Raw genomic sequence first — 57,671 nt, 5'->3', positions numbered from 1 at the left:
CCGGACGATCCGGGCGTCGTGCAGGCCCAGGTCCGCGGCGTCGCCGACCTCGCCCTTGTCCCAGTAACGGCGCTTGGGCTCCAGGAAGATGACCGGGTCGTCGGACTCGATCGACTGCCGCAGCATCCAGTGCGCGTCGTGCGCGCTGGCCGGGGTGACCACGCGCAGACCGGCGGTGTGCGCGAAGTAGGCCTCGTGCGACTCGCTGTGGTGCTCGACCGCGCCGATGCCACCCGCGTAGGGGATGCGCACGGTGACCGGCAGCTTGACGTGGCCCAGCGCACGGGCGTGCATCTTGGCCAGCTGGGAGACGATCTGGTCGAAGGCCGGGTAGACGAAGCCGTCGAACTGGATCTCCACGACGGGACGGTAGCCGCGCAGCGCCAGACCGATCGCGGTGCCCATGATGCCGGACTCGGCGAGGGGGGTGTCGATCACCCGGTCCTCGCCGAAGTCCTTCTGGAGGCCGTCGGTGATCCGGAAGACGCCGCCGAGCTTGCCGATGTCCTCGCCCATCAGGACGGTCTTCGGGTCGTTCTCCAGCGACTTGCGCAGCGCTCCGTTCAGCGCCTTGGCGATGCTCAGCTGACCGGCCATCAGTGGTTCTCCCCCGCCTCGAAGGAGGCCGCGTACTCGGCGTACTCGGCCCGTTCCTCATCGACCAGCGTGTGCGGCTCGCTGTACACGTGGTCGAAGATCAGGGTCGGGTCCGGGTCCGGCATGCCGCGCACGCCCTCGCGCACCCGCAGCCCCAGCTGCTCGCTCTCGGCGTCGACGGCGGCGAAGAACGCCTCGTCGGCCAGGCCCTCCTTCTCCAGGAGGGCGCGGAGCCGGCTGATCGGGTCCTTGGCCTTCCAGGCCTCGGTCTCCTCGGCGTGCCGGTAGCGGGTGGGGTCGTCGGACGTGGTGTGGGCACCCATCCGGTAGGTGAACGCCTCGATCAGCACCGGGCCGTTGCCGCTGCGGGCGTGGTCGAGCGCCCAGCGGGTGACCGCCAGGCAGGCCAGCACGTCGTTGCCGTCGACCCGGACGCCGGGGAAGCCGAAGCCGGAGGCGCGGCGGTACAGCGGGATCTTGGTCTGGGTGGTGGTGGGCTCGGAGATCGCCCACTGGTTGTTCTGGCAGAAGAAGACCACGGGCGCGTTGTAGACCGAGGCGAAGGTGAAGGCCTCGTTGACGTCGCCCTGGCTGGAGGCGCCGTCGCCGAAGTACGCGATCACCGCGTCGTCGGCGCCGTCCTTGGTGATGCCCATCGCGTAGCCGGTGGCGTGCAGGGCCTGCGCGCCGATCACGATGGTGTACAGGTGGAAGTTCTTCTCGTTCGGGTCCCAGCCGCCGTGGTTCACGCCGCGGAACATGCCGAGCAGGTTCAGCGGGTCGACGTCGCGGCACCAGGCGACGCCGTGCTCGCGGTACGTGGGGAAGGCGTAGTCGCCGGGGCGCATGGCGCGGCCGGAGCCGACCTGGGCGGCCTCCTGGCCGAGCAGCGAGGCCCACAGGCCCAGCTCGCCCTGGCGCTGGAGCGCGGTGGCCTCGCCGTCGAACCGGCGCACCAGCACCAGGTCGCGGTAGAGGGCGAGCAGCTCCTCGGGAGTGGTGGTGAGGGGGTAGTCGGGGTGCTCGACCCGCTCGCCTTCCGGCGTGAGCAGCTGGACGAGCTCCGGCTGGGCGTCCTTGCCCTTGGCGCGGAGGGTGTCAGGGACGCCGGGGGCCGCCTTCTTGCGAGCCCTCGCCGTGCTTTTGACGGTCACGTTCACTCCTCGGTCTGTCCGGCCGCCCGGGGTCGCCGGTGACCGGTCCGGTCACCGCCTCGCGGGGCGCGCGTGGGTGTGCGCTCCCACTGCGGGGCAGGTGGTGATCCTGTTCCGACGGCGTCCCTCACGAGAACGTTACCCAGCGTCCGCCCTCGACGCGCTTGCGCTAGGACGTCCTACTTGTTCAGGGCCTACAACCCCGAGGGTGCCGCGATCGGCTCGCCGTCGGAAGGGTGGGGGTGACGGTCGGCGTGACGCAGCTCTCAATTCGAGCGCCTTCAGGACACCAGCGCACGTTATCCGGGCGGAAGCCCGTGCGTAAGGGGGTTCTCGGTATCGGTTTCGGACGGCTCTGGCCGGATCACGTCGTGACCGGGGTACGGGTGATAGGTCTTTCGTACGGTGGTATGGGAGGCTTTGGACGTGACTGATAACGGACAAATCAGGGTATTCCTGCTCGACGATCACGAGGTCGTCCGGCGGGGCGTGCACGATCTGCTCTCGGTCGAGGACGACATCGAGGTGGTCGGCGAGGCCGGCACGGCCGCCGAGGCGCTCACCCGGATCCCGGCGGTCCACCCGGACGTGGCGGTGCTCGACGTCCGGCTGCCGGACGGCAACGGGGTCGAGGTCTGCCGCGAGATCCGGTCCAGGCTGCCGGAGATCAAGTGCCTGATGCTGACCTCGTTCTCGGACGACGAGGCGCTGTTCGACTCGATCATGGCCGGCGCCTCCGGCTACGTGCTGAAGGCGATCCGCGGCACCGACCTGATCACCGCCGTCCGGGACGTCGCGGCCGGCCGCTCGCTGCTCGACCCGATCGCCACCAGCAGGGTGCTCGCCCGGCTGCGCGACGGCGGGGAGAAGGAGGACGAGCGGCTCGCCCAGCTCACCAAGCAGGAGCGGCGGATCCTGGATTTGATCGGCGAAGGTATGACAAATCGTCAGATCGGCAACGAGTTGCACCTGGCCGAGAAGACGGTGAAGAACTACGTCTCGAGTCTGCTCGCCAAGATGGGCATGGAGCGGCGCACCCAGGCGGCCGCCTTCGTGGCGCGGCACCAGGCCGACCACCAGTACTGACCGCACGACTGCACAGAACTGACGGCTTGTCAAGGGCCCCCGCAAGGGGGCCATAACCTCTGCACGTGACTTTCAGCCAGACCCTCGCCTGCGCCCCGGCCCGCCCCGACCTCTCCGCACCGCCGATGGGGACCCTCAGCCCACCCGTCCCGCTGGGCGCGCTCGCCGAGGTACTGGCCCGCTACCGGACAGGACGGCTGCTGACCGCCGAACCGGTCGCCGAGGGCCTGCTGAACCGGGGGTACCTGGTCACCACCGAGGCCGGTCCGTACTTCCTGAAGTGCTACGTCGACTCCGCCACCGCCAGCCGCCCGAAGATCGTCGCCCACCACCGCGCGATGGCCGCGCTGAACGCCCTCGGACTGCCCGTCGCGCCCCCGCTGGCCTGCGCCGAACGGTCCGGCACGGTGGCCTCGTGGGGCGGCCGGCTGTTCGCGCTGTTCCCCTGGGTCGAGGGCCGGCACCGGCACGGCGGCGAGCTCGAACCGTCGCAGTGCGACGCGCTCGGCACGCTGCTCGGCCGACTGCACGGCGCACTCGACGATGTCTGCGCCCCCCTCGAACAACCCGCCGGATACCGGAGCGCCGACGCCGTCGACAGCGCCGCCCTCGCCCACGACCTGCGACGACGCGCCCGCGAGCAGCACCCCGCCGGGGAGCTGGACGCCCTGGTGGTGGAACGGCTCACGGAACGGCTGGAACTGCTCGCCGAGCACGCCCACCGCCGCCCCGCCCCGGCGGCCGCGCCCCCCACCGGCTGGACCCACGGCGACTTCCACGGCCTCAACCTGCTGTACGACGACGGCCCGCGGGGCGGCCGGGTGACGGCCGTCCTGGACTGGGACAAGCTCGGCCCGCAGCCACGCGCCGAGGAGGCGGTCCGGGCCGCCACGCTGCTCTTCAACGACCGCTCGTCCGGCGTCCTCGACCTGGTCCGGGTCCGCCGCTACTCACAGGCCTACCGGGCCTCCGGCGCCGCCACCGCCGAGCACCTGGCCGCCGCCGTCCACCGGGTCTGGTGGGAGCGGCTGAACGACTTCTGGATGCTGCAGTGGCGCTACCAGCGGGCCGACCACCGGGCCGACCCGCTCTACCCCGCCTCCGCCGGGCAGCTGGCGTGGTGGTGCCAGGAGTACGAACAGGTCCTGGACGCCTTCGCCAACTGACCGCGTCCACCGGCCGGTCCGGCCGACCCGCGAGGTCGGCAGGACCGGCCGAGGCGGGTCAGCCGGTCGGCCGGTCAGCCGGTCCCGGGCTGCGCGGGCAGCGAGGCCGGCGGCGTCACCGGCGGGATCGTCTTGGTCGGCAGCGGGTTCGGCGGCGGCGTGTTGCCGCCCCCGCCCGGCGTCGAGCCACCGGTCGAGGACGCCGTCGACGCGGACGTCTGCGTGTGGCTCGCGCTCCCGGTCGGTGTCGGGGTCGGCGTGTTGTGCTTGCCCCAACCCGGCGACGGCGACATGTTGTTGCCGCTGTTCCCGGTGGTGTTCCCGGCGGTGTTGGGGTCGGTCGGCTGCTGCGGCTTCTTGCTGCCGGAGCCCGAGGCGGGCGGGGGCGTCAGGCCGCTCTGGACCGGCACGGGCGTGTCGCTGCTGGTGACCGCCGGGGGCTGCGTCGGGGACACCGTGGGGTCGACCGTGTCGTTGCCGCTGAGCGCGAAGGCGATGCCCGCGCTGGCCGCGACCAGCACGGCGATCGCACCGGCCACCCAGGCCCACGGCCCGCGCCGCCGGCCGCCGCCGTCCTCCTCGCCAGGGCCGTCGCCGTACGGGCCGCCGGCCGCCGGGTAGGGCGACGAGGGGGTGTGCGGGCCGCCCGTCGGGTACGGCAGCACGGAGGTCTGGTCGCCCGGGCGCACCGCGCCGAAGGCCGCGGTGGCCGCGGCCTGGTCCGGCCGGAGCACCTGGGTCGCGCCGGTGTCGCCCGCGGTCGCGCCGACCCAGCCGGCCCCGCCCGCGCCGTGCATCTCGCGCAGCGCGTGCTGCACGTGGGCGCGGAACTCGTCGGCGTCCTGGAAGCGGTCGTCCGGGTTCTTGGCGAGCGAGCGCAGCACCAGCGGGTCGAGCCCGGTCGGCACCCGGCCGTTGGCCTGCGAGGGCGGCAGCGGCGGGTCCTGGACGTGCTGGTAGACCACCGACAGCGGGGTGTCACCGGTGAACGGCGGGCGCAGCGTGAGCAGTTCGTAGAGCATGCAGCCGGCCGCGTACAGGTCCGAGCGGTGGTCGACCGGCTTGCCGAGCGCCTGCTCGGGCGAGAGGTACTGCGGGGTGCCCATGACCATGCCGGTCTGGGTCATCGTGGTCGCCCCGCCGGTGAGCGCCCGGGCGATGCCGAAGTCCATCACCTTGACCGCGCCGGCGTTGGTGATGCTCACGTTGGCGGGCTTGATGTCACGGTGGACGATGCCGTTGCGGTGGCTGTAGGCGAGCGCCTCCAGCACCCCGGCGATGATGATCAGCGCCTGGTCGACCGGCGGCGCCTCCTCGTCCGCCAGGAGCTCGCGGACGGTGCGGCCCTCGACCAGCTCCATCACGATGTACGGCGTGGACTCGTCCCCGACGTACTCCTCGCCGGTGTCGTAGACCGCGACGATCGAGTGGTGGTTGAGCGCGGCGACGGCGTGTGCCTCGCGGGTGAAGCGCAGCCGGGCGACGTCGTCCTGGGCCAGCTCGCCGCGCAGCAGCTTGACCGCGACGGTGCGGCCGAGCCGCACGTCCTCGGCGGCGAACACCTCGGCCATGCCGCCACGGCCGAGCCGGTAGGTCAGCCGGTAGCGGCCGTCGCCGACGGTGCTCAGCGGCACGGCGGTGCCGCGGCCCGGGGTCTGCGGACCGCCGAACGGCGGCAGCGCCGAGGTCTGGGCCTCGCTGCCGGGCTCGGGAATCCTCGGGGTCCCGCCGGTCCGGCCGACCGCTCGGACACCCGCGTCGTCGTCCGGCTGCTGCGTCTGTGCCATCGCTCCTCGCCCCGGGCGTTCGCTCGGATCGCGCTGCCCTGTCGCTTACGTATCCCCGAACGCTACCGCTTCCGGCGGACGGACGCGGCACCCCCGAACCGGCCGGAATCCGTCAGAGCAGGCCATTCCGGTCGGCGGGGAGGTCGACGACCAGCACGTTGGCGGGACGCTCCCCGTGGCTGTACTTGCCGCCGGTCTTCACGTCCGCCTTGTTGACCACGATGGCGATGATGATGCCCGCGAGCACCAGCACGCCGACGATGATCCCGATCACGACCACGGCCGTCGAGCAGCCGCCGCCGGTGGGCGCCTTGGGCTGCTGGTACGGCGGCATCGGCTGCGGCGGCGGGGTGTGCGCCTGCGGCGCCCCCTGCTGCAGGAACTGCGGGTGCGGGGTGTGCGGGGCCTGCGGACGCGGGGGCTGGAAGGCGGGCGGCGGGGTCTGGTACTGCTGCGGGAAGGGGTGCGGGGTCTGCGGCTGCGGCGTCGGGTACGCCGGCGGCGGGGTCCGGTACTGCTGCGGCCCGCCCTGCTGGAGGTACTGCGGCTGAGGCGTCTGCGGGTTGTGCGGCGCCTGCGGGGCCTGCGGGGCCTGCGGGGCGGCGTGCACCGAGCGCGGACCCTCGTTGATCACCAGCGGGGTGCTGGCCTGCAGCCACTGCCCGTTGCCGCCGCCCTTGGCGGCCTCGATCAGCCGCTCCGCCTCGTCCCGCATCGCCGCCGCGCTCTGGAACCGGTGCGCCGGGTCCTTGCGCAGCGCCTGGGCGACGAAGGCGTCCACCTCGGGGGTGACCGAGCGGTTGAGGGTGGAGGGGGCCGGCGGCTCCTCCTGGACGTGCTTGTAGGCGATCGAGAACGCCGAGTCGCCGTCGAAGACCAGCTGCCCGGTGATCATCTCGAAGAGCATCACGCCGACCGAGTACAGGTCGGAGCGGGCGTCCACCGGCTTGCCGAGCGCCTGCTCGGGCGAGAGGTACTGCGGGGTGCCGACCACCATGCCGGTCTGGGTCATCGACGTGACGCCGGATTCCAGCGCACGGGCGATGCCGAAGTCCATGACCTTGACGTTGCCCTTGCGGTCGAACATGACGTTGCCGGGCTTGATGTCGCGGTGCACCAGGCCCATGTCGTGCGAGGCCTCCAGCGCGTTCAGCACGCCGATGGTGACCTTCAGGGCCTCCTCGGCCGGCATCGCGCCGTACTGGCCGATCGCCTCGTTGATCGCCTCGCGCAGACCCTTGCCGTCGATCAGCTGCATGACGATGTACGGCGTGCTGGAGCCGTCCGCGGCGACGTCCTCGCCGCTGTCGTACACCGTGACGATGTTGGGGTGCTCCAGCCGGGCCACGGCCTGGGCCTCGCGGCGGAACCGCTCCTTGAACGAGTCGTCCCGGCCCAGCTCGCTGTGCATGCTCTTCAGCGCGACCTGCCGGTCCAGCACGCGGTCGTGGGCGAGGTGCACGGAGGCCATGCCGCCCTCGCCCAGCAGCCGCTGCAGCACATAGCGGCCGTTGCCCAGCGAGAAGCCCTCGACCGCCGCGTTGCCGTGCTCGCTCATGGTCCTCTGCTCCCCCTCGGCGCGGGCGTGCTCGCCGCAGCCTGACGTTCGGTCTCGTCCGTGCGTGGTGGGCCCGGCCCGCTGGCCCGGCGGGCCCCTGTCGCGGCGGTTCCACCGGCCGGCGACAGGGGTCAGGGTATCGGCTCGCGCCGACGGTGATCGGCCCAGGGCCGGGGAGCGGTCCCGGGCCGCCGGCCCCCGGTCCCGGTGGGCGGGGCCGGGGCGGACCGTCGTGGTACGTCCGGTCCGGCGGCGGTCCGGGCGGACCGGCCGCACCCGCCGGCGGGTACCGGCGGGTACCCGCCGGGTGCGGCTACAGGTAGGGACCGGAGCGGATGCCGCGGCCCGGGCCCGGCTCGTCCTCGTCCGACTCGCCGCTGTTCAGACCGGGCGGCAGTGCCCGCCGCATCTGCTCCAGCTGGGCCCGCGCCGCCATCTGCTGCGCGAACAGGGCCGTCTGGATGCCGTGGAAGAGGCCCTCCAGCCAGCCGACCAGCTGGGCCTGGGCGATCCGCAGCTCGGCCTCGGTCGGGATGGTGTCGTCGGTGAACGGCAGCGACAGCCGTTCCAGCTCGGCGACCAGCTCCGGGGCCAGTCCCAGTTCGAGCTCCTTGATCGAGCTCGCGTGGATGTCCTTCAACCGGGCCCGGCTCGCCTCGTCGAGGGGCGCCGCCCGGACCTCCTCCAGCAGCTGCTTGATCATGCTGCCGATGCGCATGACCTTGGCGGGCTGCTCGACCATCTCGGTCACCGGGAGCTCACGCGGCACGTCGCCCTCGTCGTCCCCGTCCCCGACCGTGCCGGCGAACCCCTGGCCCACGGGCAGCCCGTCCGGTCCGACGATCAGCACCTTCTGGCCGTCCTGCGACTGCCCGCCGGCGGCCCGGAAGGGCTCCTGCGACGGGCGCTCGTTCATCGGATTCGTCATGAACAACATTCTCTCTCACTGGGGTTGGTCGGGCGGAAGCCCCCGGTCGTCCCGCCGTCCTGCGCCACCCGTGACGAAGGTACGCCCCCGGCCGCCGCACGGGAATCCGTACGGATACTCAGTTCCCGCTCCCCGGCCGCCGCCCGCCCGCCGACGGTGCCCCGGCCCGGACCGCACCGGCCCGCCGCCGCGCGCCCGCCGGAAGCCCGGCCCCGCACCGGGCGCGCCGCCCCCGGGAACGCTCCGGTTCCGCCCCTGAGCCCCGGAACCGCCCGCCCGGACGCGGTCCCCGAGCCGCAACACCCGAGCCGTGGCACCCGAGCCGCGGGCACCCGAGCCACCGCACCCGGCCGCGGCACCGGCGCCTCAGCCCTTGCGCAGCCGCACGCCGACCAGTCCCAGGCCGCAGCCGATCAGCCCCAGGCCGACGCCCAGCGGCAGCTGGGTGGTGGAGGCGTCCTGCCAGTGGACGGGGAAGATCGCGGGCACGGCGGCGACGGCCGCGACCGGCTGTCCGGCGGCAGTGGCGGCGTCCGCGGTGTCCACGGCGGCCGGGTCCGGGACGGCGGCATCGCCGGGAGCCTCGCCCTCCGCCGCCTTTCCGTCGGTCTTCGGCGGCTCGGCCTCGACCCCCTGCTCCGGGGCCTGCTCGGCGGCCTGCTCGGGGGCCTGCTCCGGGGCCTGCTCCGGAGCCTGCTCGGGCGCCTGCTCGGGCGCCTGCTCGACGGCCTGCTCGGGCGCCTGCTCCGGAGCCTGCTCGGGCGCCTGCTCGGGCGCCTGCTCGACGGCCTGCTCGGGTGCCTGCTCCACGGCGGCGTCGGAGCGCTCGGGCAGCGAGGCCGGGTGGTGCCGGTGGGCCTGCGGGAGGTCGCCGTCCGGCTTCGGCTTCGGATGCGGGTGCGGCACCGGCCGTCGCCGCGGCGCGGCCACCGGCCCGGAGGTGTCCGGTTCCCCGCCCTGCCCGGCGCTCGCCCCCGCCTCCGGCGAGGGAGCGGCCTCCGGCGGGGACAGCACTGCGGACGAGGGCAGTGCCATCGCCGCCGAGGCGGCGGCCAGTGGGAGCGCGAGCCCCAGCACGGCCGCCGCGACCAGCCGCTGGACACGGCCCGGGGAGCGGCGGGAAGTACGACGGTGGTGCGGCGCGACGGGCAGCGGCCCGAGGGATGCGTGCGGTGATGCGGCCACGGTCGGAGTCCTTCCGACGGCCGACGGCGCCCGGGGGCGGGATCGGCGGCGGGACTGCTCCGGACCAGATTCCCACGCCCCCGGCGCTACGGCATTTCGGGCGATTTCACGCCCTGCCTGCCGTCGCCCCGCCGCCGGGCCGCCCCCTTCTCAGGCCCGCAGCACGACCTTCCCGACCTGCTCCCCGCGCTCCAGCACCCGGTGCGCCTCGGCCACGTCGGCCAGCGGCAGCACCCGGTCCACCACCGGCTGCACCACCCCGGACTCGACCAGCGGCCACACGTGCTCCCGCACCGCCGCGACGATCGCCGCCTTCTCCGCCAGCGGCCGCCCGCGCAGGTTGGTGGCGATCACCGCGCCGCGCTTGCGCAGCAGCGCGTTGAGGTCGAGCTCGCCCGTCACCCCGCCCTGGAGTCCGATGATCACCAGTCGCCCGTTGACCGCCAGCGCGTCCACGTTCCGCTGGAGGTACTTGGCGCCCATGATGTCCAGGATCACGTCCGCCCCGGCCCCGCCGGTGGCCTCCCGGAGCGCCTCGACGAAGTCCTGCTCGCGGTAGTCGATCAGGATGTCCGCGCCCAGCTCTGCGCAGCGCGCCAGCTTCTCCCGGCTGCCCGCCGTGACCGCGACCCGCGCGCCGACCGCCTTGGCCAGCTGGATCGCCATCGTGCCGATCCCGCTCGCGCCGCCGTGCAGCAGCACCGTCTCGCCGGGCCGCAGGTGCGCGGTGAGGAAGACGTTGGACCACACCGTGCAGGCGACCTCGGGCAGCGCCGCGGCCTGCTCGACGGACAGCCCCGCGGGCAGCGGCAGCAGCTGCCCGGTGGGCACCGCGACCCGCTGCGCGTAGCCACCGCCGGACAGCAGGGCGCACACCTCGTCGCCGACCGCCCAGCCGGACACCCCGGGGCCGAGCGCGACGATCCGCCCGGCGCACTCCAGCCCCGGGTAGGGCGAGGCGCCGGGCGGCGGGTTGTAGAAGCCCTGCCGCTGGAGCAGGTCGGCACGGTTGACGGCGGTGGCCGCCACTTCGACCAGGACCTCGCCCTCGGCGGGCACCGGGTCGGGCACCTCGGCCCACACCAGTGCCTCGGGACCTCCGGGTACGGGAATCGTCATCGCATGCATGCCCCGAACCTACTGCGGGGCCGGGGCGGTTGCGCGCTACGGCTCAGCCGGTCGGCGGGACCGTACTGGACTTGATGACGATCACCCGGTCGGTGAGCTGGAGCACGGCGGCCTCCGGCTCGGTGTAGTTGAGCACCCGTCGGCCCCGGACCACCGCGACCACCAGGTCCGCGCACTCGCGCGGGCTGTGCCCGGCCTCCGCCCGGGTGACCGGGCGCTCCACCACGTCCAGCCCGTTGCCGTACGTCAGCAGGTCCTCCATCACCGCCCCGGCGTGCGGGCTGAGCATCGACATCCCGAGCAGCCGTCCGGCCGAGCTGGAGCTGGTGACCACGACGTCGGCCCCGCTCTGCCGCAGCAGCGGCGCGTTCTCGTCCTCCCGGACGGCGGCGACCACGGTGGCGGTCTTGTTCAGCTGCCGGGCCGTCAGCGTGATCAGCACGGCGGTGTCGTCCCGCTCCGGTGCGACCACCACCCGGGCGGCGGTGGGCAGCGCGGCGCGCACCAGGGTGTCGGTGCGGGTGGCGTCGCCGACCACCCCGACCAGGCCGTGCTGGGCGGCGTGGTCGATCACCTTGCGCTGCGGGTCGACGACGACGATCTCCTCCTTCTTCACCCCCTGTCCGAGCAGGGTGTCGACGGCGCTGCGGCCCTTCGTCCCGTAGCCGATGACGACGGTGTGCTCGCGCACGGTGGACCTCCAGCGGTTCAACCGCCATTGCAGGCGGGTCCGTTCGGTGAGCACCTCCAGGGTGGTGCCGACCAGGATGATCAGGAACACCACACGCAGCGGGGTGATCACGAAGATGTTGGTGAGCCGGGCGCTGTCGCTGAACGGGGTGATGTCGCCGTACCCGGTGGTGGAGAGCGTCACCGTGGCGTAGTACGCCGCGTCCAGGAAGCTGAGCTCGCCCCCGGCGTTGTCGTTGTAGCCGGCCCGGTCCAGGTAGACGATGAACGAGGTGGCGACCAGGACGGCGAGCGCCAGCAGTAGCCGGAAGCCGACCTGCCGGACGGCGGGATCGGCCCGCCGGGCGGGCAGCACGATCCCGGCGTCCGCCCACGGCTCCGTCCCCGGGGCCAGGTTGCGTCGGAATCGGTTCACGGCACCTCCAGGAGTTCGACCGGCTCCCCCGCCGCCGCCCCGCCGGGCGGCACCACGGCCAGCGCCTCGGCCCGGGCGAGCCCGCGCAGCATCGCCGGTCCGTCGAAGGGCAGCGGCAGGACGCCCTCGGCGGTCCGCCGGACCGGGTGGAGCCGGGTGTCCGTCCGGTGCCCGGGCAGGGCCGCCGCGGCCGGGGCGAGGACGGGGGCGCCGACGGTCCGTCCGCTGCGGGCGTGCAGCAACGGCAGGGCGAGGGTGACCGTCCCGGCGACGGCGGCCAGCGGGTTGCCGGGCAGGCCCACCAAGTGGCGTCCGCCGGGGAGTTCGGCCAGCAGCATGGGGTGGCCCGGCCGGACGGCGACGCCGTCCACCAGCAGCCGGGCGCCGACGTCGGCGAGCGCCCGGTGCAGGAAGTCGACCGGCCCGGCGGCCGTTCCGCCGGTGGTGACCACGAGGTCCGCGGTGGAGTGCCGCAGCGCGTCCCGGAGCAGCCCGAAGTCGTCCCGGACGTACCCCACTTCGGCCGGGTCGGCGCCGGCCGCCCGCAGCCAGGGCGGCAGCAGCGGCCCGAGCGCGTCCCGGACCAGCCCCGGCCCGGGCACCCCGGCAGTGAGCAACTCGTCGCCCAGGACGAGCAGTTGGACCTCCGGGCGACGGTGGACCGACAGCCGGTCGTGGCCGCAGGCGGCGGCCAGGCCGAGCACGGCCGGCCCGACCGGAACGCCGGACGGCAGCAACTCCTCGCCCCGGCGGCACTCCTGGCCGCGCGGGCGGACGTCCTGGCCGGTGGTCAGCGGCTGCGGGCCGCGGTCGTGCAGCAGCACGCCGTCCGTCCGCCCGTGCTCACGGCGCAGTACGGCGGTGGCTCCGGGCGGGAGTTGGGCGCCGGTGGCGATCTCCACGGCGGTGCCGTCGGCCAGCTCGGCCGGTTCGGCCCGGCCGGCCAGCACCCGGCCGGCGACCCGCCACGGACCGGGGCCGGCGACCGCCCAGCCGTCCATCGCTGAGGTGTCGAAGGCCGGCAGGTCGGTCAGCGCGGAGAGCGGCTCGGCGAGGGTGCGGCCGAGCGCCTCGGCCAGTGGGGCCCGGACCCCGGGCAGCGGGCGCAGCCCGGCCCGGCGCGCGGTCTCCCGGGCCCGGGGCCAGCTCAGCACGCCGGGGCCGGTGGACGGTGCGGCCACGGTGGACTGTCCGACCGCGCTCACGACTCGTCCGGCCGCTCGGCGGCGCCCCAGCGCTCGGCGAGCGCCTCGGTCCGCCGGGCCGCCTCGGCGACGGCCTGCGCCCCGCCGCCCTGCCGGGCGGCCGCGTAGCCGATCAGGAAGGCGGTCAGCGGTGCGGCCGGCCGGGCCACTCCGTGCGCGACCACCCGGGCCGTGTCGAGCAGACCACGGACGTCGACGTCCAGGTCGATGCCCAGGTCGGCCTTGACCTCGGCGATCCAGTCATCCAGCGTGCGCTCCATGCGCCCATGCTGCCCGATGGCCGGTTCGCCGAGGTGTTCGCCCCGTGTGCGGCGCGCGTCGTTTCGCTCACACGCCGGTGACGGTGCCGGTGGGGGTCACGTCCGGTCGCGCTCGCGGGCCTGCTCCAGGTCCTCCCAGGTGTCGCAGTCGTAGGCGACGTTGTCGGTGTCGGCCACCCGCAGCCGGGCCAGCCCGCCGACCAGGCGGCGCAGCGGCTGGTCGGCCGGATCGCCGAGCGCGGCCAGCGCGGCGCGCAGCGGGCCGGTGCGGTAGGCGGCGGCGAGCGGCTGGTCGCGGCCGCCCGCGTCGACCAGCACGGCGGCGTCCGCGGCCGCGCCGGCCCCGTCGAGGGCGGCGACCAGCCGTTCCACCGTCCGCCGGTCCAGGAAGGGCAGGTCCGCGGCGAGCAGCAGCACGGTGTCCGCGGTGACCAGGCCGAGCCCGGCCGCGACGGCGGCCACCGGCCCGCCGCCGGGCGGCCGCTCCCTGGTCCAGTGGACGCCGCCGAGCACGGTCGGCCGGGCCGGGCCGACCACGACGGCGGTACGGGCGCCCGCGCAGGCGGCGAGGACCCGGTCCAGCAGGGTGGTCTCGCCCACCGTCAGCCCGGGTTTGTCGGCGCCGCCGAGGCGCCGGGCGGCCCCGCCCGCCGGAACGATCACGTCGTACGGCGTCATGCGGCCAGTATCCGCCCTACCGCGCCGCGGTCCCGTCGTCCTCCGGCCGCTCCGGCCCCTCCTGCGCGTCCTGGGCGTCCTGGGCGTCCTGGGCGTCCTGGGCGTCCGCGCCGGGCGCGGTCCCGGCCGCGCGGGCGGTGTTGGCCGCCGCGCCCAGCTCCAGGATGGACGGCAGGGTCAGCTCCCCGTACCGCTCGTTCATCGCCGTGACCAGCGCCTCCGGGTCGTCCGGGTGCTCGGCCAGCAGCCGGTCGAAGTCCTGGAGGTACTCGCCGGTGAAGGCCAGCACCCGGGCGGCGTCGTCGCCCTGGCCCGGGGCGCGGTGGCCGGCGATCACCCGGTCCGCGCCGAGGTCGGCGATCCGGCCGAGGTTGTGCCCCCAGGTGGTGCGCTGGGCCGGGGTGGTGTCGGCGGTCCAGACGTGAGTGCCGTTGTGGACGAAGTCCCCGGCGATCACGGTGCGGACGCTCGGCACGTGGACGACCGTGGAGTCCCCGCAGTCGGCCTGGCCGAGCAGCAGCACGGGGATCACCTGGCGGTCCAGCATCAGCGGCTGCGGCAGCAGCGGGGCGGGGATCAGCGGGTGGTCCGGGATGTCGTCGCCGTACACCGGCTTCCACTGCGCGACCTTCGCGGCGACGGTGCGCCGGATGCCCTCGACCACGGCCGGGGCGGCCAGCAGCTGCGCGTCGGGGAAGAGCCGCAGCACCTCCTCGGCGCCGAAGTAGTGGTCCGGGTGCTGGTGGGTGACCACCACGGCGAGCAGCCGTCTGCCCTTGCCGGCGACCCACTCGGCCAGCTCGCGCCCGGCGCTGCGGGTCAGCTGGGCGTCCACCAGGATCGCGGTCCGCTCGCCGAGGATCAGCGTGGAAGTGGCGAAGAAAGCCGACTCGGGGCCGGTGAAGACGGCGACCTCCAGCGGCCGGGCCGGCTGTCCGGCCTCCGGCGGCTCGGCGCCCGCGGCCGGCCCGGCGGGCCCGCCGGAGCGGTCCGGCCCGGCCTGGGCACGCTCCGCGCCGGCGCTCTCCTCGGACGGGGACGTCGTCACGGGCTGCTCCCTCTGGTCGGCGGTCGGATGTCCTGCGCCCTACAGCATGGGAGCACCGGCGGCCGAATGCCCGGAAGGCGCGCCCGGCGGGGCGCGCCTCCGCTCCACGTCACACCCCGCTCCGGGCGGCCGGTCCCCCGGCCCGGCGGGCGGCCCGCTCCGGCTCGGCCATCACCTGCCCGCGCGGCGCGAAGGCGGCGGCCCGCTCGGCGCCGCGGGCCTCGGCGGGGGCGGATCCGGCGCCGGTGCCGTGCACGTCCGGGTGCGGGAGCGGGTCGGCGACGAGGTCCCGGTGGATCACATGCGGAAGGGCCCGTCCACCGGTTCCGGCGGACGGGCCCTTCGGCCACGGGGAGGGCTGTTCGGTCGGTCAGCGCTGGGCGCCGCGCAGCCGGGCCAGCCGGTCGGTGACGCCCCAGGTGGTCACCCGCCACAGCGCCTCGACCACGATGCTGCGGCTCATCTTGGACGCGCCGAGCTCGCGCTCGACGAAGGTGATCGGCACCTCGGCGACCTTGAACCCGGCCTTCACCGTGCGCCAGGCCAGGTCGACCTGGAAGCAGTACCCGGCCGAGGCGACCTCGTCCATGCCCAGGCCCAGCAGGGTCTCCTTGCGGAACGCCCGGTAGCCGCCGGTGACGTCCCGGATCGGCACGCCCAGCATCAGCCGCGAGTAGGTCGAGCCGCCGCGCGAGAGCAGCAGCCGCGACTTCGGCCAGTTCACCACCCGGCCGCCCGGCACCCAGCGCGAGCCCAGCACCAGGTCGGCGCCGCGCAGCGCGCCCAGGAGCCGGTCCAGCTCCTCGGGCTGGTGCGAGCCGTCCGCGTCCATCTCGACCAGGACGTCGTAGCCGTTGTCGATGCCCCAGCGGAAGCCCGCGAGGTAGGCGGCGCCCAGGCCCTCCTTGCCCTTGCGGTGCATGACGTGGACGTGCTCGTCCTCGACGGCCAGCTTGTCGGCCAGTTCGCCGGTGCCGTCGGGGCTGTTGTCGTCGGCGACCAGCACGTGCGCCTCGGGCACGGCGGCACGGACCCGGCCGACGATCCGCTCGACGTTCTCCGCCTCGTTGTAGGTCGGGATGATCACCAGGACCTTGCCGAGATCAGCAAAACTCTGCTGGTTCACGGTCACGTACAAACCTCTCGGCCGATGGCGGGGGTCTCGGAACACCGGCGCCCGCACTCTGGAACGCGGCTCCGCCGGCAACCCGCCGGGGAGGACCCGGTGGCGAACTGCGCGCAGGGCGGAGGCTACTGCGTCCTGGCATCCTACTACCGCGCCGGGAACCACCCGCCCGACCGTGGCACTCCCACCCGATGCCCGCCGTTTCCCGTTGGGTGACACCGGTCGGCTAGGGTCGTTTCCCTTGCCCGTGCCCGGACCGCCCGCACCACCGGGACCATCCCGGCGATCCGGACTCGGGACATCCGGGGCCGCCCAGACAGCGAAGGAGTAGGACCGCGCGCATGGACAGGCTCGTCAACACCGTCCGCCCGTACGCCTGGGGGTCGCTCACCGCCCTGCCCGAGCTGCTCGGGCAGCGGCCGACCGGTGAACCGCAGGCCGAGCTGTGGATGGGCGCCCACCCCGGGGCACCGTCGCGCGCCGACCGCGGCGAGGGCCCGCGCCGGCTGGACGAGCTGATCGCCGCCGACCCCGAGGGCGAACTGGGCGCCGCGAGCGTCGCCAGGTTCGGCCCGGCCCTGCCGTTCCTCTTCAAGGTCCTGGCCGCGGGCATCCCGCTGTCCATCCAGGCCCACCCCACCCTCGACCAGGCCCGGGCCGGCTTCGCCGCCGAGAACGCCCTCGGGATCCCCCTGGACGCCCCCGAGCGCAACTACCGGGACGCCAACCACAAGCCCGAGATGGTCTGCGCGCTGGGCGATTTCGAGGGCCTGTGCGGCTTCCGCCGGCCCGCCGGGGCGGCCCGGCTGCTGACCGGACTCTCGGTGCCCGGGCTCGCCCCCGTGATCGAGCGGCTGGCCGCGGAGGACGAGTCCGAGGCGCTGCGCGGTGCCCTGACCGCCGCCCTCTCGCTGGACGGGGAGACCGTCCGGCGGACCGTCGAGGTGCTGGCGCTGACCGACCCCGACGGGGAGTACGCCCCGTACGCCCGGATCGCCGAGGACTTCCCGGACGACCGCGGCGTGATCGCCGGCATGCTGCTCAACCACGTCCGGTTGCGGGCCGGCCAGGCGCTCTACCTGGGCGCCGGGGTGCCGCACGCCTACCTGTCCGGCGTCTGCGTGGAGCTCCAGGCCAACTCCGACAACGTGCTGCGGGCCGGCCTCACCCCGAAGCACATCGACGTGCCGGAGCTGCTGGAGGTCGTGGTCTTCGAGGCCGGCGCCCCCGAGGTGCTGGAACCGGCCCCGGTGCCGGGCACCCCGGGCGAGGAGCTCTACCCCGTCCCGATCGACGAGTTCCGGCTCTCCCGCTTCGTCCTGGACGGCACGGAGCGCGGGATCGACGGCCGCACCCCGCAGATCCTGTTCTGCACCGAGGGCGCCACCCGCCTGACCGCCGCCGACGGCACCGTCCTGGACCTGGCCCGCGGCCAGTGCGCCTTCCTCCCCGCCACCGGCACCCCGACCCGCCTCCGCGGCACCGGCAGCACGCTGTTCCGCGCCACCGTCACCGTCTGACCGGCCCCCCTGCGCGCTCCGGGTCAGTCCCGGGTCATGTCGACGAAGCGCGAGTAGTGGCCCTGGAAGGCCACCGTGATGGTCGCGGTCGGACCGTTTCGGTGCTTGGCGACGATCAGGTCGGCCTCGCCCGCGCGCGGGGACTCCTTCTCGTAGGCGTCCTCGCGGTGCAGCAGGATGACCATGTCGGCGTCCTGCTCGATCGAGCCGGACTCGCGGAGGTCGGAGACCATCGGCCGCTTGTCGGTGCGCTGCTCGGGGCCACGGTTCAGCTGGGACAGCGCGATGACCGGGACTTCCAGCTCCTTGGCCAGCAGCTTGAGGTTACGGGACATGTCCGAGACCTCCTGCTGACGGTTCTCGGCCCGCCGGGAGCCGCCGGACTGCATCAGCTGGAGGTAGTCGATGACGACCAGTTTGATGTCGTTGCGCTGCTTCAGCCGACGGCACTTGGCCCGGATCTCCATCATCGACAGGTTCGGCGAGTCGTCGATGAACAGTGGTGCCTCGCTGACGTCGGGCATCCGGCGGGCCACCCGCGTCCAGTCGTCGTCCGTCATGTTCCCGGAGCGCATGTGGTGCAGCGCCACCCGCGCCTCGGCGGAGAGCAGGCGCATGGCGATCTCGTTGCGGCCCATTTCGAGCGAGAAGATGACGCTCGGCAGCTTGTGCTGGATCGAGCAGGCCCGCGCGAAGTCCAGCGCGAGGGTGGACTTGCCCATCGCGGGACGGGCCGCGATGACGATCATCTGGCCCGGGTGCAGCCCGTTGGTGAGCTGGTCGAAGTCGGCGAAGCCGGTCGGCACGCCGGACATCTGGCCCTGCCGGGAGCCGATCGCCTCGATCTCGTCGAGGGCGCCCTCCATGATGTCGGCGAGCGGCGCGTAGTCCTCGCTGGTGCGCTGCTCGGTGACGGCGTAGATCTCCGCCTGGGCGGCGTTGACGATCTCGTCCACGTCGCCCTCGGCCGCGTAGCCCATGCCGGCGATCCGGGTGCCCGCCTCGACCAGCCGGCGCAGCACCGCGCGCTCGTGCACGATCTGGGCGTAGTACTCGGCGTTGGCCGCGGTCGGGACGGAGTTGACCAGGGTGTGCAGGTACGAGGCGCCGCCGACCCGCTGGAGCTCGCCGCGCTTGGTCAGCTCGCCGGCCACGGTGATCGGGTCGGCCGGCTCGCCGCGGGCGTAGAGGTCGAGGATCGCGCCGTGCACCATCTCGTGCGCGGGCCGGTAGTAGTCGGCCGGCTTGAGCACCTCGACCACGTCGGCGATGGCGTCCTTGGAGAGCAGCATGCCGCCCAGGACGGACTGCTCGGCGGCCAGGTCCTGCGGCGGGACGCGCTCGAAGCCGTCCGCCCCGCCGTCGCCGTCGCCCTCGTCCCGGCGCTGCCGGCCGCCCTCCGACCGGCCGCCCTTGCCGCCCTTCTGGAAGCCGCCCTTCTGGAAGCCGTCGCGGCCACCGCCCTGACGTCCCTCGCCGCGGCCGCGCGAGACCGGCAGCCGGTCCCCCGGGCCGTCCGGGAAGGGCGCGTCGTCGAAGGCGCCGGCCGGGAAGGGGTCCTCGGCGGTCTGCCAGTCCTCCTCCGGCGGCGGGGCGTCGTGGTCGTCGTACTGGGGGCCGGTCACGCGTGTTCCCCGATCAGCGAGTGGTGCGAAGTTGGAGCGGGCTTGCCGGTGGCTGGGTGGAGCGGATCCGCTCCTCTTTGTACGCCACGGCTCCGACAAATCGGACGCCGGTGCGGCGGGAGTGTCGGGCGGAGGGCCCACGCTAAGGCGCCGGACGCCGTTGCGCCAAGGCGGTTATCCACAGGGGGTGTGGATGACCGGCCCTCTCCTGTGGAGAACTGCCGCAAAGCTGTGGACACCCCTGTGGACGTTCCTGTGGATAACCGGACCATCGATCCACCGTCAACCTGTTGACCTGGGATTACCTCGTTCCGGGCCTGTGCATGAGAAATTCTTCACACACCTCCGAACGGCTGTGGGCACAGAGCGGGCGAACCGCACCGCTCAAGATTTCGAGTAATGGTCACATAGCACTTACATCCATTACCTGTGGATGAGTAGCCTGGAGCCCATGACCGCCTCGCCCACGACCCCGGCCCCGGCCCCGGCCCCCTCGCGACGCCGGCACGACCGGGAGATCCTCGCCCTGGCCGTCCCGGCCTTCGGCGCGCTCGTCGCCGAACCGCTCTTCCTGATGGCCGACTCGGCGATCGTCGGCCACCTCGGCACCCCCCAGCTGGCCGGGGTGGGCGTCGCCTCCGCCGCGCTCTCCACCGCGACCGGCGTGTTCGTCTTCCTCGCCTACGCCACCACCGCGGCGGTCGCCCGCCGGATCGGCGCCGGAGACCGCCGGGGCGCCGTGCAGCAGGGCATCGACGGCATCTGGCTCGCCCTGGGCCTGGCCGTCCCGGTCGTGCTCCTCACCCTGCTGCTGGCCCCCTGGGCGGCCGACGTGCTGGGCGCCTCGGCGACCGCCGCGCCGCACGCGGTGACGTACCTGCGGATCAGCTCCCTGGGCATCCCGGCGATGCTCATGGTGCTGGCCGCCACCGGTGTGCTGCGCGGGCTCCAGGACACCCGCACACCGCTGGTGGTGGCCGTCGCGGGCTTCGCCGCCAACATCGGCCTGAACGTCGGCCTGGTGTACGGCGCCGGACTCGGGGTGGCCGGGTCGGCCTGGGGCACCGTGCTCGCCCAGACCGGGATGGCCGCCGCCTACCTGGTCGTGGTGGTCCGCGGCGCCCGCCGGGAAGGGGCCTCGCTGCGGCCGGACACGGCGGGCATCCGGGCCGGCGCCAGGGCCGGCGGCCCGCTGCTGGTCCGGACGGTCAGCCTGCGCGCGGTGCTGATGACCGCCACCGCGGTGGCCGCCCGGCTCGGCGACGACCAGGTGGCCGCCCACCAGATCACCATGACGCTGTTCAACTTCCTGGCCTTCGCGCTGGACGCCATCGCGATCGCCGGCCAGGCCATCATCGGCCGCTACCTGGGTGCCTCGGACGCCCCCGGCGCCCGGGCCGCCACCCGGCGGATGGTCGAGTGGGGCATCGTCTCCGGGCTGGTGCTCGGCCTGCTGGTGGTGCTCGCCCGCCCGCTGTACGTCCCGCTGTTCACGCCCGATCCGGCCGTCCGGGCCCAGCTGGGCACCGCCCTGCTGCTGCTCGCGCTCACCCAGCCGGTGGCCGGCCTGGTCTTCGTGCTGGACGGAGTGCTGATGGGCGCCGGGGACGGGCCGTACCTGGCGTGGGCGGGGCTCGCGACCCTGGCGGTGTTCGTCCCGGTGGCCCTGGCGGTCCCGGCCACCGGCACCGGACTGGCCGGGCTCTGGTGGGCGATGAACCTGTTCATGCTGCTGCGGGCCGGCTTCCTGGCCTGGCGCGCCCGCGGCGGCAAGTGGCTGGTCACCGGGGCGGTGCGCGGCTGAAACGCCTCCGGACGGGACTCCCGCGGGGGTCCCGTCCGGAAATGACCGAGGGCCGGACTCCCGGAGGAGTCCGGCCCTCGGGCCTTGGCTACGGAGCTCAGGCAGCCACGACGGCGACGTCGAGGTTGGCCACGACGTCCGAGTGCAGCTTGACCGAGACCTTGTGGGAGCCCACGGTCTTGATCGGCGAGCCGATCGCGACGGCGCGCTTGTCCACGGCCGGGCCGCCGGCGGCCTTGATGGCCTCGACGACGTCGGACTGGGTCACCGAGCCGAACAGACGGCCGGCCTCGCCCGAGCGGACGGCCAGCTTGACCTGGACGCCCTCGAGCTGACCCTTGACCTCGTTGGCGGCCTCAAGGGTCTGGATGGCGTGGATCTTCCGGGCGCGACGGATGGCGTCGACGTCCTTCTGACCACCCTTGGTCCAGCGGATGGCGAAGCCACGCGGGACCAGGTAGTTGCGGGCGTAGCCGTCCTTGACCTCGACGACCTCGCCGGCGGAACCGAGACCCGGCACCTCGTGCGTGAGGATGATCTTCATTACTTGGTCACCCTCTCTTAGCGCGCGGTGCTGGTGTAGGGCAGCAGCGCCATCTCACGGCTGTTCTTCACGGCCGTGGCGACGTCACGCTGGTGCTGGGTGCAGTTGCCGGTCACCCGACGGGCACGGATCTTGCCGCGGTCGGAGATGTACTTCCGCAGCAGGTTCGTGTCCTTGTAGTCAACGTAGTTGACCTTGTCCTTGCAGAAGACGCAAACCTTCTTCTTCGGCTTGCGAGCAGGCGGCTTCGCCATTGTGTGCTCCATTTGGGGTTCACGGCCCGGCGGGCGTCCGGGGACGCCGGCCGCCGGGCCGCACGAAATCTGTCAGCTCTTAGAACGGGGGCTCTTCCGAGAAACCGCTACCACCGGACGGGGCACCCCAGCCGCCGCCCTGGTTTCCACCGGACGGGGCGCTGGAGGCCCAGGGGTCGTCGGAGGGACCGGACTGGCCGCCACCGGAGTTTCCACCCCAGTTGCCGCCGCCCTGCTGGCCGCCACCGGAGTTTCCGCCCCAGTTGCCGCCGCCCTGCTGGCCGCCGCCCTGCTGGCCGCCGAAGCCGCCACCGGGGCCGCCGGACCGGTTCGCCCGGGTGACCTTGGCGGTCGCCGAACGCAGGCTCGGACCGACCTCGTCGACCTCGACCTCGAAGACCGTCCGCTTCTCGCCTTCCTTGGTCTCGTAAGACCGCTGGCGCAGTCGGCCCTGCACGATGACGCGCATGCCGCGCTGCAGCGACTCGGCCACGTTCTCCGCCGGCTGCCGCCAGACGTTGCACGTGAGGAAGAGGCTCTCGCCGTCCTTCCACTCGTTCGTCTGACGGTCGAAGGTGCGGGGGGTGGACGCGATGCGGAACTTCGCGACCGCCGCACCCGACGGGGTGAAGCGCAGCTCGGGGTCGTCGACGAGATTGCCGACGAGGGTGATGACGGTCTCGCCTGCCATGGTGGTGATGACCTCTCGGGAAGATGTCCGTTCGCCGCTGTTTCACGTGAAACAGCGGACGCGAGCTACCCGAGACCCGAAGGCCTCAGAGGTGGCTCAGTGGGTGTCCGGGCGCAGGACCTTGGTCCGCAGAACCGACTCGCTCAGGCCCAGCTGGCGGTCGAGCTCCTTGACGACCTCAGGCGTGGCCTTGAGGTCGATGACCGAGTAGATGCCCTCGGACTGCTTGTTGATCTCGTAAGCCAGACGGCGGCGACCCCAGGTGTCGACCTTCTCCACCTTGCCACCCGCGTTGCGGACGACAGCGAGGAAGCTCTCGATCAGGGGGGAGACAGCGCGCTCCTCGACCGAGGGGTCGAGGATGACCATCAGCTCGTAGTGACGCATGAGTAACCCACCTCCTTTGGACTCAGCGGCCACGGTCTCTCCGTGGCAGGAGGGTTGTGCGTAGCGTCGGCACCGGAGCAGTGACGACTCCGGCCCACCGTAGCGGCCGGGTCGGACAGTCGGCCCCCTGCTCCACCCGAAAGTGGTCGTCGCCCGGAAGCGGACGCAAAGGGGGCACAACTACACCAGTGCAGACGGCACAGCCTACCTGCACCCGGACGGCCGAACAAAACGCATAGGGGTTGTGAGAGCGACCCAAGCACCGCAATCTGGACGGAACGGGATTCCTGCCCGTTCGTCTCCACGCCAGGAGGTGGGACCCATGGCCCAGTCCGTCCACCGCATGCCCGCCCTCACGCTGAACACCGACGGCCACCCGCACCCCCGCGAGAACACCCTGGTGGGCGTCACCGCCCTGCTGGGCGTGATCGCGTTCACCACCTCGTTCTTCCACAACCTGCACCTGCTGACCTCGTGGACCGGCCTGTTCGGCATCGTCACGGGCCTGTGGGGCATGTTCGTCTCGGTCACCACCGCCGAGCGCTTCGTCCTGATGGTCTCGCTCGGCGCCGCCGCGCTCGGCTTCTACCTCGGCATCGCCCGGGGCGGTCTCTGGGGCTGACCCTCCCCCGCGCCCGCCCCGCGCCGCCGCCACTGGGACCGAGCCCACAGGGCCCGCCCGGAACCCTCGCCGCCCCCGTCGCGTATCTGCAGAGGAGACAGGTACCCGGCGGGGGCGCCGTCGTGCCCACCACGACGGGTGCCCGAGCCCCGGACGATAGGGTCAGCCCGAGAACTGGGGCCACCGCAGCCCGACCGACGAGGAGCACCGAGCAATGAGCCTGCGCCTGAGGACGATCACCCGCGAGGAGCACCTCGCCTTCATCAGGAGCCGCGCCTCGGCCAGCCACATGCAGGTGCCGTCGTGGGGTGACGTGAAGGCCGAGTGGCGGTCCGAGTCGATCGGCTGGTTCGACGAGGCCAACCAGCTCGTCGGCGCCGGCCTGGTCCTGTACCGCCAGCTGCCCAAGCTCAAGCGCTACCTCGCCTACCTGCCCGAGGGCCCGGTCATCGACTGGTTCGACCGCGACCTCGACCGCTGGCTCTCCCCGATGCTGGCGCACCTCAAGTCGCAGGGCGCGTTCTCGGTGAAGATGGGCCCGCCGATCGTCATCCGCCGCTGGAACGCCCCCACCATCAAGGAGGCCATCGCCGCCAAGCAGGCCAAGCGGCTGCGCGACGTCGAGGCCGACTGGTACGAGGCCCGCGCCTTCGAGGTGGCCGACCGGCTGCGCAAGGCCGGCTGGCTCCAGGGCGAGGACGGCGGCGCGGGCTTCGGCGACGTCCAGCCCCGCTACGTCTTCCAGGTGCCGCTGGCCAACCGCTCGCTGGACGACATCCACAAGAACTTCAACCAGCTCTGGCGCCGCAACATCAAGAAGGCCGAGAAGAGCGGCGTCGAGGTCGTCCAGGGCGGCTACGACGACCTGCCGATCTTCCACCAGCTCTACCTGGTCACCGCCGAGCGCGACAAGTTCACCCCGCGCCCGCTGGCCTACTTCCAGCGGATGTGGAAGGCCCTCGTGGCCGAGGACCCGAACCGCATGCGGCTCTACATCGCCTACCACCAGGGCGAGCCGCTGGCCGCCACCACGATGCTCGTGGTCGGCGAGCACGTCTGGTACTCCTACGGCGCCTCCGCCAACCACAAGCGCGAGGTCAAGCCGTCCAACGCCATCCAGTGGCGGATGATGCGCGACTCCTACGCCCTCGGCGGCGGGGTGTACGACCTGCGCGGCATCAGTGACACCCTGGACGAGGACGACCACCTGTTCGGTCTGATCCAGTTCAAGGTCGGCACCGGCGGCCAGGCGGCCGAGTACCTCGGCGAGTGGGACTTCCCGCTCAACAAGCTGCTGCACAAGGCCCTCGACCTCTACATGTCCCGCCGCTGAGGAGGCTGCCCCGATGACGCTGTCGCTCTACCTCGACACCGAACGCTGGCGCACCCACCAGCGCTCCGTCCTCGCCGAGTTCCCCGGCCTGGTGCCGGTCGCCAAGGGGAACGGCTACGGCCTGGGCAACCACCGGCTGGCCGAGGAGGCGACGCTGCTGGGCACCGGGGTGCTCGCCGTCGGTACCGCGTACGAGGCGGCCGACGCCGCCGAGTGGTACGGCGGCGAGCTGCTGGTGCTCACCCCGTACCGGGTCGGCGAGGAGGCGCTGCCGCTGCCGCACGCCCGGGTGATCCGGACGGTGGCCGGCGTGGACGCGCTGCGCGCGCTGCACGGCGCCCGGGTGGTGCTGGAGTGCATGACCACCATGCGCCGGCACGGCGTGAGCGCGGACGACCTGCGCACCGTCGCCGCCGAGCTGGAGGGCGTGAGCTTCGAGGGCCTGGCGCTGCACCTGCCGATGGACCGGCCGGACGGCTCCAACCCCGTCGAGGAGGTCGCGTACTGGGTGGACACCGCCCGGGCGGCCGGCATCCCGGTCCACACCGTGTTCGTCAGCCACCTCGGCGCGGCCGGCCTGGACCAGCTGGCCCAGCGCTACCCGCAGACGGTCTTCCGGGCCCGGATCGGCACCCGGCTCTGGCTGGGCGACCACGCCGCGCTGGAGGTCCGGGCCACCGTCCTGGACGTCACCCAGCTGCGGAAGGGCGACCGCTACGGCTACCGCCAGCACCCGGCGCCCTCCGACGGCCACATCCTGGTGGTCGCCGGCGGCACCGCGCACGGCATCGGCCTGGAGGCGCCCAAGTACGTCCAGAGCATGGGGGCGCGGGCCAAGGGCATCGCCCGGGCCGGCCTGGCGACGGTCAACAAGACCAAGTCGCCGTTCCACTGGGCCGGCAAGCAGCTGTGGTTCGCCGAGCCGCCGCACATGCAGGTCTCGCTGCTGTTCCTGGACGGGGAGACCGAGCCCCCCGCGATCGGCGAGGAGCTCGGTCTCCAGGTCCGGCACACCACCACGCACTTCGACCGCGTGGTGGACCGCTGAGCTACGGCTTCTCGGCCGGCTCCGGCAGTTCGGGCTCGTCGAGCCACTGCCCGGGGCCGGCCGGCGCGTACGCGGCGTAGCTCTCCTCCTCGCGCAGCCGACGGGCGGTGCCCAGCACGGACACGTCCGGGGCGTGGTCCAGCACCCCGCCGGAGGGGTCGTCGCTGCCGTCCCAGCGGACCGGGTCGTGGTCCGGGTGGAGGACGTCGCGGACCACCAGGGCGACCAGGTAGAGCGTGCCCAGCAGGTGCAGTCCGATCGCGAAGTGGTACCAGCCCTCGCTGATCCCGTGCTGCTTGGAGCCGGTGACCAGGCCCAGGTGGGACCAGATGCCCAGGGTGTAGAGCACCTCGCAGGCCTGCCAGATCAGGAAGTCCCGCCAGCGCGGCCGGGCCAGCACCGCGAGCGGCAGCAGCCAGAGCGCGTACTGCGGCGAGTACACCTTGTTGACCAGCACGAACAGCGCGACCACCAGGAAGGCCAGCTGGGCGAAGCGCGGCCGGCGCGCGGCCGAGAAGCCGAGCCACGCTATGGCCAGGCAGCCCAGCACCATCAGCACGCCGATGTAGACGTCGAGGTCGGCCAGCCCGGCGCCGCGGCGCTGCATCAGGATCAGCCAGAACGAGCCGTAGTCCTCGCCGCGGTGCTTGCTGAACACGTAGAAGGTCGACCAGCCCCGCCAGTTGGCCAGCATGATCGGCAGGTTGACCACCAGCCAGGCGCCGACCGCGCCGCCCAGCATCACCCGGAACTCGCGCCACTTGCCGGCCCGCCAGCAGAGCACCAGCAGCGGGCCGATCAGCAGCAGCGGATAGAGCTTGGCCGCGGTGGCCAGACCGATGAAGACACCGGCCCAGCCCGGCCGGGCACCGGCCCACCAGGCCATCGCCACGGCGGCCAGGGCGACCGCGAGCAGGTCCCAGTTGACGGTGCCGTTGAGCAGCAGGACCGGGGCGAGCGCGAACAGCAGCGCGTCCCACGGGCGGCGCCGGTGGGTGCGCGAGAGCGCCACCGCGGCGACCACGGCGCAGGCCATCAGCAGTCCGGCGTTGATCGCCCAGAACCACTGCTCCTGGCTCTGCTGGTCGCCGCCGCCGGGCGTCAGCCAGGCCGCGACCTGCATGAACAGGCCGGTCAGCACCGGGTACTCCAGGTACTGGAGATCCCCCGAGGAGCCCGGGATGCGGTCCACGTACGGGTGCAGCCCGGCCGCGAAGCCGCGTCCGGAGAACAGGTGCGGGATGTCGCTGTAGCAGGCGTGGATGTACTGCGGCGAGCCCGGCTGGAACCAGGCCTGCTCGTAGCAGGGCAGCTTCTGCACCATGCCGAGCACCGACACCACGATCACCGCGAGCGCCAGGAAGCGCGCCGGGATCCACCAGGAGACGCCGAGCAGCGCCCGGCGGCCCGGCGGCCCGCCGAACACCTCGCTGCCGGCCGCCGCCACCGGGTCCTCGTCGGCCGGGACGACCACGGTGTTGACCGGTGGCGCGGCCGTGGCGACGGCTGCCGGGAGGGGCCCTGCGGCGGCGCCGGACCCGACCGGGCCGGCGGTTTCGTCACGATCGCTCGACGTCATGCCGGACATCCTGCCGCACCGATCCCGTCGGGACGAGGAGGCCCCCGCAACGGTCCGCGCCCCCGCACGGCGGGCGGCCCGCCGGTCGCGACGCGACGGCCGGGCCGGAAACGGCGGTGATCCGGACGAAAAACGGCGGTGGCGGCCCTCCGAGGAGGACCGCCACCGCCGTTCGGGGTCGAGCCGGGACCGGGCTACTGCCCGGCTGCCGCGCCCTGTTGGCCGCCGCCGGTGCTGCTCGGCGTCGGCCTGCCGCCACCGCCCGGCTTTCCGCCGCCGCCCGGCGACGAGCTGTCCGTCGGTCCCGGGGGCTGCGTCTGGCAGCCGACAAACGGCAGACAGCTGCCGCCCGGGTGCGGGTTCTTGGTGCTCGACGGGCTGGGCTGGTCACCGGGGCAGTCCACGCCGGGCACGCAGGTCTGGGTGGGCTGCGGCTGCACCGGCGGCTGCGGCGCCTGCGACTGGGGCTGCGCCGGGGCCGTCGGGGTGTCGGCCGTGGTCGGGGTGGCCGTCGCGGAGGCCGTGGACGGCGCACCGGAGGAGTCGACCTCGGTGCCGACCGGCTGCGGGGTCGGGAAGTCCATCTTCTTCTCGTTGGCCAGTGCGGCCCTCATGTACCGGGTGAAGACGTCGGTCGGGATGTCACCACCGTGGATGGACTCCTTGCCGCCGGTCCCGTTGAGCGACTGCCGCTCGTGCTTGGTCGGGTCCTCGCGCCACATCGCGACGCTGGTCACCAGCTGCGGGGTGTAGCCGACCCACCAGGCCGACTTGTTCTGGTCGGTGGTACCGGTCTTGCCGGCCACCGGGCGGCCCAGGTCCTTCGTCTTCTTTCCGGTACCGTTCACGGCCACGTTCACCAGCACGTCGGTGACGTTGTCGGCGACGGCCGGCTCCAGCGCGACCTTGGGCTCCTTCTTGCCGAAGCCCGGGCGCTCCACGCCGCTCACCTCGACCTTGGTGACCGAGTACGGCTCGGCCTCCTTGCCGCTGGCCGCCAGGGTGCCGTAGGCGGTGGCCATCCGGATCGGGCTGATGGTGGAGGTGCCGAGCGGGAAGGTCGCCGTCTTCGGGTCGGCGAGGCTCTCCTTCTTGACGCCCATCTGCACCGCGATGTCGGCCACGTTCTGGCCGCCGACGTCCTGGTTGAGCTGGACGAAGGGCACGTTGTACGAGTACTGCATGGCCTGCCGCAGTGAGACGTAGCCGCGCTTGCCGGAGTCCTCGTTCTTCTGCCGGTACGGCTTGCCGTCGTCGCCGATCACCAGCGAGCCGTCCGGCTTGCGGATCTCGGACATGTCGTCGGCCAGGTACCGGCTGTCGGCGTTGATCCGCTTCGGCTTGCCCTTGTCGTCCTTCGCGGTCTGCACGCCGGTCTGCATCGCGGTGGCCAGCACGAAGGGCTTGAAGGTCGAGCCGACCTGGACGCCGGTGGCGTCGGCGTTGTTGTCGAAGTGGCCGTTCTCCACGCCGTCGCCGCCGTAGAGGGCGACGATCGCGCCGTCGCCGGGGCGGATGCTGGCGGAGCCGAACTGGATGTTGGTGTCGTTGTCCGGCCGCTTCTGCGGGTTGAGGTTCTCCGACTTGACGGCGTCGACGGCGCTCTTCAGCGCGTCGACCTTGTCCTTCTCGAAGGTGGTGTAGATCTTCAGGCCGCCCCGGTCGATCATCTGCGGGGTGATCGACTTGTCGGTGGCCATCACGTACTTGTTGGCGGTGTCGACCAGGTAGCTGATCTCACCGTTCATGTTGGAGCTGGGCTTCTGCGGGATCGGGTCCGGGAACACGTTGCACTTGGCGCGCTCGTCCGGGGTGATGGCCTTGGTGTCCACCATCTGGTCCAGGATCCAGCTCCACCGGCCCTGGGCCCGTTCCTTGTTGTCCGGGTTGGTGGGGTCGTAGTACGCCGCACCCTTGAGCAGACCGGCCAGCATGGCGCTCTGGCAGACGTTGAGGTCCTTGGCGTCCACCCCGTAGTACGCCTGGGCGGCCGCCTGGGCGCCGTTCGCGCCGCGGCCGAACCAGCTGGTGTTCAGGTAGCCGGTGAGGATCTCGGGCTTCTTCTTCTCCTGGTTGATCTTCAGCGTGATGAAGAACTCCTTCACCTTGCGGCTGAGGGTCTGTTCCTGGCTCAGGTAGGCGTTCTTCACGTACTGCTGGGTGATCGTCGAGGCGCCCTGGGTCTCACCCCCCTTCGCCATGTTCCAGACGGCGCGGAGCATGCCCTTGGGGTCGATGCCGCTGTCGGTCTGGAAGCTCTTGTTCTCCGCGGCGATGACGGCGTTCTGGAGGTTGGGGCTGATGTCCTTGAGCTCGACGATCTGACGGTTGGTCTGGCCCTTGCGGGTCATCTCCGTGTTGTCGGCCCAGTAGTAGATCGTGTTCTGGTTCTGCACCAGATCGTTCAGCTCCGGGACCTTGGTGCTCTGGTACAGGTAGAACACCAGGCCGACGAAGCAGCCGAAGACCAGCAGGAAGCCGCTCAGCCACTGCTTCCAGGACGGCAGCCAGCGCCGGATGCCGCTCTTGCCGAACCGCGGGTAGTCGATGAAGCGCTTCTTGCCGGGGCCCGCGGCCACGGCGGCGGAGGCCGCGGCGTCACCGCGCCGGCCGCCCCCCTTGCCCTTCTTCTGGGCAGCCTTGCGCATCTCCGCACGGGTCATCCGGGGCTGTTGTGCGGTCTCCCTCACCCCCGAGGGGCGGCGTCGGCCGACGCCGTCCGAGCTCAGCTCGTCGGGCTCCGACCCACCTCCCCGACGGCCGCCGCCTCCCGGGGGCTGCTGCCCGTCACCGCCCGGGTTGGGCGTCCTTCGCCGTCGCTCGCTCATCTTCCAGCCACTCCTCGCCAGGCGTTTCCAGCCTGAAGGCAGGGTTCACGTCCGATGCCCGCAAACCGCCCTGATCCCGGAGGTGGTCCTCGTGCACACGCGACAGCGTACGCAGCACGGATATACAACTAATCGGACATCAGTTGCCAATGACCGCAAAACGGCAACAGATCATTACACGCCCGTTGCCAACCTCACCTGCGCGTCGGCTTGTGATCACATTCACGCGTGCCCCCCTTGCTCGTTCCGAGGGCCGGGTTTACTGTTCTCGATATATCGAGCCGATACATCGAAGCGGCATACCGCCGGATGCGGCGGCCGGACGGACACCGAGAGGGAGGAGGACGAAGGCCATGGGCAGACGCTCAGGAGTGCTGGAGTTCGCCGTCCTCGGACTGCTCCACGACGCCCCGATGCACGGCTACGAGCTGCGCAAGCGGCTGAACATCCTGCTCGGCACGTTCCGGGCGCTCTCCTACGGAACGCTCTACCCCTGCCTGAAGAGCCTGGTCGCCCAGGGCTTCCTGGTCGAGGACAACCCGGACGTCGAGTACGTCCCGGCCACCGCGCTCAACGGCAAGCGGTCCAAGATCGTCTACCGGCTCTCCGCCGAGGGGAAGCAGCGCTTCGAGGAACTGCTCGCCGACTCCGGCCCGGACGCCTGGGAGGACGAGCACTTCGGCGTGCACTTCGCCTTCTTCGGCCAGACCGACCGGGCCGTGCGGATGCGCGTCCTGGAGGGGCGCCGCAGCCGGCTGGAGGAGCGGCTGGAGCGGATGCGCAACTCGCTGGCCCGCGCCCGCGAGCGGTTCGACGACTACACCGTCGAACTCCAGCGGCACGGACTGGAGTCGGTGGAGCGCGAGGTCCGCTGGCTCAACGAGCTGATCGAGACCGAGCGGTCCAACCGCACCGGTCGGGCCGGCTCCGACGCCGGCGGCCCCGCCGCCGGCCCCCACAAGACTTCGGACGGCCGTGGCCAGGAGGACGGGTCCCAGGACCCGCCCGGGCCACCGTACGACCGCCCGGGGCGCTCCGCCCAGGAGCGCTGACACCGCGCCAGCCCTGTGCCGCGCGGCAGGATCGGGCGCCTCGCGCCCGTACATGCAGTCATCGAAGAAGCAGGACGAGTTCCGCCGACCCCGGCGGTCCTCATGAGATCACAGGGAGCAACCGGAATGGGTTCGGTTCGCGTAGCCATCGTGGGCGTGGGCAACTGCGCCGCGTCGCTGGTGCAGGGTGTCGAGTACTACAAGGACGCCGACCCGGCCGGCAGGGTCCCCGGGCTGATGCACGTCCAGTTCGGTGACTACCACGTCCGTGACGTGGAGTTCGTCGCCGCCTTCGACGTCGACGCCAAGAAGGTCGGCTTCGACCTGGCCGACGCCATCGGCAACAGCGAGAACAACACCATCAAGATCTGCGACGTGCCGCCGACCGGCGTGACCGTCCAGCGCGGCCACACCCTCGACGGCCTGGGCAAGTACTACCTGGAGACCATCGAGGAGTCGGACGAGACTCCGGTCGACGTCGTCCAGGTCCTCAAGGACCAGCAGGTCGACGTCCTGGTCTGCTACCTGCCCGTCGGTTCCGAGGACGCGGCCAAGTTCTACGCCCAGTGCGCCATCGACGCCAAGGTCGCCTTCGTGAACGCCCTGCCGGTGTTCATCGCGGGCACCAAGGAGTGGGCGGACAAGTTCACCGAGGCCGGCGTGCCGATCGTCGGTGACGACATCAAGTCCCAGGTCGGCGCGACCATCACGCACCGCGTGATGGCCAAGCTGTTCGAGGACCGCGGTGTCATCCTCGAGCGCACCATGCAGCTGAACGTCGGCGGCAACATGGACTTCAAGAACATGCTCGAGCGCGAGCGCCTGGAGTCCAAGAAGATCTCCAAGACCCAGGCCGTCACCTCGCAGATCCGCGACCGCGAGCTGGGCGCCAAGAACGTCCACATCGGTCCCTCGGACTACGTGGCCTGGCTGGACGACCGCAAGTGGGCGTACGTCCGCCTGGAGGGTCGCGCGTTCGGCGACGTCCCGCTGAACCTGGAGTACAAGCTGGAGGTCTGGGACTCCCCGAACTCCGCCGGTGTCATCATCGACGCCGTCCGCGCCGCGAAGATCGCCAAGGACCGCGGCATCGGTGGCCCGATCCTGTCGGCCTCCTCGTACTTCATGAAGTCCCCGCCGGTCCAGTACTTCGACGACGAGGCCCGCGAGAACGTCGAGAAGTTCATCCGCGGCGAGGTCGAGCGCTGAGCGGCTGACCGCTCACGGCTCGCACAGCCGTAGGAGGGGCCCACGGTCTTCGGATCGTGGGCCCTTCACGTTCTCGCGGCCAATGTTTCACGTGAAACAGTGGCCGGTTCCATGGCACTCTGGGCGGGTGGCGATCACCGAGAACGGCAGCACCCACCAGTCCGCGCACAACGCCACGCTCCTGGACCTGCTGAAGGGCCGCGACTTCCGGCGGCTGCTGACCGCCCGGGTGCTCTCCCAGCTCTCGGACGGCGTCTTCCAGGTCTCGCTCGCCGCGTACGTGGTGTTCTCCCCCGAGAAGCAGTCCTCCCCCGCCGACATCGCCTCGGTGCTGGCCGTGATGCTGCTGCCGTTCTCGGTCATCGGCCCGTTCGCCGGCGTGCTGCTGGACCGCTGGCGCCGCCGCCAGGTGCTCTACTTCGGCAACCTGGCCCGCTTCGTGCTGGGCCTGGGCACCGGCGCGCTGCTGCTGGCGCAGGCGCCGACCTGGCTGTTCTTCGCCTCGGCCCTGCTGGTCACCGCGCTCAACCGGTTCATCCTGGCCGGCCTGTCCGCCGCCCTGCCCCGGGTGGTGGAGCAGGACCAGCTGGTCACCGCCAACGCCCTCTCCCCCACCCTCGGGACGGTCGCCGCCGCCTCGGGCGGGGGCATCGGCTTCGCGCTGCACCAGCTGATGGCTCCCGGGCCGCGGGCCGACGCCGCCCTGGTCACGGTGGCCGCGCTGCTCTACCTGTCGGCCGCGCTGGCCGCCCGGCGGATGGACCGCGACCTGCTCGGCCCGGAGCAGCACGAGGGCCGCCCGGCGCTCGGCCAGGCACTGGTCCGGGCCGCCGTCGAACTCGGCGCCGCGGTGCGCCACCTCGTGCGGGACTGCCGGCCCGCCGTGCACGCGCTGGCCGCCGTCACCGCGGCCCGGTTCTGCTACGGCGTGCTGATCGTGGTCGTGGTGATGCTCGCCCGGTACACCTTCAACGACCCGACCGACAGCGCGGCCGGGCTGGTCACCCTCGGCCAGGCGGTGGGTCTGTCCGCCGCCGGGTTCTTCGTCGCCGCGCTGGTCAGCCCCTGGTGCACCCGTCGGCTGGGCCTGGCCGGGTGGATGACGGCCTGCCTGGTCGCCCCCGTGGCCTTCGTCCCCGCCCTGGGCCTGAGCTTCACCCTGGTGCCCTGCCTGATCGCCGCCCTGCTGCTCGGGGTGGTCACCCAGGGCACCAAGATCTGCGCCGACACGGCGGTGCAGGAGTCGGTCGAGGACGAGTACCGCGGCCGCGTCTTCGCCATCTACGACGTGCTGTTCAACGTCGCCTTCGTGGCCGCCGCCCTGGTCACGGCACTGGTGCTGCCGCTGTCCGGCCGCTCGGTCGCGGTGGTGCTGGGGGTCGCCGGGGTATACGCCCTGACGGCGGTCCTCTACCTGCGCGCCGCCCGCCGGAGCCCGCTCCCCCGGTGACCAGGGCTCCTGGGAACCCTCGGGGCTCGCGGCCGACGGCGTCCGACCGACTCGCTAAGGTACTCGAACCTGTCGGATCGACAGAACTCCGTCTCGGGGGACGAACTGATGAGCACACCGCCGAATCCGTACGGCCCGGCCCCGGTGGGGCCGCCCGTCGCCACGCCGTACGGGGCACCGCCACCCCCGCCGGCCGCGCCGTACGGACCGCCGCCGGCCTACGGGCAGCCCGCGCCGCCGGCCCCGCCCGGCTACGGCCCGCCGCCCGGGTACGGACAGCCGCCCGCCTACGGGCAGCAGCCGCCCGGCCAACCGCCCTACGGACAGCAGCCGTACGGGCAACCGGCCCCCGGACCGTACGGGCAGCAGCCGCCCGCCGGACCGTACGGCCCGCCCCGGCCCGCCCCGGCGGTGCCGCCCGCGCCGGCCGCCAAGCGCGGCATCCGGTCCAAGCTGCGGATCGTCGGGCTGGTCGGCGGCTGCGTGGCGCTGGCCGTGGGCTACTTCGTGGCCGGGCCGAGCGTCAGCAGCGCCAAGGCCGGGGACTGTGTGCGGGCGAGCGGCTCCCGCGACGTCGAGATCGTCAAGTGCACTGACAGCAAAGCGAATTACCGCGTTATGTCGAAGTTCGAGGGCACCACGGACGTGACCCGCTGCAAGCAGACGCCGCAGACCACGAGCGCAGTCTCGGGCAAGAGCGGCCGCCGCTGGAACAAGAAGCGGTACGTGCTCTGCCTCGGCCCGCTGGCGCCCGCCACCACCGGCGTCCCGCCGGTGAAGAAGTCCTGACCCCTTCCGCCTCTCCTTTCCTTCCCGGGGGACCCCCTTGTCCGCTCCGCCTCCGCCTCCACCGCAGATGCCGTACGGCCCGCCACCGGGCGACGGCAACCCGTACGCCTCCGGCGGCTCCTACGGCGCACCGCCCCCACCGCCGCCGGCGCCCGGATACGGCGCACCACCGCCGGCGCCCGGATACGGCTACCCCAGCGCCCCGCCGCCGCCCGAGCAGCCGTACGGGGTCCAGCCCCCGCCGGACGGCTACGGCTACGGGTACCCGCCGCCGCCGGACGGGACCACCTGCCGGTTCTGCGGCGGCTACCCGGCGGTGAACGCCACCGTCCGCGGCCACCAGGGCCTGATCATCGCCTACCGGATGCTGCGGATGACCGGCCCGTTCTGCCGCACCTGCGGAACGGCGACGGTGCGCGACATGTCGGCCCGGACGCTGGTCCAGGGCTGGTGGAGCCTGGTGTCCTGGCTGCTGACCCCGATCACGCTGCTGCTGAACCTCGGCCCGCACAACAAGTTCAAGCAGTTGCCGCCGCCCGTCCCGGGCAGCCACGGCCCCCAGCTGAACCCGGGCGTTCCGCTGACCGGCCGGCCGCACATCGCGATGCTGCTGGTGCCGGTCTCGCTGGCGGTCACCGTGGCCCTGGCCGCGACCGGGGTGCTCGGCCCGAAGAAGGGCGACCCGGTCGCCGACCCGACGCCGTCCCCCACCGTGCTGACCTTCTCGCCCACGCCGCTGCCGAAGCCGACCTACACGTCACCGGTCATCCCCGCGCCGACCTTCACGCTGCCGGTCCCGACGCTGACGTTCCCGCCGGTCACCACGCCGACCGACTCGGACAGCAAGGTGGACTCGGCCAACCCCGGTGACTGCCTGCGCAACGCGAACGGCACCAGCGAGACCACCGACACCAACCCGAAGATCACCATGGTCCCCTGCACCGACACCAAGGCGCAGTACAAGATCGTCTTCAAGTACCTCGCCACCTCCGACGAGAAGGTCTGCGAGAAGCAGCCGAAGTCGGACAGCTGGTACACCAGCAAGCACCCCAACCTCCCGGCCCTGGACTACGTGCTCTGCCTGAAGCAGCTCAAGTAGCCCGGTACGAAGGAGGGGTGGCCCCGGCCGAGTGCCGGGGCCACCCCTCCCGTCGTGTCCGGCGCCGCGTCCGGCGCCGCGTCCGGAGATCCGGACCCCGGACTCAGCCCTGCTGCTCGGCCCACCAGGCCCGCAGTGCCCCGACCGCCTCGTCGTGCTCCATCGGGCCGTGCTCCAGCCGGAGTTCGAGCATGTGCTTGTACGCCTTGCCGACCTGCGGGCCGGGCTTGAGGCCGAGCAGCTCCATGATCTGGTTGCCGTCCAGCGCCGGGCGGACGGCGTCCAGCTCCTCCCGCGCCTTCAGCTCGTCGATCCGGGTCTCCAGACCGTCGTAGGTGCGGGAGAGCGCGGCCGCCTTCTTCTTGTTGCGGGTGGTGCAGTCGGAGCGGGTCAGCTTGTGCAGGCGCTCCAGCAGCGGCCCGGCGTCGGTGACGTAGCGGCGCACCGCCGAGTCGGTCCACTCGCCGCCGCCGTAGCCGTGGAAGCGCAGGTGCAGCTCGACCAGGCGCGAGACGTCCTCGATGAGCTCCTTGGAGTACTTGAGCTCCCGCATCCGCTTGCGGGTCATCTTGGCGCCGACCACCTCGTGGTGGTGGAAGGAGACGCGGCCGTCCGACTCGAAGCGGCGGGTGCGCGGCTTGCCGATGTCGTGCAGCAGCGCGGCGAGCCGCAGGGTGAGGTCCGGGCCGTCCTGCTCCAGGTCGACGGCCTGCTCCAGGACGGTCAGCGAGTGCTCGTAGACGTCCTTGTGCCGGTGGTGCTCGTCCCGCTCCAGCTGCAGCGCGGGGAGCTCGGGCAGCACGTACCCGGCCAGGCCGGTGTCGACCAGCAGCCGCAGGCCCTTCACCGGGTGCTTGGCCAGCAGCAGCTTGTTCAGCTCGGCCTGGATCCGCTCGGCGGAGACGATGGTGAGCCGCTCGGCCATCGCGGTCATCGCGGCGACCACCTCGGGCGCCGGGTCGAAGTCCAGCTGGGCGGCGAAGCGGGCGGCCCGCATCATCCGCAGCGGGTCGTCGGAGAAGGACTCCTCGGGGGTGGCGGGGGTGCGCAGCACCCGGGCCTCCAGGTCCTCCAGACCGTGGTGCGGGTCGACGAAGCCGCGGCCGGGCAGGTCGACGGCCATCGCGTTGACGGTGAAGTCCCGGCGGACCAGGTCCTCCCCGATGGTGTCGCCGTAGCTGACCTCGGGCTTGCGCGAGGTGCGGTCGTACGCCTCGGAGCGGTAGGTGGTGATCTCGATCAGGAAGGAGCCCTCGGGGGTGTCCTTGCGGGCGCCGACCGTGCCGAAGGCGATGCCGACGTCCCAGACCGCGTCCGCCCAGCCCTTGACCAGCTTGAGCACCTGCTGCGGGCGGGCGTCGGTGGTGAAGTCCAGGTCGTTGCCGAGCCGGCCGAGCAGCGCGTCCCGGACGGACCCGCCGACCAGCGCCAGCCGGTGACCGGCCGCCTGGAACCGGCGGGCGATCTCGTCGGCGACCGGCGACACCCGCAGCAGCTCTTGGAGGCCGAGGGCCTGGGCCTCGCTCAGGCCTGGTACGACCTGGACGGCGGTGCTGGAGGGGTCGGTGTGCGCGGTGGGCTCATTGGCAGTGGACACGGCTCACAAGGGTACGTGCCCCGACAGGTCAACCGCCCGCGCGTTCTGGGCGTCTCACCCCACAGCCCGCAACACTGCGCCGCGGGCTGCATCGTTACCATGCCGGTGGACGAGTCTCGGGCACCGGACGGGGGATGCGGTGCCGCGCGCCGCCGCCGTCCGCGGGAACCCCCGCGGCAGCGGTGCGGCGACGGCGTCGGGCGGAGCGATCCAAGAGAGTCAAGCGAAAACCGTCGGGCGGACCGCGCCGGACGACAGCATCAGCAGCGAACGATCGAGAACGGCGAGGGCGAAGCGAGTGAGTGAGCCGGCACGGCACTCGGGCCTGGGGACGCACCGACAGCCTGGAGGGGCCGAGCGCCCCGCCGAGGGGCGTCATCCGGCCCGCCGGACGCGCCGGGCGGGCGCGCGCCTGGCCGCCGCCTGCGCGGCCGCCCTGACCCTCTTCACGGCCACCCCGGCCGGCGCGCTGCCCGCCGGCGGCAACGTCCGGCCGGCCGCGGACTCCACCATCACGGCCGAGTACCCGGTGGTGATGACCATCGACACGCTCAGCCCGCAGGTGGCCACCCCGAACGGCATCGTGACGATCACCGGACACGTCACCAACGCCGGCAAGTCGGCGGTCAAGGGCGCCCACGCGGCCGTCCGCAAGCCGTACTCCAACAAGCCGCTGGACCGGCGCAGCGACCTGGCCAACGTGGCCGACCGCTCCACGCCGGACGGCAAGGACGGCACCGAGCTGGACACCCCCCAGTACGCCCTGCCGGAGCTGAACCCGGGGCAGAGCCAGCCGTACACGCTGAGCGTCGCGGTGAGCGACCTCGGACTGTCCGCGAGCGGCGCGTACGAGCTCGCGGTGGACGCCTGGGGCGGGACCGCCGACAACCCGCGCGACCGCCCCCTGGGCATCGCCCGGACCTTCCTGCCGTACAACCCGGGCGGCGCCGAGGCGCAGCCGACGAAGGTCGCCACGGTCTGGCCGCTGGTGCACGCGCCGGTGGTGGCCGCCCAGACCACCACCGACAGCAACGACCAGCCCGTCTCGGTGCTGCGCGACGACAGCCTGGCCACCGAGTTCGCCCCGGGCGGCCGGCTGTACGAACTGGTCGACACCGGCGCCAAGCTGAACGGCCTGACCTGGGTGATCGACCCGGACCTGCTGGACGCCGCGCTCGCGATGACCAAGACCTACCGGGTGCAGAAGCCGGGCACCGAGGGGTCGGGCAAGTCCGTCAAGGACGACAACACCGTCCAAATGCAGCCCTCGGCCGCCGCCGTCGCCTGGCTGGACAAGCTGCGGGCCGCCGTCGCCAAGCCGGGCACCCAGGTGGTCTCGCTGCCGTACGCCGACCCGGACCTCGCCTCGATCGCCCACAACGGCTCCGACCTGACCGGGATGACCACCGCGCTGAGCAAGGCGGCCACCGCCGGCCGGCTGACCGTCGAGGGCCGGCTCGCCGTGGACACCCGGTCGGACGTCGCCTGGCCGTTCCAGGGCTACCTCGACCAGCAGATCGCCTCCCTCGCCCAGCAGTCGGGCAGCGGGCTGGTGCTGGTCAACGGCGCGAGCATGCCCGAGGCGGACTCGCTCAACTACACCCCGACCGCCGTCCGCCCGATCGGCGGCGGGCAGAGCGCCGTGGTGGCCGACGAGACCGTCTCCTCGCTCTTCGACAAGGACCTGAGCAGCCCGCAGGCGCAGACCGACGCCACCCAGCGCTTCCTCGCCGAGACCTTCGCGATCACCCACGAGCAGCCGCAGAACCAGCGCGGACTGCTGGTCCTGCCCCCGCGCGAGCTGAGCGTCGCCGGCGCCAAGGCGCTGGCGAGCGCCCTGCAGACGGCGGACGGCAAGTGGATCTCCTCGGTCAAGCTGGACGCGGTGGCCCAGTCCGCGGCCGACCCGAAGGCCAACACCGCCGTCCCGGCGCCCACCGACTACCCGACCCAGGCCCGCGCCTCGGAGCTGCCGGCGGCCGACCTGAGCCGCACCGACGACATCCAGCACGACCTGGACACCCTGATGCGGGTGCTCACCCTGCCGCAGCGGGTGCGCGGCCCGTTCAGCGCCGCGATGGTCCGCTCGCTGTCCACCGAGTGGCGCAGCCAGCCGCCGGCCGGGAGCACCTACCGCGCCGGCGTCACGAAGTACCTGAAGGAGCTGACCAGCGCCGTCCAGGTGCCGAAGAAGAACGTCGTCACCCTGGCCGGCAACACCGGTCTGCTCCAGGTCAGCGTCCGCAACGACCTGACCCAGACGGTCACCAACCTGAAGCTGGTGCTCACCTCGGCCCAGCCGAACAGGCTGCGGGTGAGCAAGGAGGAGGAGCTGGTCCTCCCGGCCTCGCAGAGCGTGACCCTGCGCTTCAACGCCGAGGCGCACAACAACGGGACGGTCGCGATGACCGCCCAGCTGTGGACCACCGGCCCCGACTCCCGGCCGTACGGCGACCCCCAGCAGTTCAAGGTCGAGGTCACCTCGGTGACCAACGGGGTGCTGTACATCTTCGCGGGCGCCGGTGTCCTGCTGCTGCTGGCCGCGCTGCGCTTCGTGCGCCAGCGCAAGCGACGCGGCGGGCAGCCGCACGAGGACGGCGACCAGCCGGTCGGGGACGCCCCGGCGGCGGACGGCACCGGAGCGCGGGACACGGCCGAGGACACGGCGCAGGACACGGCGGAGGGCGCCTCGGAGGACACGGCGCAGGACTCCACCGCGGATCGCGCCGGGGCCGCGGAACCGGACCGGGCCGGCGGGACGGACGACACCCGAGGTGACGGTCCCGCGCAGACACCGCGCGGCAGCAGCCCGGATGGCCGGGATCGGGCCGCCGGTGATGAGAAGGTTGGTCCTTGATACCGCCGACCCCCCGCACCGCCGGGCCGGCCTCCCCCACGACAGCGAAGAGGTGACATGACCGGGCGCAGCGAGGAGCGGCCGTCGGGCCGCGGTGAGAGCCGGCCGGGCGCCGAGTCGCCGTCCGGCGACTGGTACGTGGCCGACACCTACGCCCAGGACCCGTACGCGGCGGACGCGTACGGGCACCCGCAGGACGGCCAGGACCCGTACGGTCTGCAGGCCGGTCGGCCCGTCGCGCCCCAGCCGCCGGCCGCCGCGTACGACGTGCCGCCGCAGCTGCCGCCGCAGGGCGGCGGCTACCCGACGCCGGTGCCGCCGACCCCGTACCAGGCCCAGCAGCAGTTCGCGGCCCCGGTGCCGCCGGTGCAGCCCGGCTGGGACACCCCGGTGCAGGGCGCCTGGCCGCAGCAGCCGGCCCCGGCGCAGGCCGCCGGTGGCCACTGGGGCGGCGTCGAGCAGCCCCGGCCGCAGTGGGAGCCGGGCCCGGCGCACTCCGCCTGGGACACCGAGACCACCGAGTACGTCGGGGTGGACGCCCTGTTCGGCGGCCGCCCGGCGCAGTCCGCGGCCCAGCCGCCGGTCCCGCAGCCCGCCCCGGCCCCGCAGCAGGTCCAGCCGACCGCCCCTCCGGTCGGCCCCGCCCCGTACCCGCCGGCGGGCGGCTACCCGGGGCAGCCGCAGCACGGCGGCGCTCCGGGCGGGCAGCAGCACTTCGTGCCGCCGATCGAGTTCGACCCGCCGCTCTCCGAGGAGGAGGCCACCAGGCAGGTGGCCGCCGTCGCGGTGCCCCCGGCCGTCGAACCGCTGTCCGACGTCGTCGCCGAGGAGCAGGCCTCCCAGCAGGCGCCCGCCGCCGAACCCGCCCAGGCGGCCGGTGGCGGCAAGGTCGCCAGCCTGCTGAACTCCAGCGCGATCATGGCGGCCGGCACGCTGGTCTCCCGCGGCACCGGCTTCGTCCGGACCATGGTGATCACCGCGGCCATCGGTGTCGGCGTGATGGGTGACTCCTACAACGCGGCGAACACCCTGCCGACCCTGCTGTACATCCTGATCGGCGGCGGCGCGCTGAACGCGGTCTTCGTGCCGCAGCTGGTGCGCAGCATGAAGAACGACGAGGACGGCGGCACCGCGTACGCCAGCCGGCTGCTCACCCTGGTGATGGTCGGGCTCGGCGGCGTGGTCTTCCTGGCGGTGCTCGGGGCGCCCGTGCTGGTGCAGCTGATCGCCCACCCGATGATGGCCAACCCGGAGCGCGCCGACACCACGGTGGCGATGGCCCGCTTCTGCCTGCCGAGCATCTTCTTCATGGGCATCCACGTGGTGATGGGCCAGATCCTCAACGCCCGCGGCCGCTTCGGCGCGATGATGTGGACCCCGGTCCTGAACAACATCGTGGTGATCTTCACCTTCTCCGCCTACATCTGGGTCTACAGCGGGTTCGGCACCACCCACGTCACCCCGGAGGGCATCTCCCCCGAGGGCGTGCGGCTGCTCGGCCTCGGCACCCTGATCGGTCTGGTCGTCCAGTCGCTGGCGATGATCCCGTACCTGCGGGCCGCCGAGTTCCGCTTCCGGCCCCGCTTCGACTGGCGCGGTCACGGCCTGGGCAAGGCCGCCCGGCTGGCCAAGTGGACGTTCTTCTTCGTGCTCGCCAACCAGGCCGGCTACCTGGTGATCACCCAGCTGTCCACCAAGGCGGGCGACGCCGCGGCGGCGGCCGGCCACGACGGCGTCGGCCTGGCCGCGTTCTCCAACGCGCTGCTGATCTGGCAGCTCCCGCAGGCCGTGATCACCGTCTCGATCATGAGCGCGGTGCTCCCCCGGCTCTCCCGGGCGGCGGCCGACGAGGACGCCGGCGCCGTGCGCGACGACATCTCCTACGGCCTGCGCACCACCGCGGTCGCGGTCGTCCCGGCGGCCTTCCTGTTCCTGTCGCTGGGCCCGGTGATCGGCCGGGCGATCTACGCGGTCGGCGGCAACGACACCGTCCTGAACGACGCCACCAACGTCGGTCTGATGCTCTCCGCGTTCGCCCTGGGCCTGATCCCGTACTCCGCCCAGTACGTGATGCTGCGCGGCTTCTACGCCTACGAGGACACCCGCACGCCGTTCTCCAACACCGTCTGGGTCGCGGCCTGCCAGGCCGGCTTCGCCCTGCTGTGCTGGCTGGTGCTGCCCGCCGAGTGGACGGTGGTCGGCCTCGCCTTCGGCTACGGCCTCGCCTACGCCGTCGGGGTGACGGTCGCGATGCCGAAGCTGAAGAAGCGGATCGGCGGACTGGACACCAAGCGGATCGGCAGGACGTACAGCCGGCTGGCCGCCGCCTGCGTCCCGGCCGCGCTGGTCGGCCTCGGCGCCAGCCTGGGGGTCCAGCAGGTGCTCGGCGGCTGGCCGGGCAGCGTGGCGGCCCTGGTCGTGGCCGGCGGCCTCCAGCTGGCGGTCTTCGTGCTCATCGCGAAGCGCCTGCGGATCGAGGAACTGAACGCCATGCTGGGCATGGTCCGCGGCCGGCTGGGCCGCTGACCGTCCGACCACCGGCCGGACGAGCGGACGCCCTGACCGGGCGTCAACCGGAGCGAGACGCTCCTCCGCTCGTCCGGCCGAGTGCTGGGTCACCGGTTGGTTCGGGTCCGCCCGACCGTCGGATGGCGACCCGGTGTCCAATCTGCACCACATCTCTCCACCCGCGTGCAACCGAGCGGACGTCCCAGCGGTCGTACCCGGTGGAGAAGAGTGGGCACAATTGTCCTGGAGCACAGGGCCGCCGACCCCCGGGCTCCAGCGAATCTCTCAGGCCGGGGCTACACAAGGGGAGGCAGGACCACGGTGGCTGATGGCACCAAGGCCGTCGTCGACACGTCAGCAGCTGACGCGGCGACGGACGAGGCCGCACTGGCCGCGGCGATCGACGAGCTCACGGGCTCGCAGGACGCCGGCGGGAGCACCTCCGCGGACGCCCGCGAGGGCGCCACCACCGCTGCCGCCGTCCCCGGGCGCACCGACGCGGACAAGGACGAGGACGAGAGCGGGGACGACGCACCGGCCGCAGGACCGGGCACCCCCGCCGGCGAGGAGACCTCGGAGATCACCGCACCGCTCTCCGTGCAGGAGCTCCGCGCCGAACTGGCCGCCGGCTCCCCCCGGAAGAAGCCCGCCGACGAACCCGCCCGCCCCGCGCGCCGCCCCACCGACCCGCAGCCCACGGTCGACCCGCGCGACACCGCCACCCTCCCGCGCACCCTCCCCGCCCCGCAGCGCCGCAGCGGCGACATGATCGGCCACCGGTACCGGCTGGAGGAGTGCATCTCCCAGACCGAGACCTTCAGCAGCTGGCGCGCCGTCGACGAGAAGCTGCGCCGGGCCGTCGGCGTCCACCTGATGGCCTCCGGCCACCAGCGGGCCCGCAAGGTGGTGGCGGCCGCCAAGTCCGCCGCGCTGCTCGGCGACCCGCGCTTCGTCCAGGTCCTGGACGCCGTCCACGAGGGCGAGCTGGTCTACGTCGTCCGGGAGTGGCTGCCGCACTCCTCCGACCTGGCCAGGCTGCTCGCCAACGGCCCGATGGAGCCGCACGAGGCGTACCAGATGGTCCGCCAGGTCGCCGACGCCGTCGCGGCCGCCCACCGGCGCGGCCAGGCCCACCTGCGGCTCACCCCGCGCTGCGTGCTGCGCACCGACAGCGGCCAGTACCGGATCAACGGCATCGCGGTGGACGCCGCCCTGCGCGGGCTGCCCGCCGAGGACGCCGAGGACGCCCAGCGGGCGGACACCCGCGCGATCGGCGCACTGCTGTTCGCCGCGCTCACCCACCGCTGGCCGTACCCGGAGGACCGCTACGACCTCCAGGGCCTGCCCAAGGGCCTCCAGAACGCCGCGCCGGACCAGGTCCGCGCCGGGGTCCACAAGGGCCTGTCCGAGCTCGCCGCGCGGGCCCTGTTCGACCAGCCGCCGCACCACGCCCAGCCGATCACCACGCCGGAGGAGCTGGTCCGGGCGATCGCGCAGATGCCCCGGATCCGCCAGCCCGAACCGGAGCTGCCCGCCTTCCCGGTCCCGCCCCGGCACAACACCCACGCGCTGCCCACCGCGCCCAACCCGACCCGGGTCGCCGACACCACCGTCGCCCCGCTGCCGGCCTCCTCCCGCCCGACCTCCTCCCGGCGCACCAGGCGGCGGCTGCGCCGGGTGGTCAAGGCCACCGCGTGGACGGTCGCGCTGGGGGCGATCGGCGTCGCCTCCTGGCAGTTCGTCGACAGCCTGCGGCACACCGGGTCGGCCACCGCGTCCCCGGCCCCCTCGACCAGCAGCACCGCGCCGAGCCCGCAGGCCAGCACCCACAACCCGGTGACGCTGGCCGTCAAGGACGCGCAGTCCTACAACCCCCTGGGCGACGGGCCCGAGGGCACCGAGAGCATCGGGAAGGCCATCGACGGCGACCTGAGCACCTCGTGGACCACCGGCTGGTACGTCGACCAGTTCGGCGCCAAACCGCCCGCGCTGAAGTCGGGCACCGGCCTGCTGATCGACCTCGGCTCGCCGCAGCCGGTCTCCTCGGTGAACGTCCAGTTCTCCGGCGGCGAGCAGTCCGCGGAGCTGCGGCTGCCCACCCCGGCCGCCGGCGCCAACCCGCTGCAGGCCAAGCCGGACGCCTTCACCGTCGTCGGGAAGAAGACCGGGAGCAACGTCGAGTACACCCTCGACTCCCCGGTCACCACGCGGTACCTCTTGATCTGGCTGACCGGTCTGACGAAGGATACCGACGGCAGGTTCCGCGGCCACGTCGCCGAGGTGAAGGTCTCCGGCTGATCCGACGACCGCGGACGCGGCACGGACCGGCGGCCGGGAGGGAGGGGTGACGGTGGCGGACGACGCGCACCCGACGGACGACGCGACGCTGCTCGCCCGGCACGTCGCCGGCGACCCGGCGGCCTTCGGTCTGCTGGTGGACCGCCACCGCGACCGGCTCTGGGCGGTCGCCCTGCGTACCCTGGGCGACCGCGAGGAGGCCGCCGACGCCCTCCAGGACGCCCTGGTCTCCGCCTTCCGCGCCGCCGCCGGCTTCCAGGGCCGCTCGGCGGTCACCACCTGGCTGCACCGGATCGTGGTCAACGCCTGCCTGGACCGCGCCCGGCGCGGCGCCACCCGCCGCACCACCCCGCTCGACGAGGACCCCCAGCGGCTGGACACCCTGGTCGGCAGCGCCGAGCCGGCCGACTTCCCGGTGGTCCGGGCCGAGCTGCACCGCGAGCTGACCGCGGCGCTCGCCGAGCTGCCCGCCGAGCAGCGGGCCGCACTGGTGCTGGTCGACATGCAGGGGTACCCGGTGGCCGAGGCGGCCGAACTGCTGGGCGTTCCGGTGGGCACCGTGAAGAGCCGCTGCGCGCGCGGCCGGGCCCGGCTCCTCCCCCTGGTCCGGCACCTGCGCGAGCCCGATGTTTCACGTGAAACACCGCCCGCCCGCGGCTCGGCCCCGCCGCGCCGCGACACCCGGGGGAACCCGAAGCCGCCCGGCACCGTCACAGGGGCGGGCCCGAGCACCGGCCGGACGGTCCTGGAAGGAGACGCGAGCACCCGATGAACGCCCACCCCTCCTTCCCCGACCCCGCCGAGGACCACCCCCCGGTCGAGCGGCTGGCCGACCTCGCCGAAGGACTGATCGAGTCCCCGGACACCATCGGGGCGCTGCGCCGGCACCTGGACGGCTGCGCCGAGTGCCGGGAGACCGTCGAGGCCCTCGCCGAGGTCCAGGCGATACTCGGCGACGTCGAGACCCCGCCGATGCCGGCCGACGTCGCCGCCCGGCTGGACGCGGCGCTGGCCGAGGCCGCAGCCGCCGCCGCAACCGCCGGTAACGGCCGCGAGGCCGTCGAACCGGCCCAGGAGGCCCCCGCGGCCGACCACCGGGCCGAGGCCCCGGCCCGGTCCGCGCGTGCCGCCACGGCGCCCGTCACGCCCTCCTCCGCCGCCTCCCGGCCGGTGGCCCGATCCGGCGACCGACCCGCAGGCCGGTCCGGCTCGGCCGGCGGGCCCGGCCGCGCCCGCCCCCGCCGGCGGCGGTTCGCCCTGCTGCTCGGCACGGCCGCCGTCCTGGCCGCCCTCGGGCTCGGCGGGGCACTGCTGCTCCACCCCGACGACGGGTCCGGCACGGTGGCGGCCACCGCGGGCGGCGCCCCGGCCGTGACCACCGACGGCCACGATGTCCGCGCCCCGCACACGGCGGGCGCCGGCACCGAGTACCGCGACGACGAACTCGCCGCCCAGGTGCAACAGTTGCTGGCCCGCTCGAAGAACGTCCCGGGACTGCTGGCCACCGGGCCCGCCCAGTCCGAGGGGGCCCTGCCCGCCGACGGCGGCCGCCCGGAGCCCGACTCGCCCTCCCCCGCCTCCCCCAGCGGCCCGGGCTGCCCGGCACCCGCCTCCGGCACCCCGCTGGCCACCCACCGGGGCAGCTACCACGGCGCCCCGGTCGACGTCCTGGTCTACTCCCTGGCCGGCCGCCCCGGTTCCGTCGACGTCTACCTGCGCTCCCCCGACTGCGGCCCGGTCGTCCTGCACCAGGCCGTTCCCAGCCGCTGACCGGCGGTTCCCATGCGATCCACGCCGACGGCGGCACGCCGCTTCCGGACTTCGGGCGCCTGGTACTGATCCGCCTGGGAATGCGAGACACTGGTCAGTCGTTGTCCCGGGCGGCGGAGCAGGACCGCCCTCCCCGCAGCAAACGCGGGTCGCGATGCGAACCAGGAGAAGCAGTGAGCGACGTCCGTAACGTGATCATCATCGGTTCCGGCCCGGCCGGGTACACGGCCGCGCTCTACACGGCCCGTGCCTCCCTCAAGCCGCTGGTCTTCGAGGGGGCCGTGACCGCCGGTGGTGCGCTCATGAACACCACCGAGGTCGAGAACTTCCCGGGCTTCCGGGACGGCATCATGGGCCCCGAGCTGATGGACAACATGCGGGCCCAGGCCGAGCGCTTCGGCGCCGAGCTGATCCCCGACGACATCGTCGCGGTCGACCTCACCGGTGACATCAAGACCGTCACCGACTCCGAGGGCAACGTGCACCAGGCGCGCGCCGTGATCGTCACCACCGGCTCCCAGCACCGCAAGCTCGGTCTGCCGAACGAGGACAAGCTCTCCGGCCGTGGCGTCTCCTGGTGCGCCACCTGCGACGGCTTCTTCTTCCGCGACCAGGACATCGCAGTGGTCGGCGGCGGCGACACCGCTCTGGAGGAGGCGACCTTCCTCTCCCGCTTCGCCAGGAGCGTCACGATCATCCACCGCCGGGACACCCTGCGCGCCTCCAAGGCGATGCAGGAGCGCGCCTTCGCCGACCCGAAGATCCGCTTCGAGTGGGACAGCGCGGTCGAGGCCATCCACGGCGACCCGAAGCTCAGCGGTGTCACCCTGCGCGACACCACGACCGGCGAGACCCGCGAGCTGGCCGTCACCGGTCTGTTCATCGCGATCGGCCACGACCCGCGCACCGAGCTCTTCAAGGGCCAGCTGGACCTGGACGCCGAGGGCTACCTCAAGGTCGAGGCCCCCTCGACCCGGACCAACATCCCGGGCGTCTTCGGCGCCGGCGACGTCGTGGACCACACCTACCGCCAGGCCATCACCGCCGCCGGCACCGGCTGCTCCTCCGCCCTGGACGCCGAGCGCTACCTGGCCGCGCTGGACGACCTGGAGGCCAAGGCCGCCGTCGCGGTCTGAGCCCCACCCTCCGCCCCACGGGGGTGTTCCACGTGAAACACCCCCGCCCCGGCCGGGCAGAACAAAACGGGTCCACCCGTTGTTCTCCTGGCAGCAGCCCCCTCCGTCCGAACCCGAGGAGTTCCCGTGGCCGGCGCCACCACCACCGTCACCGACGCGACGTTCGAGCAGGACGTCCTGAAGAGCGAGAAGCCCGTACTGGTCGACTTCTGGGCCACCTGGTGCGGCCCGTGCCGCCAGGTCGCCCCGGTCCTGGACGACATCGCGGCCGAGCACGGCGAGAAGCTGACCATCGCCAAGCTGGACGTGGACGCCAACCAGGCGACCGCCGCCAAGTACGGCGTCATCTCGATCCCGACCCTGATCGTCTACAAGGACGGCGAGCCGGTGAAGTCCATCACCGGTGCCCGTCCGAAGGCCGCGCTGCTGCGCGAGCTGGCCGAGTTCATCTAGGTCTTCCGGTCGTCGACCGCACGGCGGCGGGGCTCCCCTCGGTGGGGACCCCCGCCGCCGTCGTTTCCGGGCCCGGCCCTCCGGACGCCCCTGGAGACGCCCTACGGCGACGCCCTACGGAGACGCCTTACGGAGGCGACCGCTAGAACGGCCGCAGCGCGGGCTCCTTGCGCCCGCCGCCCAACAGCCGCTCCAGCGCCCCCTCCACATCACCCCGCCAGGAGAGCGTCGTCCGCGCCTCCAGACGCAGCCGCGGGTAGCGCTGGTGCGGGCGGACGGTCTTGAAGCCGACCGCGAGCAGATGGTCGGCCGGCAGCACGCAGCTGGTCGGCACCCGCCCGGACGAGCCGAAGGCCTCGATCGCCCGCACCCCTCGCCCGATCAGGTCCTTGGCCACCGTCTGCACCAGCACCCGGCCGAGGCCCTGGCGCTGGTAGCCCGGCAGCACCCGGCTGACCATCAGCTGAACGGCGTCCGCCGACACCGGACTGGTCGGGAAGGACTGCGAGCGGGGGACGTAGGCGGGCGGTGCGTAGAGCACGAACCCGGCGGGCCGGTCGTCCACGTAGACGATCCGCCCGCAGGAGCCCCACTCCAGCAGCACCGTGGAGATCCACCCCTCCTTCTCCAGCTCCGGCTTGCCCGCCTCCACCGCCTCCTTCGCGCTGACCGGGTCCAGCTCCCAGAACACGCAGGAGCGACAGCCGTTCGGCAGGTCCCCGAGGTTGTCCAGCGTCAGCGGAGCGATCCGCCGTCCCATGGCCGCACCTCCTCCCTCTCACGGTCGAGCATTCCCCCACGAACGCCGATGGGTGCATGTTTCACGTGAAACAGCGCTCACGTGGAACACGCACCCATCGGGTCGTTGCCCTCGGCCGGCCGGTCCGGCTCAGCCCTGCGACAGCCGCAGACCGTCCTCACCCGGGGCCATGCTGTCCAGGATCCGGTTCAGGTCCTCCACCGAGCCGAACTCCAGCACCACCTTGCCCTTGCCCAGCTTCCCGCCGCGCTGCGACACCTCGACCTTGACCCGGGTGTCGAAGCGGTCGGACAGCCGGCTCGCCAGGTCGTTGAAGGCCGGGGAGTTCAGCTTGCCCGCCTTCGGCGCCTGGCGCTTGGGCTCCTCCGGTTCCTCCGAGCGCATCAGCACGACGATCTCCTCGACGTTGCGCACCGTGAGGCCCTCGGCGATGACCCGCGCGGCCAGCCGCTCCTGCTGCTCGGGCCCCGACAGGCCGAGCAGCGCCCGGGCGTGTCCGGCCATCAGCGTCCCGGCCACCAGCCGGGTCTGGACGGACGGCGGGAGCTTCATCAGCCGCAGGGTGTTGGAGACGTGCGTGCGGGAGCGGCCGATCCGGTCGGCCAGCTCCTCGTGGGTGCAGGCGAAGTCCCGCAGCAGCTGGTCGTAGGCGGCCGCCTCCTCCACCGGGTTCAGCTCGGCGCGGTGCAGGTTCTCCAGGAGCGCGTCCAGCAGCAGCTTGTCGTCCTCGGTGGCCCGGACGATCGCCGGGATCCGCTCCAGCCCGGCCTCCCGGGAGGCGCGCCAGCGGCGCTCGCCCATGATCAGCTCGAAGCTGTCCGCACCGACCTGGCGGACCACGATCGGCTGGAGCAGCCCGACCTCCTTGATGGAGGTGACCAGCTCGGCCAGCTTGTCCTCGTCGAAGACCTCACGCGGCTGGCGCGGGTTCGGGGTGATCGCGTCCAGCGGCAGCTCGGCGAAGTACGCACCGGCCGGCTGCGCCTGCTCGGCCCGCTTCTCCGCGGCCGCCCGGGCCGCCACCGTGCCGCGGCCGCTCGGCAGCGGCGTCACCGAGGCCGGTGCGGGCGCGGCTGCCGCGGGCTTCGCCTCCGCCCCGCCGTCCACCGGCGCGGCGGGGCGGATCAACGCCTCCAGCCCTCGTCCCAGACCAACCCTGCGAGCACTCACTGATGACCCTCCGTCGTGCCGTGCTGTGCCACCGGGGCGCCGTGCCCCTGCTGGCCGTCCCGCTGCTGACCCACCAGCGAGCCGCCCTGGCCCACCGCACGCAGCGCGAGCTCGCGGGCGGCCTCCAGGTAGGAGAGCGCCCCGGTCGAGCCCGGGTCGTAGGTGAGCACCGTCTGCCCGTAGCTGGGCGCCTCCGAGATGCGCACCGAGCGCGGGATCGCCGTGCTCAGCACCTCTTGGTGGAAGTGGGTCCGGACCTCCTCGGCGACCTGGGCGGCCAGCCTGGTCCGGGCGTCGTACATGGTGAGCAGGATGGTCGACACGTGCAGTGCGGGATTGAGGTGCGCGCGCACCAGCTCGACGTTGCGCAGCAGCTGACCGAGGCCCTCCAGGGCGTAGTACTCGCACTGGATCGGGATCATCACCTCCTGGCCGGCGACCAGGGCGTTGACCGTCAGCAGACCCAGCGAGGGCGGACAGTCGATCAGGATGTAGTCGAGCGGCTGCTCGTAGGCGGCGATGGCCCGCTGGAGCCGGCTCTCCCGGGCCACCAGGGAGACCAGCTCGATCTCGGCGCCGGCCAGGTCGATGGTGGCGGGAACGCAGAACAGCCCCTCGACGTCGTGCACCGGCTGCACCACGTCGGCCAGCGGCTTGCCCTCCACCAGGACGTCGTAGATGGACGGCACCTCGGCGTGGTGGTCGATGCCGAGCGCCGTGGAGGCGTTGCCTTGCGGGTCGAGGTCGACGACCAGGACGCGCAGGCCGTGCATGGCGAGCGAGGCGGCCATGTTCACGGTGGTGGTGGTCTTGCCCACCCCACCCTTCTGGTTGGCGACCACGATCACCCGGGTGGCGGCGGGCCGGGGCAGTCCCTCGCCCGCTCGGCCGATCGCCTGAACCGCAGCCTGGGCAGCCCGTGCGATGGGCGTGTCATCGATCTGGTCGACGGTCTCCGAGTCCTGCATGGGGGTCAGTGTTTCACGTGAAACCGGAGCGGCAACAGTCGCCGCCCGGTCACGGCGGAGGATGCCCGAGAGCAAGGAGCGACGTTTCACGTGAAACACCATGCCCGCTATGCCGGAAATCTGACGTTGCGACACTCCGGAGTCCCGGGGGCACCACCCGGCCGAACGCCGGGGGGAACAGCGGCCCGTCCGCCACCTGAACGACGACGGGCGGACGATCCTCCCTCGCAGGAGGCCCGTCCGCCCGTGTTCGGTACGTCGTCGGCGTCACGCCGGATCAGCGGCTGCGGCGCCGCCCGCCCCGGCCGCGCTCGCCGTTCCGGACGCTCGCGGTGCGACCCGCCCGGGCCGCCTTGGCACGCCGGGTGGCCGCCTTCACCCCGCCGGGGCTCTCCCCCGCCTTCACCTGGATCACCCGGGTCGAGGTCTCCAGGGTGCCCTCGCCGACCGCGATGACGCTCCACTCGACCGCACCCAGCTTGGCCAGACCGGCCCGCGATTCGGCCAGCTCCTGCTCCGCGCTGTCGCCCTTGAGCGCCAGCATCTGTCCGTGCGGGCGCAGCAGCGGCATGCCCCAGCCGGCCAGCCGGTCCAGCGGCGCCACCGCCCGGGCGGTCACCACGTCCACCGCGAGCTTGCCGACCATCTCCTCCGCGCGACCGCGCAGCACCGTGACATTGTCCAGGCCCAGCTCCCGGACGACCTCCTCCAGGAAGGTGGTCCGGCGCAGCAGTGGCTCCAGCAGCGTCACCGAGACGTCCGGACGGGCCAGCGCCACCGGGATGCCCGGCAGGCCGGCCCCGGAGCCGACGTCGCACAGAGTGATGCCGGAGGGCAGCAGCTCGGCCAGCACCGCGCAGTTCAGCACGTGGCGGTCCCAGAGCCGGGGCACCTCGCGGGGCCCGATCAGCCCGCGCTGCACGCCCGCGGTGGCCAGCAGCTCGGTGTAGCGGACCGCGGCGTCGTAGCGCTCCCCGAAGACCTCCCGGGCGACGGCCGGTGCCTCGCCAGGATGCTCCAGCTCGGTGGCCCGCCCCTCAGCGGCCGGGTCCACGTCCGCCCCCGGCCGGCCGGCAGCCGCGTTCTCCGTGTCCATCTCGACCTCTCCGATCCCCGGATCCACCGACCCGCTCAACGCACTGTTTCACGTGAAACATCCCAGAAGGGACGACGACCCCGCCCGCACGAGGCGGACGGGGTCACGTCCGGTGAAGCTCTCCGGCCGCCACGGCGGCCGGTCGTCGACCTGTCGGCCTCAGACCGGCAGCACGACCACGAACCGCTGGGGCTCTTCGCCCTCGGACTCGCTGCGCAGGCCGGCCGCGGCGACCGCGTCGTGGACGACCTTGCGCTCGAAGGGAGTCATCGGCCGCAGCTTGACCTGCTCGCCACTGCTCTTGGCCTGCTCCGCGGCCTTGGCCCCGAGCACCGCCAGCTCCTCGCGCTTGCGGGCCCGGAAGCCGGCAATGTCCAGCATGAGGCGGCTGCGCTCGCCGGTCTCCCGGTGGACAGCCAACCGGGTCAGCTCCTGGAGGGCCTCCAGCACCTCGCCGTCCTGGCCGACCAGGCGCTGCAGCGCGCGGTCGTTGCCGTCACTGACGATGGAGACCAGGGCGCGGTCGCCCTCGACGTCCATGTCGATGTCACCGTCGAGGTCGGCGATGTCGAGCAGACCCTCCAGGTAGTCCGCCGCGATGTCGCCCTCCTGCTCCAGACGGGAGATGAGGCTCTCGTCGGAACTGGCGGCGGTCTCGGCCTCGACGGCGGAGGTGGTGCCTTCCGTCACTGATGGACTCCTTCGGAGATGGGCCCGTCTGCCGGGCCGGGAACGAAGCTCTTCGCGGCTGTCACAACAGGCTTGGGGCCGGTCAGGACTTCTTCTTCGGCCGCTGGCCGCCACCGCGCTTCGGCTGCTGCCGGGTGCCCTGCTTGGTACCGGCCGGCTTGGCCGTGCTCTGCTTGGCGGCCGCCGGCTTGCCACCGGCATCGGCCGGGGAGTCCGCCGGGGCGGTGTCGGCCGGAGCTGCGTCGGTGGGCTCCTCGGCCGGGGCGTCCTTGCCCGGCTCCACGGTCGGCTGTCCGACGCCGCCCTGCTGGCGCTGGGCCTTGCTCTGCCGACGGGGCTGCTGGCGGCGCGCCTGCACCGATTCCTCGACCACCGCGGCGGCGCTGGCCGCCTCGCTCACGGCCGCCTTGGACGGGGGCAGCATGCCCCAGAGCGCGCCCTTGATCTCCGTACCGTCCGGACGCAGTCGGCCGGCCTTCTTCAGACGCTCCTGGCGCTCCTGGAAGGCCATGCTGCCCGGGGTCGGGTTGTTGTGGATGACGATCAGCTGCTGGCCCATCGACCAGACGTTGGTGGTCAGCCAGTAGACCAGGACACCGACCGGGAAGTTGATGCCCATCACGGCGAACATGATCGGGAAGACGTACATCAGCATCTTCTGCTGCTGCATGAACGGCGTCTTCACCGTGAGGTCGACGTTCTTGGTCATCAGCTGGCGCTGGGTGACGAACTGCGACAGCGACATCAGGATGATCATCACGGCGGTGACGATCTTGACGCTGGTCTCGGGGCTGCCGACGAAGGTCGCGGAGAGCGGGGCACCGAAGATGTGCGCCTTGCCGGCGCTCACCAGCAGGTCACCGTGGATGACACCGATGTCCTGGCCCTTGGCGACCTTGGCGAGCACGCCGTAGAGGGCGGTGAAGAACGGCGCCTGCACGATGATGGGAAGGCAGCTGGAGAACGGGTTGGTACCCGCATCCTTGTACAGCTTCATCATCTCTTCGGACTGGCGCTGCCGGTCGTTCTTGTAGCGCTCCTGGATGGCCTTCATCTTCGGCTGGATCGCCTGCATGGCCCGGGTCGCCTTGATCTGCTTCACGAAGAGCGGGATCAGGCAGATCCGGATGACGACCACCATCGAGGCGATGGCGAGACCCCAGGCCCAGCCACCGTCCGGGTCAAAGATGTGGCTGTACAGCGAGTGGAACTGGACGATGATCCAGGACACCGCTGTGTACAGGGGATTCAGGAAGGAGAAGGTCACCGGTCAGGCTCCTTGGACAGGTGGATTGGCCGCACGGGACCAATGGTCGCCGGGCCCTCGGGGTCCGGACCGGCGGGGGTGGCGGTCACCGGGTCTCCGGTGGCGGACGGGCTCTTCAGCCAGTCCCGCAACCGCCGGTGCCACACCGGATGCTTGCGCGGCGGGACATGATCGACCCCGCCGGGCGTCCACGGATTGCAGCGCAGGATGCGCCACACGGTCAGCCCGCCGCCTTTCACCGCCCCGTGCACCTTCACGGCCTCGTAGCCGTAGTGCGAGCAGGAGGGGTAATAACGGCAGACCGGACCGAGCAGTGGGCTGATGGTCCACTGGTAGACCCTGATCAGACCCATCAGCAGGTACTTCATCGACCTGCTCCCGTCGGCGCCGTGGCGGCGGGCTCCGTCCTCAGCAACCGCTTGAGTGCCGCGTCCAGGTCACGTTCGAGGTCCTGGTACGAGGCGGTCGCGGCCTGGGGCAGCGCACGCACCACTATCAGGCTACCGGCGGGCAGCCTGGACAGACGATCACGAACGAGGTGACGCAACCGGCGCTTGACCAGATTGCGGACGACCGCCGGGCCAACGGCCTTGCTCACGACGAAACCCGCACGCGCCGAAGGAGTCCCCTCGGCGACGTGCGGGCGGGAGTCGCTGGTCCGGTCGGTCTGCCCCTGCGGGTCACCGTCTCTGCTGAGATGGACGACCAGAAGGGGCCGGCCGGCCCGACGACCGCGTTTCACCGCGGTCGCGAAGTCCTGGCGCCGCCGCAGCCGATTCTCGGAGGGCAGCACAACAGACTCTGGCGCGGATCAGGCGGACAGGCTGGTGCGGCCCTTGCCACGGCGGGCGGCCAGGATGGCACGGCCGGCGCGGGTACGCATACGCAGCCGGAAGCCGTGGGTCTTCGCGCGACGACGGTTGTTCGGCTGGAAGGTGCGCTTGCTCACTCGGGGGCTCCTGAGGTGAATCGTAGGATGACGGGAAATCGCTTGGCCGTCACCGTGCGTCCGCGTGATCTCCCCTGATTCGGAAATCCGGCCCATCGCCCCAGTTCGGCTGGGGTCTGAGGCAATCCACGGCGCCCGTGCTGCGCGCCTTATGGAGCGGGTGGACCCGCGGACATGCGGCAGCGGCCATCGACAACTCGACCTGGTTACGGTACGCGGGACGGGGCACGGGGGTCAAACCAGCCCGCGATCGCCCGTCTTACCCACAGCCTGTGGACAACGACTTGATCCCGCCCTGTTCGCTGACTACCGTTGCAGAACTTGTCTGGTTTGTTCTTGGAAAGCGTGCACCAGTGGCTGATGTCAACAGCGACCTCGTCCCGGTCTGGGCCAGGGTCGTCGAGCGGCTGGTCAACGACCCCGATGTCGGGGAGATGGACAAACAGTGGGTGCAGCGCACCCAGCCGATGTGGATGATGCACGACACCGCCCTGCTGGCGACCCCGAACGAGCGGGCCAAGCAGGTGCTGGAGGGCCGGCTGCTGCCGCAGCTGACCGAGGCCCTCAGCCGTGAGCTCAGCCGCCCGGTCCGGATCGCCGTGATGGTCGACGCCAACGCGGTGCCGACCACGCCCGCACCCGCCCCCCAGTCCCCCGCCGAGCCCTACCCGGGCCCGGCCGAGGAGGACGCCCCCGACTACGGCGGCCAGGACTACCCGCAGTCGTACGAACACGGCCAGCCGTACGAGCAGGGCCACCCCTACGAGCAGGGTCAGGGGCAGCCGTACGAGCAGGACTACGAGCGGCCCCGCTACGACACCGGCGGCTACGACCCGCGCCAGGCCCCGTACGGCGGCCCCGGCGGCGGCCAGGGCTGGCAGGGCTACCAGGAGCAGCCACCCGCCTACCGCGACCCGGAGGAGCCCGCGCCCCGCCAGGCGCCGCGGCCCGTCCCCGGCCCGCCCGCGACCACCCAGGGCGACCTCTTCGGCGGCGCCTACGGCCCCGGCCCGAACGAGCAGCCGCGGGCCGGCGCCGGCCGCCGGGCCGGCGGTTCCCGCCCCACCGGCGGCCGTCCCGCGGAGAAGGCCTCCCCGGAGCGCTCCGCCGAGCGTCCCGGCGTCCCCGGGGTGCCCGCCCCGCCCGGCGCTCCCCCGGCCGGCGGCTCCCGCAAGGACGAGCCGGCCGCCCGGCTGAACCCCAAGTACCTGTTCGACACCTTCGTGATCGGCGCCAGCAACCGCTTCGCGCACGCGGCGGCGGTGGCGGTCGCCGAGGCCCCGGCCAAGGCGTACAACCCGCTCTTCATCTACGGCGAGTCCGGGCTGGGCAAGACCCACCTGCTGCACGCCATCGGGCACTACTCGCGCAGCCTCTTCCCGGGCACCCGGGTGCGCTACGTGTCCTCGGAGGAGTTCACCAACGAGTTCATCAACTCGATCCGGGACGGCAAGGCGGACACCTTCCGCCGCCGCTACCGGGACATGGACATCCTGCTCGTGGACGACATCCAGTTCCTCGCGAGCAAGGAGTCCACGCAGGAGGAGTTCTTCCACACCTTCAACACCCTGCACAACGCGAACAAGCAGATCGTCCTCTCCTCGGACCGGCCGCCCAAGCTGCTGACCACGCTGGAGGACCGGCTGCGCAACCGCTTCGAGTGGGGTCTGATCACCGACGTCACCCCGCCGGAGCTGGAGACCCGGATCGCGATCCTGCGCAAGAAGGCGATCCAGGAACAACTCAACGCTCCCGCCGACGTGTTGGAGTTCATCGCCTCCCGGATCACCCGCAACATCCGGGAGTTGGAGGGCGCCCTGATCCGGGTCACCGCCTTCGCCAACCTCAACCGGGCCCCGGTGGACCTGGAGCTGGCCGGGATCGTCCTCAAGGACCTGATCCCCGGCGGGGACGAGGACGCCGGCCCGGAGATCACCGCGCAGGTCATCATGCAGCAGACCGCCGCGTACTTCGGCCTGGGGGTGGACGACCTCTGCGGATCCTCGCGCAGCCGCGTGCTGGTGACGGCCCGGCAGATCGCGATGTACCTCTGCCGTGAGCTCACCGACCTCTCGCTGCCGAAGATCGGTGCGCAGTTCGGCGGCCGCGACCACACCACGGTGATGCACGCGGACCGCAAGATCCGCTCGCTGATGGCCGAGCGGCGCTCGATCTACAACCAGGTCACCGAACTCACCAACCGCATCAAGAGCTAGTGCCGCATCAGGCAACGTTGGCCCTGGCGACGACTGCGCGTAGGCGTTCGTCGGCGGCGTGCTTGTTCCGCCAGATGATGTAGCGGCGGAT

Annotated in this window: 49 protein-coding genes and 2 pseudogenes (1 of these 51 running past the window's edge); 20 read left to right on the top strand and 31 right to left on the bottom strand. The window is 72.7% G+C overall.

Features of this window, described 5'->3' with window-relative positions:
• Both ACZ6EM_RS05985 and pdhA read right to left on the bottom strand, forming a co-directional pair.
• Positions 1-597, bottom strand: partial view of an alpha-ketoacid dehydrogenase subunit beta gene (locus tag ACZ6EM_RS05985; RefSeq protein WP_396300480.1) — the 5' portion only. Its footprint begins 378 nt before the window's first position; only the first 597 of its 975 coding nucleotides appear in the window; its start codon is at positions 595-597; its stop codon lies off the left edge, out of view.
• A complete protein-coding gene (pdhA, locus tag ACZ6EM_RS05980) occupies positions 597-1,751 on the bottom strand; it encodes a pyruvate dehydrogenase (acetyl-transferring) E1 component subunit alpha (protein ID WP_380353393.1) in 1,155 nt (384 codons plus the stop codon). Before pdhA ends, ACZ6EM_RS05985 begins: the two co-directional genes overlap by 1 nt.
• 426 nt (positions 1,752-2,177) lie before the next feature.
• On the opposite strand from pdhA, the gene ACZ6EM_RS05975 reads away from it, so the two are divergent.
• Both ACZ6EM_RS05975 and ACZ6EM_RS05970 read left to right on the top strand, forming a co-directional pair.
• Positions 2,178-2,837, top strand: a complete 660-nt coding sequence (locus ACZ6EM_RS05975; RefSeq protein ID WP_359897693.1) for a response regulator transcription factor — start codon at positions 2,178-2,180, stop codon at positions 2,835-2,837.
• A 65-nt stretch (positions 2,838-2,902) separates the two neighbouring features.
• A complete protein-coding gene (locus ACZ6EM_RS05970; protein ID WP_359897692.1) occupies positions 2,903-4,003 on the top strand; it encodes a phosphotransferase in 1,101 nt (366 codons plus the stop codon).
• 74 nt (positions 4,004-4,077) lie between these two features.
• Here ACZ6EM_RS05970 and ACZ6EM_RS05965 read toward each other — a convergent pair whose 3' ends face one another.
• The 11 genes and pseudogenes from ACZ6EM_RS05965 to ACZ6EM_RS05915 form a co-directional block, all read right to left on the bottom strand.
• On the bottom strand, positions 4,078-5,790 hold the full coding sequence (locus ACZ6EM_RS05965) for a protein kinase domain-containing protein (RefSeq protein ID WP_401054555.1): 1,713 nt from the start codon (positions 5,788-5,790) through the stop codon (positions 4,078-4,080).
• Positions 5,791-5,902: 112 nt separating this feature from the next.
• Positions 5,903-7,348 (bottom strand): protein kinase domain-containing protein, encoded by a 1,446-nt coding sequence (locus ACZ6EM_RS05960; RefSeq protein WP_465771805.1) that lies wholly within the window; start codon positions 7,346-7,348, stop codon positions 5,903-5,905.
• A 313-nt stretch (positions 7,349-7,661) separates the two neighbouring features.
• Positions 7,662-8,276 (bottom strand): bacterial proteasome activator family protein, encoded by a 615-nt coding sequence (locus ACZ6EM_RS05955; RefSeq protein WP_380353386.1) that lies wholly within the window; start codon positions 8,274-8,276, stop codon positions 7,662-7,664.
• A gap of 366 nt (positions 8,277-8,642) precedes the next feature.
• Positions 8,643-9,461: a hypothetical protein gene (locus tag ACZ6EM_RS05950; protein ID WP_465771804.1), complete on the bottom strand. Its 819-nt coding sequence runs from the start codon at positions 9,459-9,461 to the stop codon at positions 8,643-8,645.
• A 150-nt stretch (positions 9,462-9,611) separates the two neighbouring features.
• Positions 9,612-10,589, bottom strand: coding sequence for an NAD(P)H-quinone oxidoreductase (locus tag ACZ6EM_RS05945; RefSeq protein WP_465771802.1), 978 nt, complete (start codon positions 10,587-10,589; stop codon positions 9,612-9,614).
• 43 nt (positions 10,590-10,632) lie between these two features.
• The gene (locus tag ACZ6EM_RS05940) at positions 10,633-11,694 is read right to left on the bottom strand and encodes a potassium channel family protein (RefSeq protein WP_401045272.1); all 1,062 of its coding nucleotides are present in this window, start codon (positions 11,692-11,694) and stop codon (positions 10,633-10,635) included.
• Positions 11,691-12,899: a molybdopterin molybdotransferase MoeA gene (locus ACZ6EM_RS05935; RefSeq protein WP_452178192.1), complete on the bottom strand. Its 1,209-nt coding sequence runs from the start codon at positions 12,897-12,899 to the stop codon at positions 11,691-11,693. The genes ACZ6EM_RS05940 and ACZ6EM_RS05935 overlap by 4 nt, the downstream gene beginning before the upstream one ends.
• Positions 12,896-13,837: pseudogene (locus tag ACZ6EM_RS05930) on the bottom strand (NTP transferase domain-containing protein). The gene ACZ6EM_RS05935 and the pseudogene ACZ6EM_RS05930 overlap by 4 nt, the downstream one beginning before the upstream one ends.
• 16 nt (positions 13,838-13,853) lie before the next feature.
• Complete coding sequence (locus ACZ6EM_RS05925) at positions 13,854-14,885, bottom strand: MBL fold metallo-hydrolase (RefSeq protein ID WP_465771801.1); 1,032 nt, start codon at positions 14,883-14,885, stop codon at positions 13,854-13,856.
• Between the two features lie 109 nt (positions 14,886-14,994).
• Positions 14,995-15,186: a hypothetical protein gene (locus ACZ6EM_RS05920; protein WP_401045280.1), complete on the bottom strand. Its 192-nt coding sequence runs from the start codon at positions 15,184-15,186 to the stop codon at positions 14,995-14,997.
• 69 nt (positions 15,187-15,255) lie between these two features.
• Positions 15,256-16,017 carry a polyprenol monophosphomannose synthase gene (locus ACZ6EM_RS05915; protein WP_380541303.1) on the bottom strand — a complete coding sequence of 254 codons (762 nt, stop codon included), beginning with the start codon at positions 16,015-16,017 and terminating at the stop codon, positions 15,256-15,258.
• 335 nt (positions 16,018-16,352) lie between these two features.
• Here ACZ6EM_RS05915 and manA point away from each other — a divergent pair, with 335 nt between their 5' ends.
• Positions 16,353-17,531: a mannose-6-phosphate isomerase, class I gene (gene manA, locus ACZ6EM_RS05910; RefSeq protein WP_465771800.1), complete on the top strand. Its 1,179-nt coding sequence runs from the start codon at positions 16,353-16,355 to the stop codon at positions 17,529-17,531.
• A gap of 23 nt (positions 17,532-17,554) precedes the next feature.
• Here manA and dnaB read toward each other — a convergent pair whose 3' ends face one another.
• Positions 17,555-19,030 carry a replicative DNA helicase gene (gene dnaB, locus ACZ6EM_RS05905; protein WP_401045291.1) on the bottom strand — a complete coding sequence of 492 codons (1,476 nt, stop codon included), beginning with the start codon at positions 19,028-19,030 and terminating at the stop codon, positions 17,555-17,557.
• Between the two features lie 577 nt (positions 19,031-19,607).
• Between dnaB and ACZ6EM_RS05900 the strand changes: the two genes are divergently transcribed.
• Positions 19,608-20,960: an MATE family efflux transporter gene (locus tag ACZ6EM_RS05900; protein WP_465771799.1), complete on the top strand. Its 1,353-nt coding sequence runs from the start codon at positions 19,608-19,610 to the stop codon at positions 20,958-20,960.
• Between the two features lie 97 nt (positions 20,961-21,057).
• Here the strand turns inward: ACZ6EM_RS05900 and rplI are convergent, their stop codons facing one another.
• The 4 genes from rplI to rpsF all read right to left on the bottom strand — a co-directional run bounded on the left by rplI (position 21,058) and on the right by rpsF (position 22,836).
• Positions 21,058-21,504, bottom strand: a complete 447-nt coding sequence (gene rplI, locus ACZ6EM_RS05895; RefSeq protein WP_359909461.1) for a 50S ribosomal protein L9 — start codon at positions 21,502-21,504, stop codon at positions 21,058-21,060.
• A 17-nt stretch (positions 21,505-21,521) separates the two neighbouring features.
• Complete coding sequence (gene rpsR, locus ACZ6EM_RS05890) at positions 21,522-21,758, bottom strand: 30S ribosomal protein S18 (protein ID WP_030059640.1); 237 nt, start codon at positions 21,756-21,758, stop codon at positions 21,522-21,524.
• A gap of 79 nt (positions 21,759-21,837) precedes the next feature.
• On the bottom strand, positions 21,838-22,449 hold the full coding sequence (locus tag ACZ6EM_RS05885) for a single-stranded DNA-binding protein (protein WP_452178195.1): 612 nt from the start codon (positions 22,447-22,449) through the stop codon (positions 21,838-21,840).
• Between the two features lie 96 nt (positions 22,450-22,545).
• Positions 22,546-22,836: a 30S ribosomal protein S6 gene (gene rpsF, locus ACZ6EM_RS05880; protein WP_188298654.1), complete on the bottom strand. Its 291-nt coding sequence runs from the start codon at positions 22,834-22,836 to the stop codon at positions 22,546-22,548.
• Positions 22,837-23,158: 322 nt separating this feature from the next.
• On the opposite strand from rpsF, the gene ACZ6EM_RS05875 reads away from it, so the two are divergent.
• From ACZ6EM_RS05875 to ACZ6EM_RS05865, 3 genes are all read left to right on the top strand, one after another.
• Positions 23,159-23,458 carry a hypothetical protein gene (locus ACZ6EM_RS05875; protein ID WP_359909468.1) on the top strand — a complete coding sequence of 100 codons (300 nt, stop codon included), beginning with the start codon at positions 23,159-23,161 and terminating at the stop codon, positions 23,456-23,458.
• A gap of 214 nt (positions 23,459-23,672) precedes the next feature.
• The gene (locus ACZ6EM_RS05870; protein WP_359909471.1) at positions 23,673-24,791 is read left to right on the top strand and encodes a lipid II:glycine glycyltransferase FemX; all 1,119 of its coding nucleotides are present in this window, start codon (positions 23,673-23,675) and stop codon (positions 24,789-24,791) included.
• Positions 24,792-24,804: 13 nt separating this feature from the next.
• The gene (locus ACZ6EM_RS05865) at positions 24,805-25,839 is read left to right on the top strand and encodes an alanine racemase (protein ID WP_401055205.1); all 1,035 of its coding nucleotides are present in this window, start codon (positions 24,805-24,807) and stop codon (positions 25,837-25,839) included.
• Position 25,840: 1 nt separating this feature from the next.
• On the opposite strand, the gene ACZ6EM_RS05860 is transcribed toward ACZ6EM_RS05865, so the two are convergent.
• Together ACZ6EM_RS05860 and ACZ6EM_RS05855 are read right to left on the bottom strand one after the other, a co-directional pair.
• A complete protein-coding gene (locus ACZ6EM_RS05860) occupies positions 25,841-27,418 on the bottom strand; it encodes a glycosyltransferase family 87 protein (protein WP_380541294.1) in 1,578 nt (525 codons plus the stop codon).
• A 194-nt stretch (positions 27,419-27,612) separates the two neighbouring features.
• Entirely contained in the window at positions 27,613-30,081 is a 2,469-nt protein-coding gene (locus ACZ6EM_RS05855) for a transglycosylase domain-containing protein (RefSeq protein ID WP_401053804.1), read from the bottom strand.
• Positions 30,082-30,599: 518 nt separating this feature from the next.
• Between ACZ6EM_RS05855 and ACZ6EM_RS05850 the strand changes: the two genes are divergently transcribed.
• The 5 genes from ACZ6EM_RS05850 to ACZ6EM_RS05830 all read left to right on the top strand — a co-directional run bounded on the left by ACZ6EM_RS05850 (position 30,600) and on the right by ACZ6EM_RS05830 (position 35,845).
• On the top strand, positions 30,600-31,298 hold the full coding sequence (locus ACZ6EM_RS05850) for a PadR family transcriptional regulator (RefSeq protein WP_380541288.1): 699 nt from the start codon (positions 30,600-30,602) through the stop codon (positions 31,296-31,298).
• Positions 31,299-31,424: 126 nt separating this feature from the next.
• Positions 31,425-32,507 carry an inositol-3-phosphate synthase gene (locus ACZ6EM_RS05845; RefSeq protein WP_401053231.1) on the top strand — a complete coding sequence of 361 codons (1,083 nt, stop codon included), beginning with the start codon at positions 31,425-31,427 and terminating at the stop codon, positions 32,505-32,507.
• Between the two features lie 127 nt (positions 32,508-32,634).
• Positions 32,635-33,957, top strand: a complete 1,323-nt coding sequence (locus ACZ6EM_RS05840; protein ID WP_401053229.1) for an MFS transporter — start codon at positions 32,635-32,637, stop codon at positions 33,955-33,957.
• A 108-nt stretch (positions 33,958-34,065) separates the two neighbouring features.
• Entirely contained in the window at positions 34,066-34,746 is a 681-nt protein-coding gene (locus ACZ6EM_RS05835; RefSeq protein WP_401053227.1) for an LppU/SCO3897 family protein, read from the top strand.
• A gap of 67 nt (positions 34,747-34,813) precedes the next feature.
• Positions 34,814-35,845: an LppU/SCO3897 family protein gene (locus ACZ6EM_RS05830; RefSeq protein WP_465771798.1), complete on the top strand. Its 1,032-nt coding sequence runs from the start codon at positions 34,814-34,816 to the stop codon at positions 35,843-35,845.
• Positions 35,846-35,948: 103 nt separating this feature from the next.
• Here ACZ6EM_RS05830 and ACZ6EM_RS05825 read toward each other — a convergent pair whose 3' ends face one another.
• Positions 35,949-37,373 carry a CCA tRNA nucleotidyltransferase gene (locus ACZ6EM_RS05825; protein WP_401053536.1) on the bottom strand — a complete coding sequence of 475 codons (1,425 nt, stop codon included), beginning with the start codon at positions 37,371-37,373 and terminating at the stop codon, positions 35,949-35,951.
• 367 nt (positions 37,374-37,740) lie between these two features.
• Here ACZ6EM_RS05825 and ACZ6EM_RS05820 point away from each other — a divergent pair, with 367 nt between their 5' ends.
• The 7 genes from ACZ6EM_RS05820 (at position 37,741) to trxA (ending at position 48,464) form a co-directional block, all read left to right on the top strand.
• Positions 37,741-40,299: a DUF6049 family protein gene (locus ACZ6EM_RS05820; RefSeq protein ID WP_452180380.1), complete on the top strand. Its 2,559-nt coding sequence runs from the start codon at positions 37,741-37,743 to the stop codon at positions 40,297-40,299.
• A 57-nt stretch (positions 40,300-40,356) separates the two neighbouring features.
• Positions 40,357-42,825 carry a murein biosynthesis integral membrane protein MurJ gene (murJ, locus tag ACZ6EM_RS05815; protein WP_401051990.1) on the top strand — a complete coding sequence of 823 codons (2,469 nt, stop codon included), beginning with the start codon at positions 40,357-40,359 and terminating at the stop codon, positions 42,823-42,825.
• Positions 42,826-43,128: 303 nt separating this feature from the next.
• Positions 43,129-45,105, top strand: a complete 1,977-nt coding sequence (locus ACZ6EM_RS05810; RefSeq protein WP_401051993.1) for a serine/threonine protein kinase — start codon at positions 43,129-43,131, stop codon at positions 45,103-45,105.
• A gap of 52 nt (positions 45,106-45,157) precedes the next feature.
• Positions 45,158-45,877: an RNA polymerase sigma factor SigM gene (sigM, locus tag ACZ6EM_RS05805; protein WP_465771796.1), complete on the top strand. Its 720-nt coding sequence runs from the start codon at positions 45,158-45,160 to the stop codon at positions 45,875-45,877.
• Positions 45,874-46,875, top strand: a complete 1,002-nt coding sequence (locus tag ACZ6EM_RS05800; protein ID WP_465771795.1) for a hypothetical protein — start codon at positions 45,874-45,876, stop codon at positions 46,873-46,875. The genes sigM and ACZ6EM_RS05800 overlap by 4 nt, the downstream gene beginning before the upstream one ends.
• 173 nt (positions 46,876-47,048) lie before the next feature.
• Positions 47,049-48,011, top strand: coding sequence for a thioredoxin-disulfide reductase (trxB, locus tag ACZ6EM_RS05795; RefSeq protein ID WP_401056365.1), 963 nt, complete (start codon positions 47,049-47,051; stop codon positions 48,009-48,011).
• Between the two features lie 126 nt (positions 48,012-48,137).
• Positions 48,138-48,464, top strand: coding sequence for a thioredoxin (gene trxA, locus ACZ6EM_RS05790; RefSeq protein WP_359909516.1), 327 nt, complete (start codon positions 48,138-48,140; stop codon positions 48,462-48,464).
• Between the two features lie 142 nt (positions 48,465-48,606).
• Here trxA and ACZ6EM_RS05785 read toward each other — a convergent pair whose 3' ends face one another.
• The 9 genes from ACZ6EM_RS05785 to rpmH form a co-directional block, all read right to left on the bottom strand.
• Positions 48,607-49,224: a GNAT family N-acetyltransferase gene (locus tag ACZ6EM_RS05785; RefSeq protein WP_359907015.1), complete on the bottom strand. Its 618-nt coding sequence runs from the start codon at positions 49,222-49,224 to the stop codon at positions 48,607-48,609.
• 129 nt (positions 49,225-49,353) lie between these two features.
• Positions 49,354-50,394, bottom strand: a complete 1,041-nt coding sequence (locus ACZ6EM_RS05780; RefSeq protein ID WP_359907012.1) for a ParB/RepB/Spo0J family partition protein — start codon at positions 50,392-50,394, stop codon at positions 49,354-49,356.
• On the bottom strand, positions 50,391-51,335 hold the full coding sequence (locus tag ACZ6EM_RS05775) for a ParA family protein (protein ID WP_359907026.1): 945 nt from the start codon (positions 51,333-51,335) through the stop codon (positions 50,391-50,393). The genes ACZ6EM_RS05780 and ACZ6EM_RS05775 overlap by 4 nt, the downstream gene beginning before the upstream one ends.
• 304 nt (positions 51,336-51,639) lie before the next feature.
• The gene (gene rsmG, locus ACZ6EM_RS05770) at positions 51,640-52,458 is read right to left on the bottom strand and encodes a 16S rRNA (guanine(527)-N(7))-methyltransferase RsmG (protein ID WP_452180237.1); all 819 of its coding nucleotides are present in this window, start codon (positions 52,456-52,458) and stop codon (positions 51,640-51,642) included.
• A 159-nt stretch (positions 52,459-52,617) separates the two neighbouring features.
• Positions 52,618-53,148 carry a Jag family protein gene (locus tag ACZ6EM_RS05765; RefSeq protein WP_380541256.1) on the bottom strand — a complete coding sequence of 177 codons (531 nt, stop codon included), beginning with the start codon at positions 53,146-53,148 and terminating at the stop codon, positions 52,618-52,620.
• A gap of 82 nt (positions 53,149-53,230) precedes the next feature.
• Positions 53,231-54,415 (bottom strand): membrane protein insertase YidC, encoded by a 1,185-nt coding sequence (gene yidC, locus ACZ6EM_RS05760; protein WP_380541253.1) that lies wholly within the window; start codon positions 54,413-54,415, stop codon positions 53,231-53,233.
• Positions 54,412-54,783 carry a membrane protein insertion efficiency factor YidD gene (yidD, locus tag ACZ6EM_RS05755; protein ID WP_465771794.1) on the bottom strand — a complete coding sequence of 124 codons (372 nt, stop codon included), beginning with the start codon at positions 54,781-54,783 and terminating at the stop codon, positions 54,412-54,414. The genes yidC and yidD overlap by 4 nt, the downstream gene beginning before the upstream one ends.
• Positions 54,780-55,208 (bottom strand): ribonuclease P protein component, encoded by a 429-nt coding sequence (gene rnpA, locus ACZ6EM_RS05750; RefSeq protein ID WP_049655849.1) that lies wholly within the window; start codon positions 55,206-55,208, stop codon positions 54,780-54,782. The genes yidD and rnpA overlap by 4 nt, the downstream gene beginning before the upstream one ends.
• Positions 55,209-55,226: 18 nt before the next feature.
• Positions 55,227-55,364, bottom strand: a complete 138-nt coding sequence (rpmH, locus tag ACZ6EM_RS05745) for a 50S ribosomal protein L34 (protein ID WP_030392420.1) — start codon at positions 55,362-55,364, stop codon at positions 55,227-55,229.
• A gap of 353 nt (positions 55,365-55,717) precedes the next feature.
• On the opposite strand from rpmH, the gene dnaA reads away from it, so the two are divergent.
• Complete coding sequence (gene dnaA, locus ACZ6EM_RS05740) at positions 55,718-57,580, top strand: chromosomal replication initiator protein DnaA (protein WP_359906998.1); 1,863 nt, start codon at positions 55,718-55,720, stop codon at positions 57,578-57,580.
• 7 nt (positions 57,581-57,587) lie between these two features.
• Here the strand turns inward: dnaA and ACZ6EM_RS05735 are convergent.
• Positions 57,588-57,671 (bottom strand): annotated as a pseudogene (locus ACZ6EM_RS05735) (transposase); the annotation flags it as partial.

The sequence above is a fragment of the Kitasatospora sp. NPDC041917 genome (assembly GCF_055589745.1).
This window is presented reverse-complemented; position numbering and strand designations above follow the sequence as displayed.

Excerpts from the sequence above, each read along its gene's own strand:
- ACZ6EM_RS05965 (WP_401054555.1), bottom strand. The coding sequence starts at position 5,790 with ATGGCACAGACGCAGCAGCCGGACGACGACGCGGGTGTCCGAGCGGTC.
- ACZ6EM_RS05960 (WP_465771805.1), bottom strand. The coding sequence starts at position 7,348 with ATGAGCGAGCACGGCAACGCGGCGGTCGAGGGCTTCTCGCTGGGCAAC.
- ACZ6EM_RS05955 (WP_380353386.1), bottom strand. The coding sequence starts at position 8,276 with ATGACGAATCCGATGAACGAGCGCCCGTCGCAGGAGCCCTTCCGGGCC.
- ACZ6EM_RS05945 (WP_465771802.1), bottom strand. The coding sequence starts at position 10,589 with ATGCATGCGATGACGATTCCCGTACCCGGAGGTCCCGAGGCACTGGTG.
- manA (WP_465771800.1), top strand. The coding sequence starts at position 16,353 with ATGGACAGGCTCGTCAACACCGTCCGCCCGTACGCCTGGGGGTCGCTC.
- ACZ6EM_RS05900 (WP_465771799.1), top strand. The coding sequence starts at position 19,608 with ATGACCGCCTCGCCCACGACCCCGGCCCCGGCCCCGGCCCCCTCGCGA.
- rplI (WP_359909461.1), bottom strand. The coding sequence starts at position 21,504 with ATGAAGATCATCCTCACGCACGAGGTGCCGGGTCTCGGTTCCGCCGGC.
- rpsR (WP_030059640.1), bottom strand. The coding sequence starts at position 21,758 with ATGGCGAAGCCGCCTGCTCGCAAGCCGAAGAAGAAGGTTTGCGTCTTC.
- ACZ6EM_RS05885 (WP_452178195.1), bottom strand. The coding sequence starts at position 22,449 with ATGGCAGGCGAGACCGTCATCACCCTCGTCGGCAATCTCGTCGACGAC.
- rpsF (WP_188298654.1), bottom strand. The coding sequence starts at position 22,836 with ATGCGTCACTACGAGCTGATGGTCATCCTCGACCCCTCGGTCGAGGAG.
- ACZ6EM_RS05875 (WP_359909468.1), top strand. The coding sequence starts at position 23,159 with ATGGCCCAGTCCGTCCACCGCATGCCCGCCCTCACGCTGAACACCGAC.
- ACZ6EM_RS05870 (WP_359909471.1), top strand. The coding sequence starts at position 23,673 with ATGAGCCTGCGCCTGAGGACGATCACCCGCGAGGAGCACCTCGCCTTC.
- ACZ6EM_RS05865 (WP_401055205.1), top strand. The coding sequence starts at position 24,805 with ATGACGCTGTCGCTCTACCTCGACACCGAACGCTGGCGCACCCACCAG.
- ACZ6EM_RS05860 (WP_380541294.1), bottom strand. The coding sequence starts at position 27,418 with ATGACGTCGAGCGATCGTGACGAAACCGCCGGCCCGGTCGGGTCCGGC.
- ACZ6EM_RS05855 (WP_401053804.1), bottom strand. The coding sequence starts at position 30,081 with ATGACCCGTGCGGAGATGCGCAAGGCTGCCCAGAAGAAGGGCAAGGGG.
- ACZ6EM_RS05850 (WP_380541288.1), top strand. The coding sequence starts at position 30,600 with ATGGGCAGACGCTCAGGAGTGCTGGAGTTCGCCGTCCTCGGACTGCTC.
- ACZ6EM_RS05845 (WP_401053231.1), top strand. The coding sequence starts at position 31,425 with ATGGGTTCGGTTCGCGTAGCCATCGTGGGCGTGGGCAACTGCGCCGCG.
- ACZ6EM_RS05835 (WP_401053227.1), top strand. The coding sequence starts at position 34,066 with ATGAGCACACCGCCGAATCCGTACGGCCCGGCCCCGGTGGGGCCGCCC.
- ACZ6EM_RS05830 (WP_465771798.1), top strand. The coding sequence starts at position 34,814 with ATGCCGTACGGCCCGCCACCGGGCGACGGCAACCCGTACGCCTCCGGC.
- murJ (WP_401051990.1), top strand. The coding sequence starts at position 40,357 with ATGACCGGGCGCAGCGAGGAGCGGCCGTCGGGCCGCGGTGAGAGCCGG.
- ACZ6EM_RS05800 (WP_465771795.1), top strand. The coding sequence starts at position 45,874 with ATGAACGCCCACCCCTCCTTCCCCGACCCCGCCGAGGACCACCCCCCG.
- ACZ6EM_RS05785 (WP_359907015.1), bottom strand. The coding sequence starts at position 49,224 with ATGGGACGGCGGATCGCTCCGCTGACGCTGGACAACCTCGGGGACCTG.
- rsmG (WP_452180237.1), bottom strand. The coding sequence starts at position 52,458 with ATGGACACGGAGAACGCGGCTGCCGGCCGGCCGGGGGCGGACGTGGAC.
- yidD (WP_465771794.1), bottom strand. The coding sequence starts at position 54,783 with ATGAAGTACCTGCTGATGGGTCTGATCAGGGTCTACCAGTGGACCATC.